Below are 55,177 nucleotides of genomic sequence, written 5' to 3'. Positions count from 1 at the left end.
CCGAGCCGATGATGTTCCGCGGCTACTCCAAGGACGCGCCGACTCGCGAGCAGTTCGACATCGCGCTGGCCTCGCACGGCCTCAGCGTCGTCGAGGTCCACGGTGAATCCGGCTCGGGCAAGCTGAAGCCCGCGTTCGGCAAGTACAACCGTCGCATCACCGCGACCACCGAGTTCGAGGTCAAGGGCCCGGCCGCGGGCAGCGAGCTGCTCAAGACCAAGGCCGACCCGACCGGCACGAAGGTGCTCGGCACCCTGAACAACTGCTCGGGTGGTGTAACCCCTTGGGGCACCGTGCTTTCGGGCGAAGAGAACTTCAACCAGTACTTCGGCAACGCGGCTGGCGTCACCGAACCGGCCGCGGCGGCGCGTCTGAAGCGTTACGGCATCGAGGGTGCGGCTTCCGAGCGCAAGTGGGAGACCTTCGACCCGCGCTTCGACGTTGCCCAGGAACCCAACGAGGTCAACCGCTTCGGCTACGTCGTCGAGGTCAACCCGTGGGACGCCGCCTCGGCGCCGGTCAAGCACACCTCGCTGGGTCGCTTCAAGCACGAGGCCGCCACCATTCACGTGACCGGCGACGGCAGCGTCGTGGCCTACAGCGGCGACGACGAGCGCTTCGACTACATGTACAAGTTCGTCTCCAAGAAGAAGGTGCAGTCGGGCGTCGGCGCCTCGGCGATGCGCCACAACATGACCATCCTCGACGAGGGCACCCTCTACGTCGCCAAGCTCACCGGCGACCACGCGGCCGAGATCGACGGCTCCGGCAAGGTCCCCAACGGAGGCTTCACCGGCAAGGGCCAGTGGATCCCACTGCTCGAGACCGGCGCCGACGGCAAGGGCAAGTCCCTGGTAGACGGCATGACGGCCGAAGAGGTCGCGGTGTTCACCCGCCAGGCCGGCGACAAGGTCGGCGCCACCAAGATGGACCGCCCCGAGGACTTCGAGACCAACCCGAAGACCGGCAAGGTCTACGTCGCGCTCACCAACAACTCCAACCGCGGCGCCGACGGCAAGCCCGGCGTGGACGAGGCCAATCCGCGCAAGCTGAACAAGAACGGCCAGGTTCTCGAGCTCACCGACAACCACACCGGCACCGACTTCACCTGGACGCTGCTGCTCGTCTGTGGAGATCCCACCACCGCCGACACCTACTTCAGCGGCTTCGACAAGGCCAAGGTCAGCCCGATCTCCTGCCCGGACAACCTGGCCTTCGACCCGTACGGCAACCTGTGGATCTCCACCGACGGCAACGCGCTGAAGTCCAACGACGGCCTGTTCTCGGTGGTCCTCGACGGCCCCAACCGCGGCGAGACCAAGCAGTTCCTCACCGTCCCGCGCGGCGGCGAGACCTGCGGCCCGATCGTCACCGAGAAGCAGGTCATCGTCTGCGTGCAGCACCCCGGTGAGGCCGACGACGCCACCACCGACAAGCCCCTGTCGAACTGGCCCGACGGCGGCACCGCCCAACCCCGCCCCTCGGTCGCGGTGGTCTGGAAGAAGAACGGCGGACGCATCGGCATCTAGCCGACACCCGATCCGCTGACGAAACCGCTACTCGGCTGGGCGAGTAGCGGTTTCGTCATTTCTACGCTCGGCCATCGCCGCAGCCAGCTCATCTCCGGTGACAACTTCTCCACGAGCGAGCTCGGCTTCGGACTGCGCCATTCGCATCAACGCCTCCGGGTTCGCCAGGATCGCAGCCGTTTCGGACTCGCTCATCGCACCGGGTCGTGCACGGGGAAGCCGAGCTGTCCGGCGACCGCGATCATGTTCTTGTCGTGGGTCACGATGGTGATGTCGTCCAAGCCGCTGCGTAGGGCTGACGCCAGATGAATGGCATCGAGCGACTTGACGTGCGAGATGATCGCCTCGGCCTCGTTCAAGACCGCATGGTCGAGCGGGATGATGCCGATCCGGTCAAGGATGTGGTCGCGATCGAGAACCGGGTGGCCTTCACGGCGTAGTACGCGGGTGAGTTCGGTCCGCAGCAGTCGCGACGAGACCACTGAAACGTCCAAGTCGCCCGTGGCGGCGTCGAACCATCGGGCCGCCTCTGGCGAGTGTCCGAGCAGAATCCGCACGGCGATCGAGGTGTCGAGGTAGTACGCCTTCACCACTCGCCCTTCTCGGATTCGAGCAGTTCGTCGATGGTGCTCGCGGTACGCAGTTCCCGGCGTGGAAGCTCGCTTGTTCGCGCGGGCCCGGCCAGTTTGCGCGGGATGATGCGCGCCGACGATGACGCGGGCACGATATAACCGACGAGGTTGTTGTGCCGGGTCAGTTCGTAGACCTCGCCCGACTCGACATCGGCAATCATCTCCGACGGATTCTGACGGAGCTCCCCAACGCTGATCGACTTCATAACCCCAGCATAGAGCAGGTTATCTACATATGTCTACGAGCCGACCGTTGTCGGCTAGCTGCTGCCGAACAGGCCGGACATGTTGGCGAAGCGGGCGAAGTCGGTGTGGGTGGCGTTGAAGCGGTTGACGTCGGTGCCGCCGTGGATGCCGGGGACGGTGCCGCGGTCGGTGGTCTGCCAGAAGGTCCAGGTGGGCCAGGCGCCGGGGACTTCGGGGTGGTCGTTGCCGCTGTAGTCGGCGATCCAGAGGGGGTAGCGGTGGAAGGCGTTGGTGTCGGCCATCGCGGTTTTCCAGAAGTTCGGGTAGGTGTAGATGATCGGCGGGCGGCCGGTGAGGGCTTGGACGGTGTTGAGGTAGCGGTGGGTCCAGTCGATGAGGGCGGCGGGGGCGAGGCCGCCGGAGGTCTCCAGGTCGAGGACCGGGGGCAGGTCGAGCGGGCCGTTCTGGCCGAGGACCGTCGCCGCGTACATCGCCGCCTGCGGTTCGGGCGGCAGTTCGGGGCGCGCGAAATGGTAGGTGCCGCGGGCCACCCCGGCGGTGCGCATCAGAATGCTGTCCTGCACGAAGTACGGGTTGACGTAGTGCAGCCCCTCGGTGGCCTTCACCATCGCGAACTGGTGCCCGGCCGCGCGCACTGCGTGCCAGTCGATCATCCGCCCGTCCACATGCTGCCAGGACGACACATCCGGCCCGCTCGGCTCCGCCTGCGCGATACCGGGTAGCGCGCAGGCAAGGGCGACGAGCGCAACACAACCACGAGCAGCCGAACTCCAGCGCTTGGTGTCCATGGCCGTCGACCGTAGTGGCTTGTTGCCGGTGTGACCAGTGGTGTTGGTGGGTGTCTGTGAATAGTTACCGAAAGCCTGTCGGTGCGTGCCCGTATCTTGGTGCGGACATCGGATGACGGGAGTGCAAGTGGCGCGCAAGCGTGAGGTGCGGTTCGAACCCGCGGTGGCGAAGTTGGGCGCGCTGCGTCCGGCAGTCGCGCCAGGCGACGACCCGATCGACGACCTGACCGTCACCGATGTCGAATATCTCGGCGCGGATTTCGCCGAATTCCATGTGCACGGGATGAGCGTGGAGGGCTGCCTGTTCGACAGCGTCCGCTTCCCGAGCACCTTGCGCCAGACCACGATCGCCGAATCCGCCTTGCGCATCTGCGATCTCGCCAATGTGCAAGCCGATGATTCCACGATGCTCGAAACCGTCATCGCGCACGGCCGTCTCACCGGATTGTCTTGGACAGCAGGCGTTCTCCGCGACGTGCTGATCGAATCCACGCGCGCCGACCTTTCCTCGTTCGCCCAATCGCGCCTACGCACAGTAGTTTTCCGCGACTGCGACCTCCGCCAAGCCGACTTCCAGGGCACCGAATTCCGCAACGTCCGCTTCGAACGCTGCAACCTGGTCGGCGCCCGATTCGCGGGCGCCCGAATCCAGCAGAACCTCCGCTTCGAAGACTGCGACCTCACCGGCATCTACGGCGTCACCGCACTGCGCGGCGCCACGATTCAGGGTGGTGACCTGCAAGGACTGGCGTCGACGCTCGCGCGTGAACTCGGCATCACCGTCGAGTGGCAGGTCTACGCCGGCGAGAACTAGCCCAACCAGTCGAGAACCGAAGCGGCGGTCCAGGATTGCTGCATGCTGCCCAGTGGGGCGCCGGTGAACGGTTCGTAGTATTCGGCGAAGCTACCGTCGCTGGCTTGGCGTAGACCTTCGGCGCGCAGCATGTAGGAGCGTTCGGCCCAGCCTCGGCGGGCGAAGGCCCAGGAGAACAGCCAGCTCATGACCGGCCAGACGGGGCCGCGCCAGTATTCGCGGGGGCGGAACTCCTTGGCGACGGGGGAAGTCGAGGGTGGAAGGGCGTAGCGGAGGTCGGGGTGGCCGCAGAAACGGGGGCCTTCGAAGGTGTTGAGCAGGGCTCGTTCGGCGTGGCGGGAGAGGCCGCCCGAGAGCAGGGGCGCGAACATGGCGAGGGTGTCGGTGCTGATCCAACGTTGCAGGCGGACGTCGTAATCCCTTGCCGCGCCGGTGCGTTCGTCGGTGGTGGCGACCACGCCCTTGCGGAAGCGTTCGGCCCAGCCGTGCAGCTCGCGGACGTCGGCGTGCGGTTGTTTGTACTCCTCGCCGATATCGGCGAGCACCTCACACGCCAGCGCGAAGATCGCCGAGACGAACACGTCCTCCACGGCGAAACTCATCACCGAGGTGAGCTGGAAATCGTCGTAATTCGCCCGCCGCATCTGCTCGACCAACCACAGGTAGCGGTCGTATTCGCGGTCGCTCGGCCGCTGGGAGAGATCGGAGATGATCGAGGTGTCGGCCCGGCGGTAAGGCGGAAGGTCCGCGCCTGGAACAACATTGGCGTAGGCGCGATCCCAGCGCGGCGAGTTGTCCATCCCGGATTCCCACCCGTGGTACAGCGTGATCCGCCCGGTTTCCTTGGGGTCGCGGGCGTGCGTGAGCCAGCGGTGCCAGCGCACCAGATCCGGCCAGCGGCGGTTCAGGAATTCCTCGGCGACCGCGCGGGTGGAGCGGCCGTGGCGGCGGGAGTGGTCGAGGATGCGCTGCACGGCGATCGCGTGCACCGGGGGCTGGGTGATGCCGGACGTGTCGGGGCCGTCGGGTGCGTTGGCGGCCAGCTTGCGACATTCCCAGCGCGCTGGCCCTGGAAAATACCCGTCGACACCGTTGGCGAACACGATGTGCGGGATCATCCCGTTCTTCCACTGCGCCGACAGCAACGTGTCGAGCTCGACCACCGCCCGCTCCACGCTCAACGGCGCCAGCCCCACCGCCACGAACGCCGCGTCCCAGCTCCACATGTGTGGGTAGAGGCGGGGTGCGGCGCTGGTCATCGTGCCCAGGTCGTTGCCGCGCAGGAGGTAGGCGGCGCGGGCCGCGAGCTGCGTCGAGGTGAAACCCGGGTCGGTCATCTATCTATTTTGCGGCGTAGCTGGCCCTACGGCATCTCGGCACCGGTGTGACGATCAGTACCCGGCTTGACGCGGCGTGTTCTGGGCGGCCGATCCGACCGAGCTGAGCATGGTGGTGATGCACAGACCCACCAGCAGGTTGATCGCCGCGGTCGCGATCTTGGCGTCCAGGTCGGCGACCAGGGTGAACGGCAGGATCACCGCGACAGCCGTGAGCAGCAGACAGATCCAGGTGAAGAACGTGAGCGGGCTCGGCATGGCCAGCAGCAACACCATCAACAGAGCCGTTGCCATCAGTGCGGCACCCGCGGCGGCGACGGCATAGGACGTGGTGGAGACGGTGCCGTACGCGCCAGCGCCTTCGGGCGAGAGGATCGCGATGCCGAGCACCCCGCGGATCAGCATGATCGCGACAACCACCAGCAACGCGGCAACGACGGCCGTGCCGATCCCACCCGCCCACAGCTTGCCCACATTGACCTTGGGCTCCGGCTCGCCCTGAGGGTAGTGCTCACCCTGGGGATACTGCTGGCCGTGGGGGTACTGCGGCTGGCCCGGGTGCTGGGAATACTGCGGGTTGTCTGGTCCGTAGTTGTACCGGGGATCGGTCATAGTCCGACGGTACTAGTCGGTGCTGACATCCGCGCGTGGAAACGGCCACGGTGTCGAGAACTAACGTGAACCCATGACGGTGACCAGTACCCCCGCCCCGACCGCCCTCATCACCGGCGCCAGCCGTGGACTCGGCGCCGCGATCGCCCGCGAACTCGCGCCGACCCACGACCTGCTGCTCGGCGCCCGCTCCGCCGACGCGCTGCAGCCGATCCTCACCGAGCTGCCCGACGCCACGGGCTGGCCGGTCGCGCTCACCGATTACGCCGCCGTCGCCGCGGCCGCCGAGCAGATCTCGCACCTGGACGTGCTCGTCCACAATGCGGGGATCGCCGATCTGGGCACGGTCGCCGAGTCCTCGGTGCAGCAGTGGCGCGAATCCCTCGAGGTCAATCTGATCGCGGTCGCCGAGCTGACCAGGGTGCTGCTGCCCGCGCTGCGCGCCGCGAACGGGCATGTGGTGCTGATCAATTCGGGTGCGGGTATCCGTGCGAATGCCGGTTGGGGTTCCTACGCGGCGAGCAAGTTCGGACTCCGCGCGTTCGCCGACGCGCTGCGCCTCGAGGAACCCGCACTCCGGGTGACCTCGCTGTTCCCCGGCCGCATCGACACCGATATGCAGCGCGCGATCGTCGCCGACGAGGGGCGCGAATACCGGCCGGAGGAATTCCTCACCGCCGAGACCGTGGCGTCGGCGGTGCGCAACGCCGTCGATACTCCGCGCGACTGCCATCCGACAGAGATCGTCCTGCGCCCGGCATAATCACGCAATTCGAGCGGTTCCAGTCAGAAAACTGATTGAAATCGCGTGAATTGTACGAATACGCCAGTCGGATCATTGCCAGCACGCAGAGGTAATGGTGCGAGCGGTATCCTCTCGGTGCGCTTGGACGGCATCCGCGCCGGTGATGCTGTTCGCGTGAATGTGCGCGGGGGTTCGCGTGCTCGAAGGATTCCCCGGGTACCGTCGCGCGCCGAGAACCGCCCGTAAAGAATTCGATCAAGGGGATGCACAACGTGGATAGACGTCGAATGCTGGCGCTGTTGACCGCCGGTACCGCCGTGGCACTGACCGGCTGCGCGACCGCGGGCGGCGAGTCGGTCGAGGCCGGTTCCGCCGGTGGCGAGATCCCCGTACCGCCTGCCCCGCCCGCCCAGCCCCTGCTGCCGCCTCCGCCGGGCGGCCCGAAGTCGATCATCCCCCCGAAGCCGATCACGGCGCTGCCCGGTGAGGGTCAGTCCATGGCACTGACCGTCGATGACGGCGCCAGCCCCGAGGTCGTCGGCGCCTACGTGAAATGGGCAAAGGACACCGGCGCCCGCTTCACCTTCTTCGTCACCGGCTACTACGAATCCTGGACCATCCACCGCGACGCCATGCGCCCGCTGGTGGAATCGGGCCAGATCCAGCTCGGCAACCACACCTGGGACCACGCCGCCCTGACCAAGATCAGCTCCACCGAGGTGGCCGACCAACTCAGTCGCACGAAGACATTCCTGCACAACAACTTCGGTGTCGACGGCACCCCGTTCTATCGCCCGCCGTTCGGTTATCACAACGCGGGAGTCGACAAGATCGCCGCCGACCTCGGCTATACCGTCCCGACCATGTGGTACGGCTCGCTGTCGGATTCAGGCCTCATCACCGAGGAATACCTGATCGAATGCGCCCACAAATATTTCGCCGCCCAATCCATCATCATCGGCCACGCCAATTTCCCCCCGGTCACCCACTGCTACGGGCAACTCGTCGACATCATCCGCGAGCGCAACCTGTCGCTGGTCACGCTGAACGACGTCCTGGAAGTACGGAGCTGATCTCGCAAGAACATGGGTAACTCACCGGGCACGAGCTAACCCACCCACCTCACAAAAGCCCCGTACCCGGGTCTGGCCAAAAGACCCGGGGAGGCGGCTACGGCACGATGTTGACCATTTTTCCTGGCACCACGATGATCTTGCGCGGTGCTTGACCCTCGAGCAGCGCGATGACCTTCTCGTCGGCCAGAGCCGCAGCCTCGATCGCGGCGACATCGGCGTCGGCCGGAACCTGAATTCGGCTGCGCACCTTGCCCTTCACCTGGATCGGGTACTCCACCGAATCCGCCACCAGCAGTGCGGGATCCGCGGTGGGGAAGGGGCCGTGAGCCAGGGAAGCGGTGTGGCCCAGGCGTTCCCAGAGTTCCTCGGCGATGTGCGGGGCCAGCGGGGCGAGCATCAGTACCAAGGGTTCCACGGCGGCGCGGGGGGCGCCGGTGGGGTAGGTCTTGGTGAGGTGGTTGGTGAGCTCGATCAGCTTGGCGCCCGCGGTGTTGTCGCGCAGCGCGGCCAGGTCCTCGTCGACACCGGCGATGGTGCGGTGCACCAGGCGCAGGGTCTCGTCCGACGGGGCGGCGTCGGTGGCCTTCACTGTGCCGGTTTCCTCGTCGACCACCAGGCGCCAGACGCGCTGCAGGAAGCGGTGCGCGCCGACGACATCCTTTGTCGCCCAAGGGCGCGAGGTGTCCAGCGGGCCCATCGACATCTCGTAGAAGCGGAAGGTGTCGGCGCCGTAGACGTCGCACATCTCGTCGGGCGAGATGGCGTTCTTCAGCGATTTGCCGATCTTGCCGTACTCCTGAGCGACCTCGATCTCGACGCCGTCGGCGCCGGTCCAGAAGAACTTCGCGTCGCGTTCGACGATCTCGGCGGCGGGCACGTACGTGCCACGCGAATCGGTGTACGCGTAGGCCTGCACCATGCCCTGGTTGTACAGGCGGCGGTAGGGCTCGCTACCGGACACATCGCCCAGGTCGAACAGCACTTTCTGCCAGAATCGCGCATACAGCAGGTGCAGCACCGCGTGCTCCACACCGCCGACGTACAGGTCGACGCCGCCCGGGTCGTCGGGTCCGTGCTGGGGGCCCAGCCAGTATTTCTCGTTCTCCACGGCGCAGAACGTCTCGGTGTTGGTCGGGTCGGCGTAGCGCAGCTGGTACCACGACGAGCCCGCCCAGTTGGGCATCACGTTGGTGTCGCGGTGGTACTGCTTGGGGCCATCGCCCAGGTCGAGTTCCACGTGGACCCAGTCGGTGGCCTTGGCCAGCGGCGGGGAGGGCTGGGAGTCGGCGTCGTCGGCGTCGAAGGTGACCGGCGCGAAGTCCTCCATCTCCGGAAGCAGCACGGGCAGCATGGATTCCGGCAGTGCGTGGGCGACACCGTCGGCGTCGTAGACGATCGGGAACGGCTCGCCCCAGTACCGCTGGCGGGCGAACAGCCAGTCACGCAGCTTGTACTGGACGGTGCCGGTGCCGTGACCCTCGGCTTCGAGGTGACCGATCATGGTCGCCTTGGCCTCGTCGACCGGAAGTCCGTTCAGGAAGCCGGAATTCACCAGTTCGCCGTCGCCGGAGTAAGCCGCCTCGGAGACGTCTCCGCCCGCGATCACCTCGACGATCGGCAGGCCGAGCGTGGTCGCGAAATCCCAGTCGCGGCCGTCGTGGCCTGGCACCGCCATGATGGCGCCGGTGCCGTAGCCACTGAGCACGTAGTCGGCGATGAAGATCGGCACCTGCTTGCCGTCGGCCGGATTGGTGGCGTAGGAGCCGAGGAAGACGCCGGTCTTCTCCTTGTTCTCCTGACGTTCCAGATCCGACTTCGCCGCGATCGACTTGCGGTACGCCGCAACAGCTTCGGCGGGGGTGGCGCTGTCGTTGGTCCAGCGGGCGTCGGTGTCGGCGGGCCAGGCGGCAGCGGTCAGCTTGTCGACCAGCTCGTGCTCAGGGGCCAGCACCACATACGTCGCACCGAACAGGGTGTCGGGGCGGGTGGTGAACACCTCGATGGTCTCGCCGTCGGCGTCGAAGCGCACCTGCGCACCGCGCGAGCGCCCGATCCAGTTGCGCTGCATGGACTTCACGTTGTCCGGCCAGTCCAGGGTGTCCAGGTCGTCGACCAGGCGATCGGAGTAGGCGGTGATGCGCATCATCCACTGCCACATGCGCTTACGGAACACGGGGAAGTTGCCGCGCTCGCTGCGCCCGTCGGCGGTGACCTCTTCGTTCGACAGCACCGTGCCGAGACCCGGGCACCAGTTGACGATCGAATCCGACTGGTACACAAGACGGTACGAGTCGATCAGTGCACCGCGCTCGGTGGCCGACATGGTGTTCCAGTCGCCCTCGGGAACCGGTCGCGCGCCGCTGGCGAACTGGGCTTCCAGGTCGGCGATCGGGCGGGCCTTACCTGCCTCCTGGTCGTACCAGGCGTTGTAGATACGCAGGAAGATCCACTGCGTCCACCGGTAGTACTCGGGGTCGGTGGTGGCGAAGGTTCGCCGCGGGTCGTGGCCCAGGCCCAGCCGGTCCAGCTGACGCTGCATCGTGGCGATATTGGCCTCGGTGGTCACGCGGGGGTGCGCGCCGGTCTGCACGGCGTACTGCTCGGCGGGCAGGCCGAAGGCGTCGTAGCCGAGCGCGTGCAGCACGTTGCGGCCGCGCATGCGGTGGTAGCGGCCGAAGACGTCGGTGGCGATGTAGCCGAGCGGGTGGCCGACGTGCAGGCCCGCGCCAGAGGGGAACGGGAACATGTCCTGGATGAACAGCTTGTCCGGCGGCGTCGGGCCGGCGAGCGGGCCAACCGGGTTGGGCGCGTTGAACGTGCCGCGCTCGGTCCAGATCTCCTGCCAGCGGCGCTCGATCCGCCCAGCCAGCTCGGCGTTGTACCGGTGCTGGGGTACGTCACTCTCGGTTGCACGAGTGTCCTGCACGGTACCGCCTTCTTGTTCTCGCCGATCCGGGGTAAACATCGTCTAACAGGGTAGAACGTGGGCGCGAGTGGATTTCCGACGACCCGCGCGGTGTGTGGGCGGTCACCTCGTCGGGGAGCGCTCGATCGCCCATCCGCGCAGGTGCGCTAGCCTGCAGGAATGGTCGTCGTCGCTTCCCTGTTGTTCGCGCTGGCCGCGGTCGCCATCGTGACCGGCGTGCTCGGACTGCTCGGCAAACTGCCCCGCAACCGCTTCCTAGGTGTAACCACCGAAGCGGCTTTGCACAGCGACGGTAGCTTTCGCATCGCCAACCGCATCGCCGCCCCCACTTCGGTCGGCGCGGGCGCCCTGCTGTTCGCGGGCGGTCTGGTCGTGCTGGTGGCCGGTGGTTTCGCGAGCCTCGGCGTCGCCGCGGTAGTCGCCGTGATCGCCGTGTTCACCCTCGGCGCGGGCGCCAACGCCGCGGCCCGCGCGGTCGAACCCCTCCTGCCCCCCGCCCCCGTCGGCGGCTGCGGCTCTTCGTGCGGCGGTTGCTCCCTGCGCGACACCTGCGCACCCGCAAACTGAGTTCCCGGCGTTTCGGCGCCGACCGCTTCCCGGCCTTCGAAAGCCGGTCCCCTGCTGATCGCGGGCTTTCTCCTTGATGGCTGAGCCATAAGGAAATTGCAAGGGTGCGCCCTTACGGTAAGCCTTGCTGCACAACGCAATCAGAACCCTGATCGGGGGCATCATGAAGGTTATCGGGGCGGCAGTTCTGACCGCATTCATCGGCGTGATCATCGCCGCCAACTTCTCGGCGATCCTCGGCATCGCGCTACTAATCATCGCGGCGAGCGTTCTCGTCGGCTTCCAACTCCGCCGGAAAGGCCAGGGGACCGGTGCCTCGCAACGGCATTGGGGTACCCGTGCTGGGGGTACGGCAGCGTCGACGGGATGGATGGCAGGCAACGCCGGAAGCCACGGCGACGGTGGTGGTAGCAGCGGCTGTGGTGGTGGCGGTGGCGGCTGTGGTGGTGGCGGCGGGGGCTGCTGACACAGCCGTTTCGACAGACCGATCCAGGTAGGAGGGGCTCATGGACTTCATCGAGGTGATCGCCACGGTGTTCGCGATTGTCGTAGCGGTTGTCGTTGTCGCGGTGATCGTCGCGGTGCCGACAGCGATCATCGTGGCCATCATCCGGGCGACCGATACCCCGGCCAGGAGTACCAGGCGGGCGCAACGAGCCGCGGATCTACAGCGTGCGCGCACTCAGATGCGGGCAAGGCGCTCGGACTCGAGTAGTAGTTGGAGCTCCTCCGACAGCGGTTGGTCGAGCGGCAGCAGTTGGTCGGCGAGCAGCGACTCCGGATCCAGCAGTTGCGATACGAGTAGCAGCAGTTGCGGCGGGGGAAGCAGCAGCAGTTGTGGCGGCGGCAGCAGCAGCTGCTGACATTTGAACGAGGATCGTCATGATTTACGGCGCGGGAATTCTGGTAGCGCTGGTCGGCGTGATCGCCACCAGCCATTCATTGATGGTCGGCCTCGGCCTGCTCGGCTTCGCGGCGATACTGCTGGTGATCGGTGGCACGCTGACCTATCGAAATGCACGTCGCATCCGGTCGAGGCACCAGCGTCTGCGGGTCGGCATCGGTGGCAGACCCGGTCGACGCGGCATCGACGACGCGGACTCGTTGAGCGACCTCTACGGAGGTGACTACGGCGGCGGCGGCGGTTCCGGTGGTGGTGGTTGCGGTGGTGGCGGTGGCGGGGACTGAACCGCCGGTCACGAGACTCGACGCGGTTGATGAGGGATCATGGAACTACGCATCGTGAGTTCGACAGTCGCAGGAGGTTCTGATGGCCACAACACATGCTGACCTGCGAGGGAGCAAGCTCTACCTCGCGGGGGCCGGTCTCCTGGTGGTCATCGGCCTGATCGCCGCGGCACTCGGGTCGATGTACACTGCGGCGATTCTGTTCACAGCGCTGGTGTTTTTCCTCCTCGGCGTCACCCGGATCATGCTCGCGCCGAAACCGCGTGGGGGCGGCAAATCGGGCAAGGCCGGATGGATCGCGGCGGGCAGTGCCAGTGCCGGTTTCGCCGGAACAGGCGACGGCGGCAGCGGCTGCGGCGACGGCGGCAGCGGGGGAAGCTGCGGCGGCGGCGGGTGCGGCGGCGGCGGCGGTGGCTGCTGAGACGTGCGCAAGACCGGGACCTGGGAGGGGGTCAGGTCCCGGTCTTGGTGACCAGGTGTGCCGGGTCGGGTTGAAATGGTCAGCGGAGGTTGGCGAGGGCGGTGTGGACGGCTCGGCCTGCGGTGGGGTCGCCGACGGCGATGCGGGCGCTGCCGTCGGGGTAGGCCTTGGCTTTGATGCCGGCGCGGCGTAGGGCGGTGGCTACCCCCGGGCCGGGGAGGTAGAGGAAATTGGCGTAGCTGCGCGGGACGTCTATTGCGCAGGCGCGCAGAGACAATCGGAGGGCTTCTCTCTCGCGGTTGATGCGGTTGATGCGGTCGCGGAGTTCGGGGGTGGCGGCGTAGGCGGCGCGGACCGCGGCGACCGAGGTGGTGGGGATGCCGAACGGGAGCTGCTGGTCGCGGATTCGCTGGATCAGTTTTCCTCGGCCGACGCAATAGCCGATGCGCAGGCCGGCCAGGCCGTAGGCCTTCGAGAAGGTGCGCAGGACAAGCAGATTCGGGTGGCGGTGTAGGAGAGTGTGCAGGTCGAGTCGGTTTGCGGGGTCCAGGAATTCGACGTAGGCCTCGTCGAGGATCACCGGGACACGATGGGGGATCGCGTCGAGGAACGAGCGCACCGCGGCCGCGTCGAGGACGGTGCCGGTGGGGTTGTGGGGGCGGCACAGCACGATCAGGGCGGTGCTGCGGTTCACCGCGCGCCGCATCGCGGTCAGGTCCTGATTGCCCGCCGGATCCAGGGGGACCGGGACGAGTGTCATCCCGGCCATCTCCGCCATGATCGGATAGCCGTCGAAAGTCGGTGTGCTGCTGAGCAGTTCACCACCGCCGAGAGCACGCATCACCTGCATCGCGACACCGGTCGCCCCGGCGCCGACCACCACGTCGTCGGGCGAGACCCCGAGGTGGTCGGCGATCACCCGCGGCAACTCTTCCGGAAGGAAGTCCGGATACCGGTTCGCCTGGGTCAGCGCGATATTCACCGCCGCGATCACGGAAGGCAGTGGCGGAAAAGGGTTCTCGCTGAGACCGAGATCGAACAGCGTTGGTGTCGCGGTGGTGTGAAATCGACGGGAGGGGATCGTCGGTTCCACCAGCAGACTCATCGCGCCGCCCCCCATCGGATAGCCGCCGCACCGGCGAAATCACCCGCGTGCGCGAACGCCGACAACAGCACCACCGACCCGTTGCGCAACCGGCCCGCCTGGTTCTCCGCATCGAGCGTCACGGGAATCCCTGCGGCGAAAAGGTTTCCGCACTGATCGAAGGTATCGGGATGACGTTCGGCGGGCAGTTCCAGCGCGTCGTGCCAGTTGCGCAGGAACAGCCGGTTGGGCTGATTGGTGACGAAGGTGTCGATATCGCTGCTCTTCACTCCGATGCGTTCACACACCGCCAGCGCCACCTCGGGCACCAGCCGGTTGCCGCGCGCGAACACCTTGGTGATCTTGGATTCGGAGAAGCTCACGCAACCCTGACCCTCGCCCGGCTCCCAATATTTGCGCGGACCGTTCGTGGAAAAGTCCATATCACCGGCGAATTCGGGATAGGTGCGGGTTTCGATATCGAGAATCGGGCCCGAATCGTCTTTGCGCAGCAGGCCGATTCCACAGCCGTCACCGGGTACCGGCGCCTGCGCCAATTTCCGGATATCGGGCTGGGTGAACACCGGACCCGCGCAATTCTGGGCGGCGACGATCAGCGCGGTCTTCGCGTCGCTGGTGGCCATCATCATCCGGGCCATCGCCATCATCTGAACGAAGGCCGCGCAACCACTGTTGTGCACATCCAGGACCTGCGACGGACGAGCGCCGAGCCGGCGAGCCAGTTCAGGGCCGGCACCGAGCACCGGATTATCGGGCAGCTGGGTGTGGGTGATGATGATGTCGATCTCGGACGCCAGGTCGGCGCCGTGCCGCTCGCGCAGTGCGGCGAACGCCTTCTCGGCCATATCGACGGCGGTTTCGTCGCGGCCGATATGGTGGCGGCCGGTCGGCGAACGGAACATGACGTTCTTCGCCATCCGCTCCGAACGGGAGAACTGGGTGAAGTATTCGGTCGGGACGGGGTCGCCGGGCAGATAGCTCGCGACATCGACCAGACTCACCTGCGGCATATTCACTGCATCCACTCCGGCTTGATCGGCAGCCCGTTGGCCGCGCGGTATTCACAAATGGCTTTGAGGTTGTCCAGCTCGAGCTGGTGTCCGGCGGAGAACATCTCCCAGAAATCGCCGACCCACACGGGACGCTTCGGCGGTGCTGTTTCGGGATAACCGTTCTCGTCGTAGAAGGGGTGCTTGCAATTGACCCAGGTGACCACCGAACCGGGCTTGTTGAACACCACCTGGGCGTCGACCACTCGCATCAGATAGATCATCCAGAGGTGTTCGGACTGATCCCACGCGCAGTGATAGTCGACGGTCATCGCGTCGGAGTGGGCGACGGTGCGGGTGAAACACTTGGTCGCGTCACCGAGACGGTCATAGGACAGCCACAGGCCTGGCTCGTCGGTTTCGACGAAGCCGCGCAGGCTGTAGGTCCATTCCTCGAGCGAGCGGGTGTCGGCGAGGTATTCGTAGACCTCGCGCGGTGGTGCGGCGATGTAGGTCTGCACGGGGCAGTAGTCGCCGAAGATCTGGTCGTGCGGATAGACCGAACGCAGCATGTCCATGATGATCGGCGTGGTGGTCTCCCGGTCGGAGTTCTCGATCCGGATGACACCGGGCACCACCTCCTCGGGGATGTCGGACAGGGCGGGCAGGGCGCTGGTGGTCACGGGATGCTCCTGGATTCGAGGGCTGACAGAAACGGCAGAAAGGGTGGGACTTCGTCTGGGTCGCAGAGGATTTCGAGGAACGCGGGTCCGGGGGCGGTGAAGCCGCGCTCCAGAGCCTCGGCGAGTAGCGCGGGATCGGCGACGGTGTGGGCGGGCAGTCCGGGGAACATGGCCGCGAGGCCGGCACCCAGATGCGATGGCTGAAAACGGTTGAAGCTGTAGCGATCCTGGTAGTAGAGCTGTTCGCGGGTCACGCACATGGCGTGCGCGTTGTTGTTGAACACCACGAAGGTGATGGGCAGGTTGTGTTCGATCGCGGTGTGGATCTCCATGCCGTGCATGAAGAACGAGCCGTCGCCGGCGATGACGACGGTGCGGTGTGCGCCGTCGGGGGCGGCGCGGCGGGCGAACGCGGAGCCGATCCCCGCGCCGAAGGCGTAACCCATGCCGCCCATCCCGAGAGCGACCGTGAAGCGCCCGCCTTCGGGTACCCGTAGGTAATGCACCACCGATGCTCCGGTGTTACCCGCATCGGCGAAAATATCCGCGCCATCGGGCAGTGAGTTTTGGATTGCCTCGACGACCGTGCGGTAGCGCAAGCCGGGACCGGTTGCGTCCGGGACGGTCATCGGGGTGAGTCGGGGTGCCTGACCTGCGGGTTCGGGGGCCGTCGGTGCGGGGGCTCCGATGCCCGCCAGCAGTGTGGTGATGGTGGCGGCGAGGTTCGTGCTGGTGGCGTGGGTGGTCGACAGGTAGGGCGGCAGCGCGCCGACGCTGAGGACCGGCAGTTCGGCGAGTGCCGCGTCGAGCCCTGCGCGGGCGGTGACCGGTAGGCGGGTGCCGACCAGCAGGCAGGCACTCGCCGCGGAAAGCGCCTCGACCAGCTCGGCGTGGCCCATGCTGCCCGCGACACCGCAGTAGCCGGGGCCGGTATTGGAGTACACATCCTTGGCGTCGGGAGCCACACCGATCGAGGCGTCCAGCGCTTCGACCAGCTCGGCGAGTTCCACACGGGCATCGTCGCGAGCGATCTGATCACCGGCGATGATCACCACCTTGCCGAGCCGACGGGCGTCGGCGAGTTCCGTGGCGATGGTGTGATCCGGCGGTGCGGGGGTGGTATCAGTGCCGGTGGTTGCGCCCGCAGCGAGCGCAGACCGGGTTGGCATCAGTTGCTGCTGAACATCTTTCGGAATCAACAGCACCGCGGGTCCGCCACCTTCGGCCGCGGCGATCGCCGCGGCGAGCTGAGCGGGCAACTCGGCCGGATCGGTCACCCGGGCGCAATACCGGCTGATCGTCGCGAACAGTGCTGTTGCATCGATGGATTCGGCCAGTCCGCTCGAATCCTGGAACGCGCCGAGTCCTTCGAGGCTCGTCGGTGGTTGACCGACCAAAGCCAGCACCGGCACCCGTGACGTATACGACTCAGCCAGTCCAGCAACGAGATTCACTGCCCCGCCACCCGAAGTGGCAGCGACGACACCCATCCCGCCCGTGCTGCGCGCGTACCCGTCGGCCATCGTCGCCGCCGAGAATTCGTGCTTGGCGACGATCCCCGCAAGCGAGCCGCCCGCATCGAAGATGGCGTCGTACAGGTCCTCGATGTTGGCGCCGTCCACGCCGAAGATCTGGGTGATTCCCCGGTCGGCTACCGTTCGTACCAGGTAGTCCACCACTCTGTCCGGCATCGGCCCTCCTTCTCCGCGACGAAATGTGACGCCGTCGTGCACCGCGTCTATCGGGGACTACGAGACGCGCCGAGGGGGAGTTCAGAGGGTGGGCCGAATCCACCCCTTGTGTGTACGTACACTTATACGTATAGTGAGTTCATGCCCAACAAGACGATCTACGTAGCCGACGACGATCTCCCCGTGTTCCAGCGGGCTCAGGAGCTCGTCGGCGGCAACCTCTCGAGCACTGTGGTCAGCGCGCTGCGCAGGCTCATCGAGTTGGAAGAAGGCCGTGAGGCCGGCTTCGAGGAGATCACGTTGCAGGTGGGTCGCGACGGTGTCCGGCAGGTGCGCTTCCAGGGCTCACTGCTGGGCGAATGGCGCGATGCCGGTGACAAGCAGGCGCTGCACCAGGCGGTGTATCGCAGTCGCAAGGGCAAGCTCGTGCTCTACACGCACTCGGCGAAGTGGGAGGACTACCCGACCGGTGAGGCGGCCGGTGACATGAAGGAATGGAAGTACTGGCGCCGCATGTTCGGCATCGGCGCACCGTGGGACTGGGGCGACTACGACTACGAGATCCTCGATGACCTGAAGGATCTGAAGGGGCGCGTCCCCGACAAGCTCTACCGCAAGGTCGAGGACATGACCGCGCATCCCAAGGTCGAGGAACTCGACATCTAAGCCCTTCGGCGACAACCACATACCCAACCGAGCACCGCAGCCCCTGGGGGCTGTGTGGATCAAACATGCACTTATTCGCACCAATGAATGTAATCTTCTGGAAAGGGACGACCATGGTCAACTCGGCCATCACCGCACGCGGCCTGCACAAGGCCTACGGCGACAAAACAGTTCTCGACGGCATCGACATCACCGTCGCCGAGGGCACCGTCTTCTCGCTGCTCGGCCCCAACGGCGCGGGCAAGACCACCACCGTGCAGATCCTCACCACGCTGATCGACGCCGACGCCGGCGAGATCACCGTCGGCGGCCACGACGTGGTGACCGACGCGGCCGGAGTGCGCCGCATGATCGGTGTCACCGGACAGTTCGCCGCGGTCGACGAACTGCTGACCGGTCGCGAGAACCTGCAGATGATGGGCGACCTGAACCACCTCCCGAAGCGCGAAACCCGCAGTCTGGCAACTGAACTGCTGGAACGCTTCGACCTGGTCGAGGCCGCGGACAAGCCCGCGAGTACCTATTCCGGTGGCATGACTCGCAGGCTCGACCTGGCGATGACGCTGGTGGGCAACCCGCAGGTGATCTTCCTCGACGAGCCGACCACCGGTCTCGACCCGCGCAGCCGGCGCGCCATCTGGGACATCATCCGCGCCCTGGTCGACGACCTCGGCGTCACGGTGTTCCTCACCACCCAGTATCTGGAGGAGGCCGACCACCTGGCCGACCGCATCGCGGTGCTCGACCACGGTCAGATCGTCGCCGAAGGCACTGCGGCAGAACTGAAACGGCTGATCCCCGGCGGCCACATCCGCATCGATTTCAGTGCACAAGCCGCCCTCGACGCCGCCCGTTACGCGTTCGGCTCCACCGCCCAGGTACTCGAAGGCAGCGACGGGCTCACCCTCGCGGTGCCGGGCGACGGTGGCGTGCGCTCGCTGCGCGCGGTGCTCGATGTGCTCGATGCCGAAAACATCGAAGCGGGCGGCATTTCCGTGCACACCCCGAACCTCGACGACGTCTTCCTCACTCTTACCGGCCGTACCACCACCACCGAGCAGGAGTCACTGCGATGACCACCCAGATCAAGTCCAACTCGTACGCTTTCGCCGACACGATGACGATGTTGCGGCGCAATATAATTCACGCGAAGCGCTATCCGAGCATGGTCTTCAGCATCATCATCATGCCGACCGTGCTGTTGCTGATCTTCAACTTCGTGTTCGGCGGCGCCTTGGAGAAGTCGTCAGGCGGTAATTACATCGACTATCTGGCGCCCGGCATGATGTTGCTGCTGCCCGCGTACATGACGGTGTCGGTAGCGGTGTCGATCGCCAGTGACGCGAGCAAGGGAATCGTGAATCGCTTTCGGGTGATGTCGATTTCGCAGTCGTCGATGCTCACCGGGCAGGTGCTCGGCTCGCTGCTGCAGGCCATCGGCGGCATCGCCGTGATGACCGGCGTGGCACTGCTGATCGGGTTCCGGCCCAACGCCGATGTCGTGGAGTGGGTCGCCGCGCTCGGTCTGCTCGTGCTGGTGACCTTCGCGTTCTCCTGGCTCGCCATCGCGCTCGGCCTGATCTCACCCAATGTCGAAAGTGCCAGCAACGCACCGTTTCCGATCGTGATGATGCCGTTTCTCGGCAGCGGCTTGGTGGCCACCGACACCATGCCGGTCGGGTTGCGCCAGTTCGCCGAGTACCAGCCCTTCACGCCCATCACCGAAACCCTGCGCGGGCTGCTGATGGGCACCGAGATCGGCATCAACGGCTGGGTCTCGCTGGCCTGGTGCGCGGTGATCGCGGCCGGCGGCTTCCTCTGGTCGAAGTCGATCTTCCGCAAACAAGCGAAATAGTCTGTCGCACAAACAGTCCGGCCTCCAAGACGGAGGCCGGACCGTTTGTGTGTTCAGACCTGGGCGACCAACACCGTCCGCCCGGAATCGACGGAAGTGATCTCCACCTTGCTGATCGAATCCGGCGGGGCGTCGATGGTGCGATCCACCGTCAGTTCCGTACCGGGGCCCGCGGGCCACTGGTCGAGCTCGAACCGCTGCTCACCCGCGGTCACCACCAGCCCGTACGTGCGGGTGTAGCTGGAACCGTAGGCGCTCGGCGCGTAGCGGCAGGTCATCACCAGGCGCGTGCGGTCACCGTCGCGGACCAGCTTCACCTGCGCGCTCACCGGTGTCTGCTCCACCGCCTGCATCTGCTGTTCGGCGACGATCTGCTCGGTCGGCGTGTCCGAGCGGGCAACGGTCATCGTCACCGGAATCGCGATCGCCACCGCGGCCGCGGCAGCCGCCATCGCGCTCCCGACACCTGCCCAGCGTCGCCGCTTCCGTTTCCGTTCGGCGGCCGCGGCCAACGAGGGGATCAAGTCGGGGACCTGCGGCGCGAGTGGTTCGGGTGAGCCGATCATCGACAGCGCGGTATCGCGGTCGACCAGCCCGAGCATGCCGGGCATCCCGGACAGTTCGGCCACCGCCTGCTGGCAGTGCGCGCAATCGGTCAGGTGTGTTTCGTATTCGCGCCGCTCGGCGGCGCCAAGCGAACCGAGGACATAGGCAGCGTCCCAGGTGCTGTACTCGTCAGCGAGGTCGGTCATCGGTTCGTCACCCCCATCTCCTGAAGCGCCAGTCGCATGGCACGCATGCCGTAGTGCAGGCGCGATTTCACCGTCCCCGGTGGTATGCCCAGTTCGTCGGCGATCTGGGCCATGCCGAGGCCGCGATAGTAGGCACGCACGATCACCTCGCGATGATCCGGGCTCAACGTGTTCAGGGCGTCGGCCACCAGCCAGCCGTCGAGGGCCCGATCCGATTGGTCGGGGCTCACCTGCTCCGGCGGGGTGTCGGTGCCGAACTCGCGGCGATTGCGCGCGCTGCGGTGTTCGTCGACCGCGAGATTACGGGCCACGGTGAACAGCCAGGCGCGCGGCGAGGTGTCGGTCTGTTCGAGCACGGCGGGGCGTTGCCAGGCGCGCAGCAGGGTCTCCTGCACGATGTCCTCGGCCCGGCCCGGATCGCGCACCAACCCCAGGGTGAAGCGCCATAGTGCGGGTGCGTGCTCGGCGTAGAGCGCGCGCATCAGTTCGTCGCGACCATCGTTCATCGGCGGCCCTGGTCACTGCTCGTCGTAATTCATGTGTCACTCCTCGTGTCTGCAGGAGTAACGAGGTCAGTTGCGTTCGAGTTCAATCGGGTGGGTGGCGAGCAGAGCCAGCGGCAACGGTTGACGGCGCAGCACCGCGGCCCACAGATCGTGGCGGTCGGTGGCGATCGGATCCGAGGGCAGCGCCGACACCACAATCCAGTCGTCGTTGTCGAGTTCGCCGTCGAGCTGGCCCATCGACCAGCCCGCGTACCCGGCGAAAACCCGCAGCTGCTCGACGAGCGGGCCGATCTCGGCGGGGTCGGCGTCCAGGTCGACCAGCACCACCCGGCCGTCGACGCGGCGCAGGCCACGAATATCGGAGATGTCGACACCCGCGCGCAGCACCGCCAGACACAGCGCGGCATCGCGTTTGACCGGGCCGCCGATATAGAGGTCGGTCGGTGACGCGGCCAGATCGGCCCAGGCGGGCAGCACATCCACGACCGGGGTCTCGCTCGGCCGGTTCAGCACCACGCCCAGACTGCCCGCGTCGTTGTGCTCGATCACGTACACGACGGTGCGCCGGAAAGTGGGTTCCACCAGGTCGATCGCGGACACCAGCAGGTTGCCCGCGCGCACGCTCAGCGCGGGTTGACCGCGCCGCCGATCGTCGCCGTGCCCGTCGCGAGTCCGGCGCTCGTCCGGGTCGTCTCCGCCTGCCACCGAGCCATCATCGCATTTTCGGCGGCGGTGCGCGCTTCCCGCGGACCGGATCGGAACCGGAATTTCATCCCGCGCGCACGCCACGGATCGCCCGGTAGGGTCGCGCTATGCACTCGCCCGCCGTCCTGCTCGACGACAACGACGCCGTGTACGACTACTACCTGCGGCATCAGCAGAACAGGTGGAAGGCGTTGGCCTCGTACGCGGTGTTGGCCCGGCGATTCCAGCCGCGGGTGCGGTTCGCCGAGGGCGCGAAACAGCAGTTGAAGACGCTGATCCGCAGCGGGCGGCCGGTGATCTACGCGATCAATCATCTGTCGACCAGCGATCCGTACACGGTCGCGGCGACGGCGTGGCGCTCACCGTTGCGTTCCAAGATCGGGCGGGTGCGGGTGCTGGCCAAGGACGAGCTGTTCCTCGAACCCGAGCAGCGCCGCAAGGTGGACATGATGGGCGGGATTCCGGTGTTTCGCGGCAAGGACCACGGGATTCGCGCGGTCAATGCCGCAGGTCAGCGCATGATGGATGTGTGCGCGCAGCGGTTGGCCGCCGGTGATCACCTCGCGATCTTCCCCGAGGGCACCTGCAATGAGGTAGATCACACCAAGGTGCAGGCCGTGGGTAGCGGAATCGGGCATATCGCTTTTCGAGCGGCCAAGCTGGACGCGGCACCCGCGCTGGTGGCCATGGGGATGCATTACGGGGCCTACGAGGCCGGTGCCGAACCGACCGCGGCCGAGGTCGTGTCGGGCCTGGCCTACTTCCGGGCGCCGATTCTGGAACTGCCGCAGCGGCCCGCCGACATCGCCAGGCTCGTCAAGGAAGAGCTGCAACTGGCCGTCGACGGGGCCGTCGCGCACTACTGAGGCAGACCGAACAACTCTCTGGCCCGCTGCGGGACGTAGGCGATGTAGTCGGGATGGGTGGTGATGAAATGCAGGACCACCGGGCACATCGGCAAAACGCTGAAGCCCTCTTCGCGGCTGGCATCCAATGTCGCTTCGACCAGTACGTTCGCCAGTCCGCGGCCTTCGAAACGGGGGTAGATCTCGGTGTGGACGAGGGCGCGTTCGTCGCCGGTGTCCTGGTATTCGATGTAGCCGGCGGGGTGACCGTCGGTAGTGAGTTCGAACCGCTCGAGGGCGGTGTTCTTGCGGACCTCGGTCGCCATACAATGACGCTACAGCCTTCATAAGGACAACCCACTGATCAAGTGAGAACATGGGTAACTCCTCAACCACCTCCGAGCCGCTGCGCGCCTGACACCAGACCGACAGCGAACGGTCGAGCTCGACACGACACGCTGAAAACGCGGAGAGGCGGAACCGAACAGTGACTCCTGCACCGGTTGTTGTGCTCGCTCCGGACAAGTTCAAGGGTTCGCTTTCGGCGCCTGAGGTTGCCGAGGCGTTGCGGCGAGGGATTTCTCGGCGGGCGCCGAAGGCCGAGGTGCGGTGTGTGCCGGTGGCCGACGGTGGAGACGGAATGGTCGACGCTTTCGTCGCGTCGGGGTGGACGCGGGTGGAAGTGGCGGCGCCCGGACCCACCGGGGAGGAATCGACGGCGGTGTACGCGGTGCGTGGGGACACCGCGGTGGTGGAGCTCGCGGTCGCGGTGGGGTTGGTGAAACTGCCGGGTGGGCGGCTCGATCCGCTGCGGGCCGACACGTTCGGGCTGGGCGTGGTGATCGCGCACGCGCTCGACGCGGGGGCTCGCGAGATCGTGATCGGGCTCGGCGGCAGTGCTTCGACCGATGGCGGGTCGGGGTTGTTGCGGGCGCTCGGGCTGCGGTTGCTCGATCAGCAGGGGCTCGAATTGGCGGGGTATGGGGATGTGGCCGTGATGCTCGAGCAGGTTGCCTCGGTGGATCGGGGCGGGTTGCATCCGGCGGTTGCGACGGCGCGATTCACCTTGGCCTGCGATGTGGACAATCCGTTGCTCGGGCCGGCTGGTGCGGTGGCGGTGTACGCGCCGCAGAAAGGCGCGACCGCGCGGCAGATGACGAAACTCGAAGCGGGACTGACTAATTGGGCAGCGGTGCTGGGCACCGGGTACGCCGAGATCGGTGGGGCCGGTGCTGCGGGCGGCACGGGGTTCGGGGCGCTCGCGGTGTTGGGGGCGCAGGTGCGCAGCGGGATCGATGTGCTGCTCGAGCTGCTGGAATTCGCGGCGTTGCTCGACGAGGCCACGCTGGTCGTCACCGGTGAGGGGTCGCTGGATCATCAGAGCATGCACGGGAAAGCGCCCGTCGGGGTGGCGGCGGCGGCGAAGCGGGCGAAGGTACCGGTGATCGCGGCGGTGGGGCGAACCCTGTTGTCGTCCGGGGAGATTCGAGCCGCCGGGTTTGCCGCGTGCTATCCGCTCAGTGACCTCGAACCCGATCCGGCACGTTCGATCAGTGCCGCGGCGGAGCTACTCGAGCGGATCGGCGAGCGAATCGCCTTGGAGCACTTGTAGTTACAACTTGCGCGAATCGCTGAGAGTTACAGCGCGATTCGAGAGGGCGCAGTCTCCGGTGCGGAGGTTCGCGTAACGGCGGCCAGTTCCGAACGGTTGCTGTTGCCCCAGGTTTCGAGCGGCTCCAAGGCCAGGCGCAAGGTTTCGCCCAGGGGAGTCAGTGAGTACTCCACGCGCGGGGGGATCTCGGGAAAGATCTCGCGATGCACCACGCCGGTGCTCTCCAGATGCCGCAGGTTCTCGGCGAGCACCTTCTCGCTCACACCGTCGAGCAGCCGCCGGATCTGACCGAACCGCTGCGGTCCGCCGCCGAGCACCCACATCAGGTGCAGCTTCCATTTACCGCCGACCACGTCGATGGCCAGGCTCATACCGCACACATCGTGATCTGCGTCACTGTTCATCGTCGCCACACCCTTCTGACCGTATTTCGAACCTTTAGGTAAGCAACCACACCACAACGTTCGGTCTTCCCGACGATACCCGGGCCGACCACCATGGAAAGCGACACCGAATCACCCAGTATCGAAAAGTGAAGGGCCACAACATGTCCGAGAAAATCTCCGCCGTTTCCGTGCTCGGCCTCGGCCCGATGGGTCAGTCCATGGTCAAGGCATTCCTCGAGGCAGGCGTCGAGGTGACGGTGTGGAATCGCAGCACCGCCAAGGTCGACGCCATGGTGGCGCTGGGCGCCAAGCGCGCCGACACCGTCGCCGAGGCGCTCGACGCCAACGAGGTCTCCGTGCTCAGCCTGACCCACTACGACGCCATGTACGACGTGCTCGGCCAGGCGCTCGACCACCTACCGGGCAAGGTCATCGCCAACCTGTCGTCGGATTCCCCGGAGAAGGCGCGGGCAGGCGCGAAGTGGGTCCGCGAGCACGGCGCCGAGTTCTTCTCCGGCGGCGTGATGTCGGCGGGCGACAATATCGCCCATCCCGCGTCTTACATCTTCTACAGCGGGCCGAAAGCGGTGTTCGACGCGCACGCCGGACTCCTGCGCCCGCTGAGCCCGCAGGAATACCTCGGCGCCGACGACGGCCTCGCCCAGGTCTACTACCAAGCGCTGCTGACGATTTTCCACCCCTGGCTGCTCGCCTTCGACCAGGCGACCGCCGTGATCGCGAAGTCCGGGCACGATATCGCCCAGTTCGTACCGTTCGCGGTCCGCGCGAGCGAGGCGTTCCCGTACTTCATGGACGAGTTCTCCAAGGCCAACCAGAACGGCGGCTGGGCCGACCTGGCGAGCCTGAAGATGATGGACGCGGGCGCCCAGCACATCATCGACGCCAGCGAGGAAGTCGGCGTCGACGCGGGCTTGTCCCACCTCGCCCAGTCGTACTGGCGCAAGGCCCTCGCCGCGAGCGAGACTGCGGGCGAACCGGTTTCGACCTACGCGCTGATGCTGGGCAAGGCCTCCTGATGCCGGGCCGATCCGTCACCGTGGTCGGGCTCGGCCCGATGGGGCAGCAGATCGTGCGCGCCTATCTCGCGGCCGGAGTCGCGGTGACGGTCTGGAACCGCACCCCCGAGAAGGCCGACGGGCTCGGCGCCGAGCGGGCCGACTCGATCGCCGAGGCGGTGGCGGCGGCCGAGCTCATCGTGCTCAGCCTGACCCACTACGACGCGATGGACGCGGTCCTCGATTCCGTCGATCTGACCGGCAAGGTCGTGGTCAACCTGTCCTCGGATTCCCCACAGCGCACCAGGGAAGGCGCGGCGTTCGTCCGGGCGCGAGGTGGTGAGTTTCTCTCCGGTGGGGTGATGGCTCAGCCGGAAGAGCTCGCAGGCTCGTCGGCTTACATCTTCTACAGCGGACGCCCGGAAGTCTTCGAGGCGCAGCGAGAGTTGTTGCGGCCCTTGGCGGCAGCGGAATATCTGGGTGCCGACGACGGTGCGGCCCAGGTCTACTACCAGGCGATGCTCGCCCTGTTCCTGCCGCTGCTGCTCGGCTACGAACAGGCGCTGGCGATCATCGAGCGGTCCGGCTCCGAGATCGCTCGGTTCCTGCCCTACGCCCAGCGCTCACTGGGCAGTCTCGGCGACCTGTACGCCGCGTGGGCGGGGATGGCAGAGGAAGGCGGCCTCGCTGATGCGGCCTACCTGCGGATGATGGCGGCCGGTGCGCGGCATGTCGTGGAGACCGGCACCGCGGTCGGCGTGGATACCGTGCTGGCGGAATCGGTTTCGTCCTACTGGGACCGAGCCGTCGGCACGTCGGCCTCGACATTTCAGCTGCTTCGCCGATGACACACCAAAACCGTCCGGCACAGTTGCTGCCGGACGGTTCGGTCGTGCTCAGGCGGTCTCGGCGCCCAGCCTCGGGAACGGCTCGGTGGAGAACACCACTTCCACCGCTACCTCGAAATAAGCCGCGAGGCGCAGGGCCAGGTGCAGGCTGGGGCTGTATTCGCCCCGCTCGAGGTAGCCGACGGTCTGGTAGTGCACACCGAGTGCCTCGGCCAGGTCCCGCCGCGAGATGCCACGCTCGGCGCGCAACATCGCGATGCGGTTGTAGATGACCTCATGCCACATGAAACATGAGGCAGTGGACCGCTGTTCGGAGCTGTCCGTGTCGGAGGCGTATGTCACACTTCTCGATGATGAGCCGCCACACGACCTTCCGGTATTGTCTCGACCCCACAGTCGAGCAGTCCGTCATGCTCGCTCGGCATGCCGGTGCGGCCCGATGCGCGTTCAATCAGAGCCTTCATTTCGCGAAGTCCGCACTCGCAAAACGTAAGATCGGTCCGGAGTCCCCGGTTCCGTGGACAAGGTTCGACCTGATCAACGCGTTCAACACGTGGAAGAAGTCCGAAGCTTGGCCACTGAGGCATCCGAACTGCACTCGACTTGCCGCCACCATGCACGGAAAAGCGGCGATGATGGGGGTTGGGTCGGAATCGATCGCGGGCTGACCGCCTTTGCTGTCGCCGCGACCGCCGACGGAACAGAACGCGCACGTATCGCCGCCGCACCTAAGCCTTTGTCCACCGAACTGGGTCGGCAACGTCGGCTGGCGAAATCGATGTCACGGAAACAGAGGGGATCACACAACTATCAGCAAGCGGCCGCCCGGCTGGGGCGCCACCATTGTCGAGTCGCGAATATCCGACGTCATTTCGCCCATCAGATCGCTAACAGGCTGGTCAAAGCCCACGACCGGCTCGTTGTCGAAGACCTGAATGTGGCAGGAATGCTCGGCAACCGTCGTTTGGCGCGCGCTATCAGCGACGTCGGCTGGGCCGACTTCGCCCGGCTGTTGGTCTACAAGCAGCAATGGCGTGGCGGCACGGTCACCGTCGCGGATCGCTGGTATCCGTCTAGTAAACGGTGCTCTGCCTGCGGTGTACCCAATTCGACGTTGTCGTTGGCGGATCGAGTGTTCATCTGCGAGTGCGGTTTTCGCGCCGACCGAGACCACAACGCGGCCGTCAACCTCGCACTCTGGCCGACGGTGCAACAGAACTTTTCACGATCCCCGGACCCCCGAGCAGGAGGCCGGGTCACCAATGTCCGCCGACGGGAAGGCACTGACCGACACCCTATTGGTATCGGTGAAACCGTCCCGGTCGACGCGGGAACCGAAGTTCACGCCTCGCTGGTGGCGTGAACCGACGACGCCCGAGAAGGGCGGTGCCTGGGCCTGTCGGGCAGGGCACGCTATCAGGAGGCACGTTGCATAAGTCAGATCTTGATCTTGCAACGGCTAGGCAGCGAAACGCGGCGGCCTACGCTGAGTGCAACCCGCGATTGCTGGACCTCGGCACGCGAGGCTGAGCGGCAATACTTTCGCCGAAACTGGACATTTCGGAAACAGAGAGCACTGCTCTTGACTTTGTCCGGTGGCGCGCGCATGCTTGTACTCAACAGAGAGCAGCGCTCACAGTTCGAGGAGTGATCGACATGACCAACACCCGCCACCTGCCCCCGACCGGCATCGATCCGATCGTCAACAAGATCGCCAACCTGCTGCCCAAGTTGGGGATCAGCATCATGGGTTCGCGACTGCTCGCGGTGCGCGGGCGCAAGAGCGGCGAATGGCGCACCACCATGGTCAATGTGATGACGGCTGCCGACGGCGAGCGCTACCTGGTCGCGCCGCGCGGGCACGTGCAGTGGGTGCGCAATCTGCGCGTGGCAGGCGAGGGTGAGCTGCGGCTCGGTCGCAAGGTCGAAACGTTCACGGCCACCGAGGTTCCCGATGCCGACAAGATCCCGCTGCTGCGGCTGTACCTGGAGAAGTGGGGCTGGGAGGTCGGCAAGTTCTTCGAAGGCGTCACCAAGGACGCGACCGATGCAGAGCTTGCCGCGATCGCCCCCGGTTTCCCGGTTTTCCATCTCGCATGATTGCGCGAGAACATGGGTAACTCACCGGGCACGGGCTGACTCACTCACTGTAGGGCCGTCGGCCGCGTCCTCGGATCGCCCCGCGCCTGGGTCTGGCTTAAATTCGCGGAGAGGCGGCACAGTACTCGATCGCGGCGGCGTAACCCTGGATGCCGAGGCCGGCGATGACCGCGGTCGCGATCGGGGAGATGTAGGAGTGGTGCCGGAACTCCTCGCGCGCGTGCACATTGCTGATGTGCACCTCCACGATCGGCACCTCCGGGATCACCAGGGCGTCGCGCAATGCGACCGAGGTGTGGGTGAGGCCGCCGGGGTTGATGACGATGGCAGAGGCCTCGCCGCGGGCCTGCTGGATCCGATCGATCAGGGCGCCTTCGTGATTGGACTGGAAGGCCACCACCGTGCGGCCGAAGCGGGCGGCGGTCTGTTCGCACAGGGCGACGACATCGTCGAGGGTGTCGGCGCCGTAGATCTCGGGCTGCCGGGTGCCGAGCATGTTCAGGTTCGGCCCGTTGACGACCAGGATCGGACCAGTGGCCTGCACGCTTTCCATGCAGGCCACCTTAAGTCACAGACCCGTTGGGCCCTCCGAACGCAGGTCGTCGACTTTGCGCATGGCCTCGCGGAGTTCGGCCAGCCAGGTTTCGGCGTGCTTGCCCGCGAGTTTGACGGTCCAGGCGAGGGCGTCGGCGCGGGAGCGGGCTACGCCTGCGTCGATGAGGGTGTCGAGGACCTGGCGTTCGGGCTGGCGCAGGCGGGTCATCACGGGGACGGCGAGGTGGGTGAAGACGGTTCGTTGGCCGTCCACTCGCACGCCCCAGGCGACGCTGCGGCCGTAACGGCGCTGGGCCTCGTCGGCGATCTGCATGCGCGCGGGCCGGGTGGACTCGCGGAAGCGGGCGAGGGTGCCCTCTTTCGTGGCGGTGCTCGCGTCCTCGGGGAGGGGGAGTTCGCCGACGACGACGATCTCGTCGCGGTCGATCTCGATCTCCACCGGCCCGGTGAACCAGTCGGCGGGCAATCGTCCGGCGAACCAGTCGGGGGCGTCGGCCGGATCGGGGAGGTCGGCTTGCTGCCAGCCGCCGGGGCGGCCGAATCCGCGTTCGCGATGAGCGTTTCGCATGGAAATCACCTGCAATCTGTCTTACGCACGTTGCGTTGATTACAAGATTACGCCGATATGAGTGTGCGAGATTCCGCTCTGCGTGAACGGGTGAATTCCGGTTCGCACGGGGGTGCCCATGGGGTTGGCTGTCGGTAGGCCTGGGTACCCTCACGTTGAATCGCCGGACAAATGCGAGATCCGCACCACCCGGCGTAGCTGTCGGTACGGTTGACACAGCAGTTGTTGCCGCTTACTGGGCGAGGTTGGAAATCCTGTCCTCATCGGGGCGAGATTTCCGGCACAATCGAGGTGTCGAGGTCGGGTAGCGTCCCGGCCTACCGGGGCATTGGAGACGGGTCAACTTCCGGTACGGTGGATTTGTTACCGGAGTGGCAAGAGTGAAGAGTGGGCGATATGGATGTGTGGGGATCCCGCCGCTTTCGCGTCCGGGGCGCAATGGCGATCGCGGGGGTTGCGACCCTCGCCATTGCGCTGTGCTCGTGCGGAGTGGGTGGGAAGACGAGCGAGTCGGAGACGGTGGTCGGGCGGTTCACCGACCTCCTCGACGATCAGGACTACAGCAAGGCCGCTGACCTGACCTCGTACCCCGCCGCCGCTTCGGCAACCATGAAGCAAATGTTCGAGGGCCTGCAGTCGGGCACCGTCGACTACGAGGCATCACAGGTCATCGACCTCGACCCGCAGTCGGCGATCTTCAGCATGGACGTCGCCTGGAATTTCGGCGAGAAGAAGGACTGGACCTACACACTGCAGGGCACCGTCCGCAAACTCGCCATCGGCTGGCGGATCTCGTGGGAGCCCGCGGTGGTGATGCCGCAGCTGGCGAACAATCGCACCGTCAAGCTCGTGCGCACGACCGCGAAGCCGCCGCCGAAGGTCGTCGACCTGCCCGGCGAGGCGCTGATGACCGAGCAGACGCTCAATGTCATCAAGATCGACCCGAGCCGCACCGGCGACCTCGTCGCCACCACCAACGCGCTCGCCGACGCCATCGAACCGGTCGCGCCGCTGATCACCGGGCCGTCGCTGATGCAGCAGCTCGCGGGCTCGCAGGGGCAGCCGATCGTCGCGGTGAACCTGCGCGACGGTGACTTCGCGATCCTGGAACCGCGGATGGCCAAGATCGCGGGCGTGGTGATGGAGAAGCAGCCGAAACTGATCTCCGCCGACCGGCGCACGCGTTCGCCGATGCTCGATGCGCTGCGCAAGGTGTGGCAGGACAGCCTCGAGGCGACCGCGGGCTGGGGTGTGCAGATCTTCGAGGCCGACGGCAGGTTCGTCAACCAGGTGGCCGGTTATCAGGGGCCTGCGGGACCCGATATCGCCGCGACGATGGATCAGCGATTACAGCGTGCCGCCGAGGACGCGGTGGTGAGCGCGGGGACCCCGGCCACCGTTGTGGCCATCCAGCCCTCCACCGGTGCGGTCGTGGCGGTGGCGCAGAACTCCTACGCCACCGAGAAGGGCCCGGTCGCGTTCACCGGGCTGTTCCCGGCGGGCGGCACGATGGAGCTGTTCCGTGCGGTCGCCGCGGCGACCAAGAACAAGCCGCCGCAGGACGTGACGGTGGCCGAAGCCGCCGAGGCGGCCACCGCGCTCGGCGTCGGCGTCGACTTCAAGGTGGCCGGGCTCGACGAGGTGACCGGGCGGATCAGCGCGCCCGGCCGCAGCACCGAACAGGTGCGTCAGGGCGCGGGCGCGGATGCGGTGCAGGTGAGTCCGTTCGGGATGGCGATTGCCGCGGCGGCCATTTCGCGTGGCTCGGTGGCGCCGCCGATGATCGTGGCAGGCCAGCCGGGGACCACCGATACGCCGGTCCCCGCCTTGCCTCAGCCCGCGGTCGACCGGTTGCGTGCGATGATGCACGAGGGCATCGGCAAGCCGGAAACCGCTGCGCTGCGCGGATTCCGCGATATCACCGCCTTCGCCGCGACGGGCGGCACCGACGGTTGGCTGCTGGCGACGATGGGTGATCTGGTCTTCGCGGTGCACATCGCCGACGTCGACAGTGGTGACGCCACTTCACGACTCGCGGCCGTGCTGCTCAAGTCCCTTGCCACTCCGGAGCCCTGAGTTAACACTGGTCAGTGGGTATGACCCGGCCTCGAAGTCGATCTTGACCGGTTACGCTACGTCCGTGAAGAGATACGCGCCGTTCGGTATCGATGCTCTGCTGGTGATCGTGTTTTGCGCTATCGGAAGGCGTAGTCACGATGAGGCTGTGATCGCCGGGCTGTTGAAGACTGTGTGGCCCTTCGGGTTAGGGCTGATTCTCGGATGGGTGCTCGCGGTGGTCCTCGCGCGGAAAACGCGGTTCGACGCAACAGCGTTGTGGCCCACCGGAATCCTGATCTGGGCGAGCACACTGATCGGCGGGATGGTCTTGCGCGCCGTCAGCGGGCAGGGTGTCGCGGTGAGTTTCGTGATCGTCGCGGCTTGCGTGCTCGCGTTGTTCCTGCTGGGCTGGCGGGCGGCGATTCGCGCGCTGCGGTGATCAGATCCGGCGCTGCTGCTTGAACTCTTCCTCGTATTCCTTGTCGTCGTCCTTACGGAACAGGAACGCGAAGACGATCCAGCCGACGACGGCCACCAGGATGAAGCTGACCAGCCGGTAGACGAACGCGGCAGCGACGGCCTGCGCGGCGGGCAGCCCGGCGCCCGCGGTGAGACCGTAGATCAGCGTCGCGTCCACGTAGACGATGCCGCCCGGCGCGAATGGAATCGACCCCACCGCCTTGCCCGCCGCGAACGCGATGAGCAGCCCGGACAGCTTCGGATCGGCCCCGACCGCGAAACACGCGGCGCCCAGACACGCCACATCGGCGAACCGGTGCACCAGCGCCCACACCCCGACCAGCGCCGCGTCCTTCTTCCCCAGGTCGACCGACTCGAGTTGGGCCCTGAGCTCGGCCAGCTTGGCGATGCCGTGATCGGCGGGCTTCTTACGTAGCCGGTTGACCAGCGCGAGCACCCGCCGCAGGATCGCCTCGAGGGTGCCGGGATGGCGCGCGAGGTAGTTGCCGACGAACAGGACAAGGCCGAGCACCACCAGCGAAACGATGAATTTGAACCCGATCCCCTGCCCGACCAGCGCGGCTCCGGCGATCCCGATCAGTGCCAGCCCGGCGGCGGCGACCACGCCGGAGAAGACCAACTGCCAGGAGGCGACGATCGGGCTGGCGCCCCAGCGCCGGGTCTGGCGGTAGGTGAAGGCGGTGGAGAAGACCTGGCCGGCGGGCAGCGTCAGCGACATCGCGGTCGCGCCGTAGACCACCGATACCGATTTCCCCTGGCTGACGTCCACCCCACCCGCGTGCAACAGTTGTTTCTGTACTCGGCCGAAACCGCTCATCGAGATCGCCTGCAGGACGATGCAGAGGATCAGCCAACCCCAGTGGATCTCGGTGAGCGTGCGCCACGATTCGTGCAGGCGGGGCCATAAATAGATCCCTTCGCCGATGAGCAGCGCGAGGACCACCACGCCGAGCACCCACTTGACCCACCGGAACCGGCGGCGGCGCTCGGCCGGTGCGCCTGCTAGGTCGCCGTCGGCCGTCACGGTCTCAGCCTAATGAACACAGTCGGCTTCCGGCCGTCCGCAGACTGCGCACGGCCGGAGCGAAGGCGGAGGTACGCCTAGCGAAGGTGCTCTTCCTCGTCCGTGCGCGGCGCGGCGATCGCGGACTTCGGCCAGGCCAGGCGGGTTTTTCGGCGTCTTCCGCGCAACTGGACCTCGTCTCCGGTTATCCAATGTTGCTGCTCGCTTTCGTCGGCGAAGTAGAGCGCGCTGCCCGAAGCGAGAACGCGGCCGGGATGATCTTTGGCCAATTCGGTGAGCCGCGACGCCTCGTTGACGGGGTCGCCGATCACGGTGTATTCGAAACGGTTTGCGGCACCGATGTTTCCGGCGACCGCCAGGCCCGCCGAGACGCCGATGCCGACGTCGAGGGTGGTCACCTCGCGCAGGGCTTCGCGCAGGTCACGGGCGGCGGCGAGGGCGGCACTCGGTGCGTCGGGGCGGTCGAGCGGGGCACCGAAGATGGCCAGTGCCGCGTCGCCGACGAACTTGTTGACGAAACCGTGGTGGCTGTCGATCACATCGACCACCACCCGGAAGAACTCGTTGAGCAGGCTCACCACCTCGGTCGGTGGGCGTTCGGCGGCCGCGGCGGTCGAACCGACCATGTCCACGAACAGCACCGCCACGAATCGGGTCTCACCACCGAGTTCGGTGCCGTAGTCCAGGGCCCGCTGGGCCACGTCCTCGCCGACGTGCTGGCCGAACAGCTCCTGCAGCTTTCGCCGCTTCGCCGCTTCGTCCATCATCCGGTTGAAGCCCACCTGCAACAGCCCGATCTCGGAGCCGTCGTAGACCTCCACCTGCACATCACGCGCGCCCGCCTGCACCTTGTTGATGGCGGTGGACAGCTGACGCACGGGGTCCGAGATCGAGGAACCGGTGAGCATCGACAGCGCCAGGGCCTGCAGGATCACCACGCCACACAGCAGCAGGATCGAGATCGCCAGGGACTTCGCCGAGAACTTCACGTCCGAGGAGATCTGGGTGACGCACAGCAGCACGATCGCGATGGTCGGCGCGAACGTGCCCATGCCCCAGGTCATCGCCATCCGCGTGCCGACACCGGGGGTGAGCGTGTGGTCGAAGGTGCCTTCGGTGAGCGCTTCCGCGGCGACCGGGCGCAGGATGCGTTCGCCGAGCATGTAGGTGAAGCCGAACACGATGGTGGCGGCCATACATTCGGTGACGATCACCGCGCCGGCCAGCTCCGGCGATTCGGCGATGATCAGCGCGGCCAGGATGCCGCCGCCGATGATCCACAGCACCAGGTGCACGATCGACTGCCGCAGCGGCACGTGCAGCGCCGCCATCTGCTCACGTCGGCTCGGCGGGCCACCGCGCATCTGCCAGCGCATCACCGGCCGCAACATGAGCGCGGCGGCGAAGATGCTCAGCACCGCGGCGACCCCGAAAACGAGCAGCGGTGCGAGCAGACCGGTCTGGCGCACCCCACCCGGATCGCCCTCGGGAACCGGGAGACCGTATTGGATGAAGGCCCACACCAGCACCGCGCCGAAGGCGTTGGCCAACAGCACAGACGTCAGATACAGCGGCCAGCGCGTTCGCATGGTCTGTTTGACCGCTTCCAGAGGCGCCGACACGACAACCAATCTAGCGTTCGGACCGATAGGCTCATCCGAGTGACCGACCAGAAGGTAGATTCTCCGACTGCGTCAACGCTGTGGCGCTCCGACGCCGAGGCAGTTCATCCCCTGGTCCGAAAAGCCGCGGCGTGGAGCTGGCGGCTACTGATCATCTTCGGCGCGCTGCTCGCGGTGGGGATGCTCGTGCAGAAATTCGCGACCGTGGTGATCCCCCTTGCCATCGCGTTGCTCGCCGCCGCGCTGCTCGCACCGCTGGTCGATTGGATGCAGCGGGTGGGGATTCCGCGCTCGCTCGGCGTGTTCGTGGCGCTGCTCGGTTCGATCGGATTGCTCGCGGGGGTGCTGACCTTCGTCGTCGAGCAGTTCGTCGACGGTGTGCCGGGGCTGTCCAACGAGGTCACCAACAGCGTGCACAAGGTGCAGGACTGGTTGATCAACGGTCCGCCGCACCTGAGCGATCAGCAGATCCGCAGCGCGGGCGACACCATCGTGCGCACCATCCAGGACAACCGCGAAAGCCTGACCAGCGGCGCGCTGACCACCGCCACCGCCATCGGCCACATTCTCACCGGCGCGTTCCTGATCCTGTTCATCCTCATCTTCTTCCTCTACGGCGGGGATCAGATCTGGAACTTCATCACCCGGATCATCCCCAGCGCGCACCGCGAAAAGGTCCGCACCGCTGGTGAATTGGGATTCGGGACGCTGGTCGGGTTCGTGCGCGCCACCGTCGCGGTGGCCGCGGTGGACGCGATCGGCATAGGAGCCGGGCTGGCGATTCTGCATGTGCCACTTGCCTTGCCGCTGGCCTCCCTGGTGTTCATCAGTGCGTTCATCCCGATCATCGGCGCGTTCTTCGCCGGGTTCGTCGCGGTGTTCATCGCGCTGGTCACCAAGGGGCTGGTGACCGCGCTGATCGTGCTCGGCATCATCGTCGCGGTGATGCAGCTGGAAGGCCATGTGCTGCAACCACTTCTGCTCGGCCGGGCGGTGAGTATCCATCCGCTGGCCGTGGTGCTGGCCATCACCGCGGGCTTGGTCGTCGGCGGGATCGCGGGGGCACTGCTCGCGGTGCCGTTGATCGCGGTGGGCAACACCGCGATTCGGTATCTGCTCGCCGACAGTCCGGCGGAAGCGTTCGGCGAACTCGTCGGCGCCGACGAACGAAAACGGTTCACGGCCGAACCCGACAAACCCGAGCCGCCCGGCCGATTCGACGTGGCGAAGCGGCTGCGCAAGGAGGAAACCGAGACCGGCGATGCGGACCCACACAGCTGAGTTGAGCTCGACCGACGCCGCGACCGCGCCGTTGTGGCGGGCGGCGCAGGCGTTTCGGCTGGTCACGCTGCTGTATGCGATCGGGCAGCAGATCGCTTCGGTGCCGTATTACGAGCATCCGCGGTTGAGTTGGATGCTGATCGCGGTGATGGCGATCTGGTCGGGCAGCTCCGCGCTGTTGTTGTCGCAGTGGTACTTCCCCGAGGCGACCGGGCGGATTCGTGGCTGGGTGGTGTTCGGCGACCAGGTGGTGACGATCGCGCTGATCGCCTCGACTCGCCTTGTCGCGGACTACGACTGGTATCACGGGCATCAGACGCTGCCGACGACGCTGTGGATCGCGAACTCGGTGATCTCGATGGCGGTATTGCGTGGGCCGGTCGCGGGAGTTGTTGCGGGCCTGGTGATGGCGGCTGTTGTGGTGACGGTGCGGGATCAGTGGGGGCAGGACGTGTGGGGGGATGCGACTGCGCCCGTGTTGGTTTCGGTGGGGTTGGCGCTGGGGTTGGCGGCCAATACCGCTCGGCGGGCACAGGGGCAGCTCGAACGGGCCTTGCGGATCACGGCGGCCGCGCAGGAGCGGGAGCGGCTGGCGCGCGAGGTACACGACGGGGTATTGCAGGTGCTCGCCTTCATCAAACGGCGCGGCAGCGAAATCGGCGGGCCTGCAACTGAACTGGCGCAGCGGGCGGGGGAGCAGGAGGTGGCGTTGCGGGTACTGCTGTCCGAGCAGGCCGAACAGCCCGACTCCGGTTCGGGGGAAGTAGATTTGCGGCCACTGCTGACTTCGAGGGCGACGACGACGGTGTCGGTGGCTACGCCGGGTGATCCGGTACTGGTCGGGCGGATGGTGGCGCAGGAGATCGCCGCGGCGGTGACGACCGCGCTGTCGAACGTTTCACTGCATGCGGGGATCGACGCTAAAGCGTATGTGCTGCTTGAGGATACCGGCGACGGGCTGGTGGTGAGCGTGCGTGACGACGGTGTGGGGATTGCCTCGGGACGACTGGAAGCAGCCGAAGCCGAAGGGCGGATGGGGGTTTCGCGGTCGATCGTCGGGCGAATCGAAGCACTCGGCGGCACCGCCGAGTTGCTGACCGAGGGCGAGGACCTCGGCACCGAATGGGAATTCCGGATTCCGCGCCAGTCGGCGCGCTGAGAAGAGGAGCTGGGCGATGCCGGGCATTACGGTGATGGTGGTCGATGATCATCCGATGTGGCGCGAGGGTGTTTCCCGCGATCTCGCCGAAGCCGGATTCGAGGTGCTTGCCACCGCCGACGGCGTCGGCACGGCCGCTCGCAGGGCCGCGGCCGTGCAGCCTGCGGTGGTGTTGATGGATATGCAGCTCACCGACGGGAACGGGGCGGCGGCCACCGCCGAAGTGCTGCGGGTCTCGCCGCACAGCCGGGTGCTGGTGCTGTCGGCATCGGCCGAGCGCGACGATGTGCTCGACGCGATCAAAGCCGGGGCCAGCGGGTATCTGGTGAAGAGCGCTTCGGCGGCCGAGTTGATCGATGCCGTGCGCGCCACTGCCGCAGGTCAGCCGGTATTCACGCCCGGGCTGGCCGGTTTGGTGCTCGGGGAGTACCGGCGGATGGCGACCGCGCCGGTGGCCGCCGACCAGCCGCATCGCCCCTCGCTGACCGAGCGCGAGACCGAGGTACTGCGGATGGTGGCCAAGGGGTTGTCGGCCAAGCAGATCGCAACCCGGTTGAACCTCTCGCATCGGACTGTGGAGAACCATGTGCAGGCGACACTGCGTAAGTTGCAGCTGGCGAATCGGGTCGAGCTCACGCGCTACGCCATCGAGCAAGGTCTCGAGTAGTGGTTCTCGGCGCGCCTCCGCCGATGGACTGACCGGAGGGTGCGACGAAGGAGTGCCCGGAGGGAGGGAAGAGGTGGAGTCAAGCGCCGAGAACCCGCGGCGCCAGCCGCAAAAAATCCGGGTTTGCCCTGATGTGCTGGGGGGTGTGGCTGGTTACCCTCGAATGCATGGGCGGTCCTGATTCCCTTTTCGTACCCGGTGCCGCGGCGGCTGGTCCCGTCGGTGACCGTGAGCTGCGTGTGTCCGATGCCGAGCGTGAGCATGTCGGGCAACTGCTGCAACGGGCCGTCGGGCTCGGGATGCTGTCGCTCGGGGAGTTCACCGAGCGGATGGATACGGCGTTGGCCGCCAAGACGCGGGGTGAGCTGAACGCGGTGCTGGTCGACCTGCCGGGGATGCGGGTGGCGGGTACGCCACAGCCTGCGGCTATGCCTCGGCCGCGACATGTTCCGGTGCCTGGTGGGTCGAACCCGAGTGCTATTCGGAGTCGGTTGTCGGGGGTTCATCGGCGGGGGCCCTGGCAGGTGCCGCCTGTTCTGCATCTCAACAATCTGATGTCCGGGGTGACGTTGGACTTCACCGAGGCGGTGATGCAGACGCAGATCGTCGAGATCCAGGTCGATGATTACTGCACCAGCTTGACGTTGCTGGTTCCCGCGGCCGCGACTGTTGATCTGAACGGGCTGGATTTGGTGGGGTCCTCGGCTAACAACAAGGTCCGGACGGGCCCGCCGATCGGGCCGTTGCATCTTGTGGTGCACGGTCGGGTTCGGTTCGGGTCGGTCACTGCGAAGTATCCGCTGATGGTTCAGTGGAAGCGGTTCTTGGGGTCGTAGGGCTGGGGGTTCGCCCGTGCAGGGCGGGTTTGCGTAGGGACGGGGCGTTCGCAGGGGGTTTTTACTCATGTACGTCGGTCCGTGGGGGTCGACTATGGAGTTATGAGTACTGCCATCGATCCCGCGCTCGTCGCGCGGCTCTCCGGAGAGTTCACCGCGCTGGGCGCGCACATGGGTCAGCTGGGTGGTGATCTGGATGTGCTGGCCGGGCAGTTGCGGGCGGAAGCGGCATCGCGAGCCGAGGGTGCGGTGTCTGCACCGCCGGGTTCGGGTGCGGAGCAGGCTGCTTCGGAATCGCTCGAACGGTCAGGTGTCTCGAAGGCGGAACCGACCCCGCATCGCGAGGGGATCGGTGAAAATGCGAGTCCCGATACGCAGCGTGGCGCCGGGCAGGTCGTTTCCGGCGAGGGCCGCGCGCCCTACGGTCCCGAGCGCGGTGCTCCTTACGGCGAGGTCAGGGGCGCTGCGCCCTATGGCCCGGTCGGAGGAGGTGCTCCCTATGGTCCGGCAGGGTGGCAGGGAGGTGCTGGGCTCGGCGCGCAGCCTGGTGCGGCGGCCTATGGGCCGATGGGGATGCCGGGGGCTGTAGGCGCGGGGCAGGGGCGACCGGGCGGGCCGGGCTGGGGATACGGGCCTCCTCCTGGTGGTCGGATGCCGATGCCGATGCCGATGCCGATGCCGATGCCGATGCGTGGTCCTGCGCGGGTTGCTCGGACTCCGTGGTGGCAGCGGGAAGGAGTGATTTCTCGGGTGCTGGCGGTGGCCGGGGTAGGGGTGACCCTGGTCGGGGTGCTGATGCTTTTGGTGTTGGCCGCGCAGGCTGGTTTCTTCGGTCCGGCAGCCAGAGTTGTTGCCGGGGGCGCGCTTTCGGCGGTCTTGGTTGGGCTCGGGTGGCGGGTGTTCGGGCGGCCTGGCGGTCGGGTCGGTGGAATTGCCTTGGTGGCCACCGGCATTGCCGGGTTGTATCTGGATGTTGTTGCGGTGACCGGGTATTACAAGTGGATACCGGGTGGGGTGGGGCTCGCGGTGGCGCTCGTGGTGGCGTTGGTCGGGGTGGGGATCGCGATGCGGTGGCAGTCGCAGCCGTTGGCGGTGGGTGTGGTGTTGGGGGCCGCGGTGTTGTCGCCCGCGTTGACCACCGAGTTGATGTTGCTCGGGTTCCTGGTGGTGTTGCAGGCGGCCGGTGTTCCCGTGCAGATGCGCCGGGATTGGCCGGTGCTGCATGTGGCGCGCACCCTGCCCGTGGTGCTCGCCGTGCTGGGTATGGCGGCCTTCAGCGGGCTCGAAGGGGCGATCTCCGGTGCGGAGGCGGCACAGCGGCGAGGACTGCTGGTCGCGGCGATCGCGTGCGCGGTGGTCGGGCTGGTCGGTGCGTTGCTCGCGGTACGGCGCAGGCCCTCTGACATCACCGCCAGCATCACCATCGCCCTCACCGCACTCCCGGTACTCGCCACCGCAGTCCTGTTCGACCAGGCTGTGAGCGCGTCGATCACCGCGGTACTTGCCACCGTCCTACTCGGTCTCGCCGCCACCGCGCTGTTCCGCCGCGCCGGTTCGACGGAGAACCTCGCGCACGGTGGTGCGAGTCCCGCGCAGTCAGTAGCAGGCCCATCGAGTACCGCCGAGGATCCGGGTGCCGGGCTCGTCGGACCGTTGCGGATTGCGCGGCACACGGCGTTGGTGGCTGGGTTGACCGGTGCCGTGGCGTTGTTGCAGACCTGCACCGTGGCGACGGGCGGTCATCCCCGGTTGTTGCCGACCACACTGTTCGCGGTGGGCCTCGCGTTCCTGGCGGTCGCTGCCGCGAGTCGCGCGCGGGTGGTCGGCGGGCTCGGTATCGCGTTCGCGTTGCTGGGCGGGCTGGTGATGCTGGCGATCGCGACACCGGAAACGCTTGCGCTGCAAAGACTTGCCGAGCGGGAACTCGACATCGCGATGGCCGTGGCGGCCGTCGTCGGGCTGGGTGTGGCGGCGATGGTGGCGTGGACAGTACCGAGGTTGCCGCGGTGCGATGACCCGGCGCTCGTCACCGGGGTGTGGATCGCGGTGAGTATCGCCGGGCTGTACTTCGTGCTGGTCGCCGCGGTGTCGCTCGGCGTATCCCTCGGCGGCGCAGACGGTTTCATCGTCGGGCACAGCCTGGCGACCATCGTCTGGATGGTGGCCGCGACCGCCTCGCTGTTCTACGGACTGCGTCGCCTCGCCAGCTCACCCGCGGTCGCGAAGGTCTGTCTGGTCTCCGGTCTGCTGGTCGCGGCAGCCGCGTTGGCGAAGCTGTTCCTGTTCGACCTGGCAACGCTCTCCGGCCTGATCCGCGTCACAGCTTTCCTGGCAGTCGGAATCCTGTTGCTACTCACCGGAACCCGCTACGCCCGCGCGTTCGCTGACGCAGCACCCCATCGCCAGGCCACACAACCTGGGCCGGGTAGTCACCAGGAAGTCTCTACCAAAGGGGCCCGCCCCGATCTGGACTGACCGGAGGGTGCGACGAAGGAGTACCCGGAGGGAGGGAAGATCGGGGCACCGGAGGGCCCCGCTCGAGCGCGCCAGCGCTCCAAAAATACCGAATCAGTCGTCCTCGCGTCGGCGCAGCAGTTCGTTCACGCTGACCGTCCGGCCCTCGCCACCGTGATGACGACCCTCGTCGGCGGGTGTACCGCGGCGAGACGAGCGCAGCTGAGCCATCCAGTTCTCGATCTCGTTGCGGGTGTCGGCCTGCGGTTCGTCGGATTCCGTCGAACCGGATTCCGGTGTGGTGGAACCGGATTCGGCTGGTTCGGTCGGCGTTGCGGCCGGGGTCGGGACGGCGGTGAAGCCGGACGGAGCCTGCCACTGGCCGGAGGTGTCGGGCTGGTCGATCGTCTCTTCGACGTCGTCGGCACTGTCCTCCGAGGAGGGGGTGACCGGCGAGAACCGTGGTCCGCTGCCCTGATCGGGAGTGTTGAAACCGCGCGGCGTGCCGGGGCTCGTCATGCCGTTGTTCCAGGGCGTGCTCGGCTGTGGCTCAACGGGGACCGAGGTACCGAAAACACTCTCCGCGGGGATCGGCGAATCGGGCTCCGTCTCCGCGCGCGCAGCACGATCCGCGTTGACCGGGTACGGCTCGGCCGCACGGTCTGTGTTGGCCGGGTAGGACTCGGCTGTACGGTCCTGGCTGACGGGGTACGACTCGGCCGCATGACCCGCGTTACCCGGGTACGGCTCGGCCCCGCGGTCGGTGTTGACCGGGTACGACTCGGCCGCACGGTCCGGGCTGACCGAGTGAGACTCGGCGCGGTGCGCGCCGGGTGTGACCGAGAAGTCGGGAGCCGGTGAGTCGAATCCCTGCGGACCCGAATCCGATTCGCGCACTGCGGGATCGGCCTGGGTCGGCGACGTGGTCGGCTCGGGCCGGGTGCTCGAATCGGGAGCGGGGGTGTGGGGTGTGACGGGCCTGAGATTCGACGCGGTCACGGGGCTGAATCCGCTGAAGGTTCCGCCCGACGGTGTCTCGTCAGGTGCCGACGGCATTTCGCGCGGTGCCGGTGGGGTCTCGCGTGGTGCCGGTGGCGTATTGACGATCCTCGGCGGCTGCGGCGGGACGAGCCCGCGCGGCGGCGGAGTAGCCGTGCTCGGCCTGGGCGGCGGGACGATGCTCGGCCGTGAATCGACTGTGGGCGTACCGAATCCGGCATCATCGCCGGTCTCGTGCGGCGTCGACACCCGAGGTACCGGCGGTGTCTCGCCGATCACGCCGGGGGTGTATCCCGACGGCGGCTGCACGCGCGCGGAGCCACGCGCAGGACCACTGGTGACGATGCCGGGCGGATCGAGGCTCGGACCGTTGTCGACCGGATCTGGATGGGAAATCGACGGGGTGCCGGTACCGCTGCCGAACGGTGAGCTGCTGCTCGGCGAATCGGCTGTGCCGCTCGTGTGTCCGGGACCGCTGGTGGGGCGAGTCGCGCCGCCGGGGCCGGTTTCGGGATCACCGAGGTCGGCCAGGGGTGCGGGGGGCGTGCCGAAGCTCGGTCCCGAATAGCCACGGTCGTTATCCGAGGTCGAATCACCTTGTCCCTGATCGGGATTCGGGGTGTTCGGCTTCATGATCGGGAGAACCTGGGTCGGTTCGCCGGACACGTACTTCGGCAGGTCGGGACCGGGATCTTCCGGCTTCTCGGCATCCTTGGCGTCGGGCGTACCCAGCTTCACCACCGGCAATTCCCGTGTCGGCTCACCCGAGGACAGCATCGAGGCGCGGGGGCGCGTCGGATCGGGCGACATCGGCAGGCGCGGGCGGGCAGGCTCGGCCGGTTCGGCGTCGGTGATCTTGTCGATGCGCTGGGTGGGGGCATCGGCCTCGATCTCGGCGACCGTGCGCGGCCTGCGGGGAGTGCGAGCCAACTTGGAGTCGGGGACCGCCTTCATCTGCATGGTCGGCGGGTCGGTGATCGGGGTGGTCTTCACCAGGTCGACCACGCCACCGTGCTGGGGGCGTTCGTCGTCGAGGATGGGTTCGCCGAGGCCGATCTTCTCCTGGATCCGCTTCATCCACTTCGGCGCCCACCAGCAGTCGTCGCCGAGCAGTTTCATGATCGCGGGGACCAGCAGCATGCGCAGGACGGTGGCGTCGATGAACAGCGCCGCGATCATGCCGTAGGCGATGTACTGCATCATCACCATGTCGGAGAACGCGAACGCGCCGGTCACCACCAGCAGAATCAGCGCGGCGGCGGTGATGATGCGTCCGGTTTGGGCGGTGCCGATTCGCACAGCTTCGGTGGTCGACGCACCCTGGGCGCGCGCTTCCACCATGCGAGACAGCAGGAAGACCTCATAGTCGGTCGACAAGCCGTAGATGATCGCGATGATCAGCATCAAGACCGGCGCACTGATCGGCTGTGGCGTGAAGTTCAGTAGCCCGGAACCGTGGCCGTCGACGAAGATCCACGTGAGGATGCCGAGGGTCGCACCGAGACCGAGCGCGCTCATCAACGCGGCCTTGATCGGCAGCACCAGTGAACCGAACGTCAGGAACATCAGGATCGTGGTGGTGACCAAGACGAGCAGGATCATCCACGGCATCAGGCCCATCAGCGTATCGATGCTGTCGGCCATCAGGGCGGGCTGACCGGTGACATACATCGTGACGCCGTCGGGTACTTCGATCGCGCGCAGGTAGTCGATCGTCGGCTCGGCGTTGTTGGTCGGATCGACCATGGGCGCCGAGGTGCGGAACACCATGGGGTTGGTCGGCGACTTGACCGGCACTTCGAACGGGCTGACCAGGCCGGGAGCCTGATTGGCTTCCTTCCAGACCTTGCCGATGGCATTGGTGTTGTCCGAGACGAAGACCAGCTGGATCGGGTCGGTCTTCTTCATCGGGAAGACCTCGTAGAAGTGCTCGAGCGCGGAACGAGCGGGGTCGTCCGGCGGGAGGTACTTCTCGTTGATGCCGCCGAACGCCAGATCCTTGACCGGGATGATCAGCAGCAGCAGGCCGATGGTGATCGGGATGGCGATCTTGAGCGGGTGCCGCATGACCCAGCGGGTCAGGTTGCCCCAGAAACCGTTCTCGACCTGCTCCGCGGTCTTGGTCTTGCGGAACCGCTTGAGACCGAGCATGTCCACGCGCGGGCCGAGGATGGCCAGCATCGCGGGCAGAATCGTGACCGCGGTCAGCGCCGCGAGGGAGACCGCCGCGATGGTGCCGTACGCGACCGACCGCAGGAAGCCCTGTGGGAAAATCAGAATGCCGCCGACGCTGGCGATGATCATCGTCGCGGAGAACACCACTGTTCGTCCAGCGGTCATGACCGACCGCCGGACGGCGGCTCTGGTGTCGTAACCCTCGGCCAGCTCCTCGCGGAAACGGCTGACGATGAACAGTCCGTAGTCGATCGCGAGGCCGAGACCGATCATCGAGACGACACCGGTGACGAAGAAGTTGACCTCGGTGAAATTGGTCAGCGCCATCACGATGCCGGTGGCGCCGAGAATCGTCAGACCACCGATGATCAGCGGCAACGCGGCCGCGACGATGCCACCGAAGATGAAGAACAGCAGGACCGCCACCGCGGGGAAGGCGATCACTTCCATCCGCTTGGAGTCGTGGTCGAGGGTGTCGGTCAGGGTGACCGCGATGGCCTGCAGGCCCGAGACCTCGACATCGACGCCGGGGATGTAGAAGGCATCCGCCACGGCGCGGTAGTTGCTCATCATGACGGTGTCGTTGTCACCGGCGATGGCGATCGAGGCGAACGCGTGCTTCTTGTCCTTGGACCCGAACGCGGACGGCACCGCGGGCGCGTCGCCCACCTTCCAATAGGTGCCGTTGATCTTGCCGATCTGATCGGGATGTTCGGCGACGACGGAAGTCAGGCTGTCGACGACCTTCTTCGAGAACTCCGGGTCATCGATAGTCTTGCCCTCTGGGGCGTTGTACATGACGATGACGTCGGCTTGGTGGTCGCGACCGTAAGACCCGTCCGCGATCTGCGCGCCCTGCACCGACTCCGAGCCGGGATCGAACCAGCCGCTCTGCGACAGCCGAGGCCCGAGCCCCATGCCGTAGGCACCCAACGCCAACATCGCCCCACCGACAACAATGATGACGGCGAAGCGGAACCGATAGACCAGATCGCCCCAGCGGGTGAACACTTAAGCGACTCCTTGACCAGGGCGAGAAGTGAGTAGCGCCGACAGCGGCCGGAACGGCTGCAGCCAGGCACCCTCGTCGGGCAGCGACTCGAGACTCACCCGCGGCAGCGGTTCCCGGAACACTCCCGGGATGTCCTCGAGGTCGACGAACCCGAGGGTATCCGAAGTGACCGCCCAACTCGCGTGCTCACGGAATCCGAGCACCTGAGCTGGGATTCCCTTGGCGGCGATGGCTTCCAGTGGTTCACGGAAGGCTTGGCCGTCGGCCGAGGCGACCATGATTCCGGCTAAACCACCGTCGCGCTGGCGGGCCGCGATGTGGGCGAGCATATCGGCGTCGACATCGGAGTCTTCGTCGATCTTGGGCTTGGCGAACACCGCGAAACCGACATTGCGCAGCGCTTCCACCCACGGGCGGACCACGTCGGCGGTGCCGGGCGCGATATTGGTGAACACAGTGGCCTCGGCCTCGATGCGCCCCTTGGAGGCGACCGAGATCTCGGCGGTGCGGGCCAGCAGCCAGCGGCCGAGGGCGTCGAAACGGGGGCGATAGGCGGCGGTGGGACGTCCTCCGAGGATGGCACCGAGCCCCATGTCGAGGTTCGGCGCGTCCCAGACCAACAGGACACGTCGAACATCGGAACCGCTCAACGCCTCGGAACCGGAGCCTGCCTGGGCGGGCACCGGCATCTCGGGGGCGATCTCACTCACGCTCATCTGTCGATCTTCCCCCATATGAACTCGTTGATGGCGCTACCGGCGCGCAGGCCTTTGCCTTCGAACTTGGTGACGGGCCGTTCGAAACCGATCGGCGCGGTGGTGCGATTGGCGGCGCTGTCGCCGCCGGTGGTGTCGTTCAGGCCGGTGAACAGCGGTTCCTTGGAGCCTACTTCGAGAATATGCTCCGCGTAATCCGCGTGGTCGGTGGCCACGTGCAGCACGCCGCCGGGCTTGAGTCTGCTGGCGATCAGCGCGAAAGTCGGCGCCTGCAGCAGCCTGCGCTTGTGGTGGCGGGCCTTCGGCCACGGGTCGGGGAAGAACACCCGAACGCCGATCAGCGATTCCGGGGCAACCATGTTCTCCAGTACGTCCACGGCGTCGCCGCGCAGCAACCGGATGTTGTCGATCTCTTCACGTTCGATCTGCTGCACCAACTGGGCCAGACCCGGCTGATACACCTCGATCCCGATGAGGTTCAGGTGCGGTTCGGCCTTGGCCATGGCGGCCGTCGCGGTGCCGGTGCCGGTGCCGATCTCGATCACCAGCGGCGCCTCGCGCCCGAACCAGGCGTCGGCGTCGACCGGATCGTTGGACACATTGCGCCCGACCACCGGCCACGTCTTGTCCCAGGACGCTTGCTGATTCGACGTCAGCGCGCCACGACGCGTGCGGAAACTCGTCACGCGCGGGTACAGCCGGGAGCCGGTCAGCGATCGCCTGCCGGCGTCGTCGGGCATCTCCGACAGCTTGTGGCTGGTCGGCTCGGCGTGGTTGGCGGCGTCGTTCACGTCGTCCATTGTCCAGCATGCGCCGAGCTACGCCACAGGCGAGTTCGTCGCACGCTGATCTGCCAGGTCGCGCAAAGGGTTCGCCCAGCCCCCACCCGGCGCGGATCTGACAGAATGCCCTCCTGAAAAGGGGGTGTGCAGAATGTCGACAGCCACCGAATTCGCACAGACACGGCCCGCAGATCAGCTCGACGAGTTGATTTCGCGCCTCGGTGCAGGTCGGGGCGGTGATCCGGCGATCGCGCAACAGCTTGCAGAGGCGGCTGCGCGGCGTCGTCGGCCGCTGCACATCCAGATCACCGGGCGTGCGCTCAGCGGACGGACCACCGTGCTGGCCGCACTGGCGTTGTTGTCGGCGCAGGAGACTTCGCCGGTCGACCAGCCCGAGTCGCCGGATCCGGTTCTCGACGGTGATCTGGTCATCTACGTACTCGCCGGTGCGCCGCAGGCAGCCGACTATCGCCTGCTCGCCACCGTGCCCCATGGTCGCGGTCTGGTCGTCCTCAACAAGGCCGACGCGGTGGGCGCGCGCTGGGGTGAGGCCGTAGCCGCGGGACAGCGGATCGCGCAGGAACTCGGGGTGCCGGTCGTGCCGATCGTCGCCTCTGTCGCCGCCCGGACCAGGGCGGGAGCGGTGAGCGCCGACGATCTGAGCGACCTGCGCAGGCTCGCGGTCGGCCCCGACGTGCCCTCGGTGCTGGCCGCCGATCTGTTCATCGGCAGCGGTTCCGACCAGGACGCGCGCACGAGGCTCATCGCCAACTGGGATCTCTACGGCGTGGACTGCGCGCTGTCGGCCCTGCGCGCCGATCCCGATCTGCCCGCGTCGGCGATCATCCAGATCCTGCACTCCGCCAGCGGTATCGATCCGCTGCACAAGCTCGTCCACCGTCGGTATGAGCAGGTGGAAGCGGTGCGCGGCGGCGAACTGCTCGACGAGCTGGTCCGGCTGGCCGCCCGCGCGGTCCCCGGCGACGGTGGTCGCGCCCGCGAACTGATCGAGCACTATCTGGCCGGGGACGAAGCGCTCTGGGCCGGACTCTGCGCGGGATTGGCCTGCCCGCAGGTCTCGCACCTGGCCGCCGGCTACCCGTCACCCTCGCCCGCCGACGCCGACGAAGCACTCGCCCGCGCCACCCGCTGGCGTGCCGTGGTTTCCAGCGACATGCCGCCGGCTGCCCGCCGAGCTGCCCTACGCGTCCACAACGGCTATGTCAGAGCCTGGGAGCGGATGTCCAGTGCCGGACTCTGACGTTCCCGACCGAGGTTCGGCCGTCGGCGCGCGAGCCACCGGCGATCCGGGCACGTCGGCGGCTCATGGCCCTGCCGATGGGAACAGGGCCGACGACCCGAACGCCGGGTCCGAGCGCGTGCCGACCGACGACGGCGATCCGGGTGCGCTCGCACCAGCGGTAGACGCCGTGATCGAGCGGTGGAATCCGCAGGGCGCCGCGCTGTTGCGGGCGATGGCCGGTGCCGGTCAGGGCTCCAGCGTCGACTTCTATGCCCCCGATGACGCCAACACCACCCTGCTTCGCACCGAACTCGCCCACTTCGAACCCCGCATCGACCTGGCCGAACCCGCCCCGGGCAACGAGCCCGCCGCGGCACTGATCCTCTTCGACGCGGGCAGTGTCCTCGGCTCCGACATGTTCGCCCTGATCGACCGCCTCCGCGCCGCCGACCAGCGAATCCTGCTCGCCATGAACGGCTTTCACGCCTACCAGGACTGGCGCGCGACCCGCGATCGCAACCTCGAACTGCTCGCCGCGCGCGGCATCACCGACCTCGACATCGTCGCCGTCTCCGCCCGGATGTCCGCCGCGGCCCGCGCCGCCGACGACTCGGCCCTGCTCGATCGTTCCGGCGTGGCCGGACTGCACGCTGTCCTCGCCGCGGCCACCGCGCACGGCCCGACCGACGGTGCCCAGCGTCGCACCGCCGTGCGCACCCGCGTCCTCGCCGACACCAGGGCGCGCATCGACGAGCAGATCACCGCCCTGCGCTCTGGCGCCGACACCGCCCGGATCAGGGAGGAACGGATCGGCCTTGTCGCCGAGCGCGACGGCGGCCGCCAGACCGGGCTGGCCGCGGTGCGCAGCCAGGTCCAGCTCGCCCGCGTCGATCTCACCACCGAGCTGGGTGCGATGGTGCGCGCGCTGCACACCCGCTCCCGTGCCGAACTCGACCGCTGCGACCGCGCTGAGCTGCGCGATTACCCCCAGCGGCTGCAGCAGGCGGCCGGTGAACTGTCGGTCTCGGTCGACGCCGTCATCGACGAACGCGTCATCGAAGCCGCCCGCCGGATCGGCACCACCGCGCCGACCACCCGCAGGCGCGATCCGGCGCCGCGGGTCGGGCCGGATCCGGACAAACGGCACCGTGGTGTCGAAGATCACCTCATGATCGCGCTCGGCGCGTCGGCCGGTGTCGGTCTCGGCAGGTTGATCGTGGCGCCGCTGTCGCTGGTGCCGACCCTCGATGTGGCGAGCGTCCCGGTGACGCTGCTGCTCGGCGCGGGTGCGGCCGCCTGGGTCGTGCGTGCCCGCGGCCAGCTCGCCGAACGCAACCACATGGCCCAGTGGGTCTCGGAGGCGCTGGTGAACATCAAAGCCCAGCTCGAGCAGCGTGTCGCGGGGGTGCTGGTCGATATCGAGGCCGAGCTGGCCGAGCACGTGGTTCGCGAATCGACCGCCCGCGCGATCGCCGTCGACCGGCGCGTGACCGAGCTCGACGCGCTCGCGCGCAGGCTGGTCGCGGAGCGTCCCGCACAGCTGACCGCGTGCGAGCGTGACATCGCCACCCTCGATCAACTGTGAGCACGGGATTGACCGATATACCTGTGGGTATCCGTAAGGGAGCCCGATGCCGTATCAGTGGTCATGTCGCGTTAACCTGGAGGCAGGAACCTGGGCGTCCGCTCTTGCCAGTCGATGCGCGGCCATCGTCCGTGTACGGCCTTCAGCCGTCTCTCGGGGTTGTGCGACGGTTGGTCTGAAGCGGGCGCCCTACCCGCCCATGGTGGCGATCGATGACCGCCCATCTCAGGAGAGTTTTCATGACCTCAGCGACCATTCCTGGTCTTCGTGGATCCGACGGCAAGGCGCCGACCGAGCACAGTGAACTGCTCGCCTGGGTACAGGAAGTCGCAGAGCTCACTCAGCCCGATCGCGTGGTCTGGGCCGACGGCTCCGACGCGGAATGGGATCGCCTGACCACCCAGCTGGTCGAGGCGGGCACGTTCAAGCAGCTCAACGAGGAGAAGAAGCCGAACTCCTTCCTAGCGCTGTCCGACCCCTCCGATGTGGCGCGCGTCGAGTCGCGTACCTACATCTGTTCCAAGACCGAGGCCGACGCCGGTCCGACCAACAACTGGGTCGACCCCGCCGAGATGCGCGCCACCATGACCGAGCTGTACCGCGGCTCGATGAAGGGCCGCACCATGTACGTGGTGCCGTTCTGCATGGGCCCGCTCGGCGCCGAGGACCCCAAGCTGGGCGTGGAGCTCACCGACTCCGAGTACGTGGTCGTCTCGATGCGCGTGATGACCCGCATGGGTGCCGCCGCGCTGGAGAAGCTGGGCACCGACCGCCCGTTCGTGAAGGCGCTGCACTCCGTGGGCGCGCCGCTGGCCGAGGGCCAGGCCGACGTGCCGTGGCCGTGCAGCGACACCAAGTACATCACCCACTTCCCCGAGGACCGCGAGATCTGGTCCTTCGGTTCCGGCTACGGCGGCAACGCGCTGCTCGGCAAGAAGTGCTACTCGCTGCGCATCGCCTCGGCGATGGCCCACGACGAGGGCTGGCTGGCCGAGCACATGCTGATCCTCAAGCTGATCTCGCCCGAGAACAAGAACTACTACGTGGCCGCCGCGTTCCCGTCGGCCTGTGGCAAGACCAACCTCGCGATGATCCAGCCGACCATCCCCGGCTGGCGCGCGGAGACCCTGGGCGACGACATCGCCTGGATGCGTTTCGGCAAGGACGGCCAGCTCTACGCCGTGAACCCGGAATTCGGCTTCTTCGGCGTCGCGCCGGGCACCAACCACAGCTCCAACCCCAACGCGATGGCCACCATCGACGCGGGCAACACCGTCTACACCAACGTCGCCAACACCGACGACAACGACGTGTGGTGGGAGGGTCTCGAAGGCGACCCCCAGCACCTCATCGACTGGAAGGGCAACGACTGGACCCCTGAGTCCGGCACGCCCGCCGCGCACCCGAACTCGCGCTACTGCACCCCGATGTCGCAGTGCCCGACCCTGGCCCCCGAGTGGGACGACCCGCAGGGCGTGCCGATCTCGGCCATCCTGTTCGGCGGTCGCCGCAAGACCACCGTCCCGCTGGTGACCGAGTCGTTCGGCTGGGAGCACGGCGTGTTCATGGGCGCCACCATGGGCTCGGAGCAGACCGCCGCCGCCGAGGGCACCGTCGGCACCATCCGTCGCGACCCGATGGCGATGCTGCCGTTCCTCGGCTACCACGTGGGCGACTACCTCAACCACTGGATCGACCTCGGCAAGAACGCCGACGCGAACAAGCTGCCGAAGATCTTCTACGTCAACTGGTTCCGTCGTGGCGACGACGGCCGCTTCCTGTGGCCCGGATTCGGTGAGAACTCCCGCGTGCTGGAGTGGATCGTCGGCCGCATCGAGGGCACCTCGAACGCGTCCGCCACCGCCGTCGGCCACGTCCCCACCGCCGCCGACCTCGACCTGGACGGCCTCGACGTGAACGCCGCCGACGTCGACGAGGCCCTGTCGGTGAACGCCGACGAGTGGCGCAAGGAGATCCCGTCGATCGAGGAATGGTTCGAGTTCGTCGGCGACAAGCTGCCCTCGGGCGTGCGCGACGAGTTCGAGGCGCTCAAGGAGCGCCTGGGCTGATCACCCCCGCAAACCACAAACCGCCCGTACCGTTTCGGTACGGGCGGTTTTGTTTGTGCGTCGGACGATTTCCGCGAACTCTTTATGGGTACATCTATCGAAGTCAGAGAGTCGCTGGAACGTACAGCGGAACTGTCGCCTATATTCCTCTCGAGCTGAAACACCTGCGAGACTCCTGCACCGCCGCGAGATCGACGCTGAGAGGTGGTTCGACGCATGACCGATCTGGTGACCGGATTCGAGTCCGACACCTATTCGAGCACGCCCCTGCAGCGTGTGGCGGGCAAGCTGGAGCGGGTCCTGCCGCCGGGCTGGCGGGTCGAGGTCGTCGACCTACCGGCCCGAGGCGAGGTGGCCGCGCAGCCGGTGCTGCGGGTACATATGCCTTGAGTTCTAGGCTTCTGACCAACCCATCGGCATGAGCACTGACTTCTGTTCGCAGAAGGCGTCGAGTCCTTCCGGGCCGTTTTCGCGGCCGATGCCCGAGTTCTTGTAGCCGCCGAACGGTGCGGTCGGGTCGAAGGCGTACCAGTTGATCGCGAAGGTGCCGGTGCGGATTCGGGCCGCGACCTCGACGCCGTGCTCGATATCGGTGGTCCACACCGAACCGGCGAGCCCGTAGTCGGAGTCGTTGGCGATCGCGATGGCCTCGTCCTCGGTCTCGTACGGGATCACCGAGAGCACCGGACCGAAGATCTCCTCCTGGGCGATGGTGCTCGCATTGTCGACGTCGGCGAAGATCGTCGGCTCGACGAACCAGCCCCGCTCCACACCCGCCGGCCTGCCGCCGCCGAGCACCAGCCGCGCGCCCTCGGCCTTGCCCTTGGCGATGTAGCCCTCCACGCGGTCGCGCTGCTTTTCGCTGATCAGCGGCCCGAGCTGGGTCGCGGGATCGGTCGGATCGCCGGTCTGCATGGTCTTCACATGCGCGACCAACGCCTCGACGATCTCGTCATAGCGACTGCGCGGCGCGAGAATTCGCGTCTGCGCGACACAGCCCTGTCCGCTGTTCATCAGCGCGGAGAACGCGAGCACGGGAATGCACGCGGCCAGGTCGACATCGGGCAGCACGATCGCGGCCGACTTGCCGCCGAGCTCCAGCGAGACGGTCTTGAGCTGCCCACCGGCCAGCGCGGCCAGCTTCCTGCCGACGGGAGTGCTGCCGGTGAAGGTCACCTTGTCGACGCCGGGGTGGCCCGCGAGGTACTCACTGGCCTCGGCCTCGGCGGGCAGCACCGAGAGCACACCGCTGGGTAGGCCTGCCTCGGTGAAGATGTCGGCGAGGATGTTCGCGGTCAACGGCGTCAGCGGTGACGGCTTGAGCACCACGGTGCAGCCGGCCAGCAATGCGGGCCCGAGCTTGTTCGCGGCCAGGAACAACGGGACATTCCAGGCAGTGATCGCCGCGACGACACCACGGGGTTCCCGTGCGACACGCGAAGTTCCGAACAGGCCGACTCGAGTCTCGTTCCAGGCGAAGGTTTTAGCGAGCTCGGCGAGTGCGTCCAACGCGGCGACGGCGGGAATCTGGTTGAGTGTCAAGGCCGCTAACGTCGGCGCGCCCATCTCCGCGGTGAGCGCGGCGAGCAATTCCGGCGAACGCTGCTCGATCAGGCGGGCGACCTTGGTGAGTACCTCGGCTCGTTCCAGTGGGGGCGTCGATGGCCACGGCCCGCTGTCGAACGCGTCGCGCGCCGCGGCGACTGCCGCGTCGACATCGGCATTCGTTACCGCGGGCACGCTGCCGACGGTCTCCTCCGTTGCCGGGGAGATCACCGAAATGCGGTCACTACCGGCCGGGGTGGTCCACTTACCGCCGATGAACAGACTGTCGTAGTGCATGAGAACACGTTACAGTTTTGCGGTCGAATTGTCTGCAACCTGTTCTAATTCGCTGTGCCGCAACGACTGTGAAGATTGCGAATTCCGACCTGCCGGTTCGCTATTCGGGGAAACGCACTATTGCGTTCCGGTGGTGAAAAGGGGATGCTTTAGCTACTGATCAGCTCGCTCGATTCATCGGACATTAACAGCGAATTGGGGAGACCGACTCATGGCTGTGCAAGTGATCGGCCGATCGTTGATGACCAGCGACCAGACCGACCATCAAGCGAAAAGTGTGGGCAGTGGCGGATGGGTTGTCTCATTCCTGCCTGGCCGCACACTCACGATCGAGCAGGCGACTGCCGCTATCCAGGCCGCTGAGGCCGTTGCGATGGTCGGCGCGCTTGCCGATCAGGTCGGCCTGACCACGCTGGAGACCGTGGGCCTGGCGATTCAGGAATCGCCGTGGGACCGGGTGTTACCCGAGCCGATTCGGAGGTCGCGGCGCTTGAGCTGGCTGGCCTGATCAGGCTTTGGTCGCCACTACTACCAAGTTGCTGACCAATAGCTCACGGATCACCGGAATTCGGACGAGCCACCAGGCCCAATGCGGGTGGTAGCGCGGAAAAACAGTCCGCACGTCGGCTGAAGTCGTTGCCGCCCAGCGCAACCCGTCTGCCGCCGTCACCGCGAACAATGATCGGCCGAACCTGTTCTTGGGTTCGTGGCCCTTCTTGCGCCGGTACCGGCGGGCCGCGAATTCGCCACCGAGGTAATGCCACAGGCCGGTCTCGTGACCACCGAAAGGCCCGTGCCACACCGTGTACGAGTACACGATGAGGCCGCCGGGCTTGGTCACCCGCACCATCTCGTCCGCCATCAGCCACGGCTGCGGCACATGCTCGGCGACGTTGGAGGAAAAGCAGACGTCGAAGGCGTTGTCGCGGAACGGCAATGCCATCCCCGATCCGCGCACCGAACCCGAAACCCGCAGCCCCGCCGCGTGCATCTCCGACGGGTCCGGCTCCACCGAGACGTAGCGTGCGCCGACCGCGGTGAACTCGTCGGCGAAGTAGCCGGGGCCGCCGCCGACGTCGAGGACCAAGGTGCCGGTGAGTTCGCGGCCGGTGATGTCGGCGTAGAAGTCGCTGATCAGCTCGGCGCTGTCGGTGGCGATGCCGCCGTAGAAGCGGGCCGGGTCGGTCTGCTCGAAGCGGAAGCTGGTGAGCAGGCGCAGTGAGCGGCGCAGGGTGGCGCGTCGGGCGAAGCGGGATGGGGCGCGTCGGGCGGCGGGCTGCTCGGTTGTCGGCTGGGTGGCGATCGGCACGGGCTGCAGTGTATTTGCAGACCTGTCGTGGGCGGCGGGGTGGGAGGTTCGGCAGGGTGAGATTTCAAGGGTGCGGTAGTCCGTGTGGTTTTAGGCTGTGTTTTTGGAGCGCTGGCGCGCTCGAGCGCGGCCCCTGGGGG

General features: G+C 66.9%; 55 protein-coding genes and 1 pseudogene (1 of these 56 cut by a window edge). 30 read left to right on the top strand and 26 right to left on the bottom strand.

Going from position 1 to position 55,177, the window contains the following annotated elements; genetic code table 11:
• Positions 1–1,529: the 3' portion of a PhoX family protein gene (locus tag ACFW6D_RS16245; RefSeq protein ID WP_379328874.1), read on the top strand. The gene continues 523 nt to the left of window position 1, outside the view; 1,529 of the gene's 2,052 nt are visible here — the last part of the coding sequence; its start codon lies off the left edge, out of view; it ends in the stop codon at positions 1,527–1,529.
• 27 nt (positions 1,530–1,556) lie between these two features.
• On the opposite strand, the gene ACFW6D_RS16240 is transcribed toward ACFW6D_RS16245, so the two are convergent.
• The 4 genes and pseudogenes from ACFW6D_RS16240 to ACFW6D_RS16225 all read right to left on the bottom strand — a co-directional run bounded on the left by ACFW6D_RS16240 (position 1,557) and on the right by ACFW6D_RS16225 (position 3,156).
• On the bottom strand, positions 1,557–1,724 hold the full coding sequence (locus ACFW6D_RS16240; protein WP_379328872.1) for a hypothetical protein: 168 nt from the start codon (positions 1,722–1,724) through the stop codon (positions 1,557–1,559).
• Positions 1,721–2,122 carry a type II toxin-antitoxin system VapC family toxin gene (locus tag ACFW6D_RS16235; RefSeq protein ID WP_379328870.1) on the bottom strand — a complete coding sequence of 134 codons (402 nt, stop codon included), beginning with the start codon at positions 2,120–2,122 and terminating at the stop codon, positions 1,721–1,723. The genes ACFW6D_RS16240 and ACFW6D_RS16235 overlap by 4 nt, the downstream gene beginning before the upstream one ends.
• A gap of 92 nt (positions 2,123–2,214) precedes the next feature.
• Positions 2,215–2,367, bottom strand: a pseudogene (locus ACFW6D_RS16230) (type II toxin-antitoxin system Phd/YefM family antitoxin); the annotation flags it as partial.
• Positions 2,368–2,421: 54 nt separating this feature from the next.
• A complete protein-coding gene (locus ACFW6D_RS16225) occupies positions 2,422–3,156 on the bottom strand; it encodes a glycoside hydrolase family 25 protein (protein ID WP_379328868.1) in 735 nt (244 codons plus the stop codon).
• A gap of 112 nt (positions 3,157–3,268) precedes the next feature.
• Here ACFW6D_RS16225 and ACFW6D_RS16220 point away from each other — a divergent pair, with 112 nt between their 5' ends.
• Complete coding sequence (locus ACFW6D_RS16220; RefSeq protein ID WP_379328866.1) at positions 3,269–3,970, top strand: pentapeptide repeat-containing protein; 702 nt, start codon at positions 3,269–3,271, stop codon at positions 3,968–3,970.
• Here ACFW6D_RS16220 and ACFW6D_RS16215 read toward each other — a convergent pair.
• Both ACFW6D_RS16215 and ACFW6D_RS16210 read right to left on the bottom strand, forming a co-directional pair.
• Complete coding sequence (locus tag ACFW6D_RS16215) at positions 3,967–5,307, bottom strand: amylo-alpha-1,6-glucosidase (protein ID WP_379328864.1); 1,341 nt, start codon at positions 5,305–5,307, stop codon at positions 3,967–3,969. The genes ACFW6D_RS16220 and ACFW6D_RS16215 overlap by 4 nt on opposite strands.
• Positions 5,308–5,361: 54 nt before the next feature.
• Positions 5,362–5,919 carry a DUF6069 family protein gene (locus ACFW6D_RS16210; protein ID WP_379238376.1) on the bottom strand — a complete coding sequence of 186 codons (558 nt, stop codon included), beginning with the start codon at positions 5,917–5,919 and terminating at the stop codon, positions 5,362–5,364.
• Positions 5,920–5,992: 73 nt separating this feature from the next.
• Here ACFW6D_RS16210 and ACFW6D_RS16205 point away from each other — a divergent pair, with 73 nt between their 5' ends.
• Positions 5,993–6,682 carry an SDR family oxidoreductase gene (locus tag ACFW6D_RS16205; RefSeq protein WP_379328862.1) on the top strand — a complete coding sequence of 230 codons (690 nt, stop codon included), beginning with the start codon at positions 5,993–5,995 and terminating at the stop codon, positions 6,680–6,682.
• A 245-nt stretch (positions 6,683–6,927) separates the two neighbouring features.
• Positions 6,928–7,737: a polysaccharide deacetylase family protein gene (locus ACFW6D_RS16200; protein WP_379328860.1), complete on the top strand. Its 810-nt coding sequence runs from the start codon at positions 6,928–6,930 to the stop codon at positions 7,735–7,737.
• 97 nt (positions 7,738–7,834) lie between these two features.
• Here the strand turns inward: ACFW6D_RS16200 and leuS are convergent, their stop codons facing one another.
• Positions 7,835–10,666: a leucine--tRNA ligase gene (leuS, locus tag ACFW6D_RS16195; protein WP_379328858.1), complete on the bottom strand. Its 2,832-nt coding sequence runs from the start codon at positions 10,664–10,666 to the stop codon at positions 7,835–7,837.
• A gap of 159 nt (positions 10,667–10,825) precedes the next feature.
• On the opposite strand from leuS, the gene ACFW6D_RS16190 reads away from it, so the two are divergent.
• The 4 genes from ACFW6D_RS16190 to ACFW6D_RS16175 all read left to right on the top strand — a co-directional run bounded on the left by ACFW6D_RS16190 (position 10,826) and on the right by ACFW6D_RS16175 (position 12,842).
• Positions 10,826–11,233, top strand: a complete 408-nt coding sequence (locus tag ACFW6D_RS16190) for an SdpI family protein (protein ID WP_379328856.1) — start codon at positions 10,826–10,828, stop codon at positions 11,231–11,233.
• Between the two features lie 163 nt (positions 11,234–11,396).
• The gene (locus ACFW6D_RS16185; RefSeq protein WP_379328854.1) at positions 11,397–11,699 is read left to right on the top strand and encodes a hypothetical protein; all 303 of its coding nucleotides are present in this window, start codon (positions 11,397–11,399) and stop codon (positions 11,697–11,699) included.
• Positions 11,700–12,115: 416 nt separating this feature from the next.
• Positions 12,116–12,421 carry a hypothetical protein gene (locus ACFW6D_RS16180; RefSeq protein ID WP_379328852.1) on the top strand — a complete coding sequence of 102 codons (306 nt, stop codon included), beginning with the start codon at positions 12,116–12,118 and terminating at the stop codon, positions 12,419–12,421.
• Between the two features lie 82 nt (positions 12,422–12,503).
• Positions 12,504–12,842 carry a hypothetical protein gene (locus tag ACFW6D_RS16175; RefSeq protein ID WP_379328850.1) on the top strand — a complete coding sequence of 113 codons (339 nt, stop codon included), beginning with the start codon at positions 12,504–12,506 and terminating at the stop codon, positions 12,840–12,842.
• A gap of 79 nt (positions 12,843–12,921) precedes the next feature.
• On the opposite strand, the gene ACFW6D_RS16170 is transcribed toward ACFW6D_RS16175, so the two are convergent.
• From ACFW6D_RS16170 to ACFW6D_RS16155, 4 genes are read right to left on the bottom strand one after another with little or no spacing between them, the layout of a single operon-like run.
• Positions 12,922–13,947, bottom strand: a complete 1,026-nt coding sequence (locus tag ACFW6D_RS16170) for a pyridoxal phosphate-dependent aminotransferase (protein WP_379328848.1) — start codon at positions 13,945–13,947, stop codon at positions 12,922–12,924.
• Entirely contained in the window at positions 13,944–14,957 is a 1,014-nt protein-coding gene (locus tag ACFW6D_RS16165; protein ID WP_379329012.1) for a 3-oxoacyl-ACP synthase III family protein, read from the bottom strand. Before ACFW6D_RS16165 ends, ACFW6D_RS16170 begins: the two co-directional genes overlap by 4 nt.
• Before the next feature lie 2 nt (positions 14,958–14,959).
• Positions 14,960–15,619 carry an SRPBCC family protein gene (locus ACFW6D_RS16160; RefSeq protein ID WP_379328846.1) on the bottom strand — a complete coding sequence of 220 codons (660 nt, stop codon included), beginning with the start codon at positions 15,617–15,619 and terminating at the stop codon, positions 14,960–14,962.
• A complete protein-coding gene (locus ACFW6D_RS16155) occupies positions 15,616–17,310 on the bottom strand; it encodes a thiamine pyrophosphate-binding protein (RefSeq protein ID WP_379328844.1) in 1,695 nt (564 codons plus the stop codon). The genes ACFW6D_RS16160 and ACFW6D_RS16155 overlap by 4 nt, the downstream gene beginning before the upstream one ends.
• A 141-nt stretch (positions 17,311–17,451) precedes the next feature.
• Between ACFW6D_RS16155 and ACFW6D_RS16150 the strand changes: the two genes are divergently transcribed.
• From ACFW6D_RS16150 to ACFW6D_RS16140, 3 genes are all read left to right on the top strand, one after another.
• On the top strand, positions 17,452–17,976 hold the full coding sequence (locus ACFW6D_RS16150; RefSeq protein ID WP_379328842.1) for an EXLDI protein: 525 nt from the start codon (positions 17,452–17,454) through the stop codon (positions 17,974–17,976).
• Positions 17,977–18,089: 113 nt separating this feature from the next.
• Positions 18,090–19,052: an ATP-binding cassette domain-containing protein gene (locus ACFW6D_RS16145; RefSeq protein ID WP_379328840.1), complete on the top strand. Its 963-nt coding sequence runs from the start codon at positions 18,090–18,092 to the stop codon at positions 19,050–19,052.
• Positions 19,049–19,831: an ABC transporter permease gene (locus ACFW6D_RS16140; protein WP_379328838.1), complete on the top strand. Its 783-nt coding sequence runs from the start codon at positions 19,049–19,051 to the stop codon at positions 19,829–19,831. The genes ACFW6D_RS16145 and ACFW6D_RS16140 overlap by 4 nt, the downstream gene beginning before the upstream one ends.
• Before the next feature lie 53 nt (positions 19,832–19,884).
• Here ACFW6D_RS16140 and ACFW6D_RS16135 read toward each other — a convergent pair whose 3' ends face one another.
• The 3 genes from ACFW6D_RS16135 to ACFW6D_RS16125 form a co-directional block, all read right to left on the bottom strand.
• The gene (locus tag ACFW6D_RS16135; RefSeq protein ID WP_379328836.1) at positions 19,885–20,583 is read right to left on the bottom strand and encodes a zf-HC2 domain-containing protein; all 699 of its coding nucleotides are present in this window, start codon (positions 20,581–20,583) and stop codon (positions 19,885–19,887) included.
• Complete coding sequence (locus tag ACFW6D_RS16130) at positions 20,580–21,089, bottom strand: sigma-70 family RNA polymerase sigma factor (protein WP_379328834.1); 510 nt, start codon at positions 21,087–21,089, stop codon at positions 20,580–20,582. Before ACFW6D_RS16130 ends, ACFW6D_RS16135 begins: the two co-directional genes overlap by 4 nt.
• A gap of 66 nt (positions 21,090–21,155) precedes the next feature.
• Positions 21,156–21,794, bottom strand: a complete 639-nt coding sequence (locus ACFW6D_RS16125; RefSeq protein ID WP_379328832.1) for a YqgE/AlgH family protein — start codon at positions 21,792–21,794, stop codon at positions 21,156–21,158.
• Between the two features lie 107 nt (positions 21,795–21,901).
• Here ACFW6D_RS16125 and ACFW6D_RS16120 point away from each other — a divergent pair, with 107 nt between their 5' ends.
• Positions 21,902–22,660: a lysophospholipid acyltransferase family protein gene (locus ACFW6D_RS16120; protein ID WP_379328830.1), complete on the top strand. Its 759-nt coding sequence runs from the start codon at positions 21,902–21,904 to the stop codon at positions 22,658–22,660.
• Here ACFW6D_RS16120 and ACFW6D_RS16115 read toward each other — a convergent pair.
• Positions 22,654–22,965, bottom strand: coding sequence for a GNAT family N-acetyltransferase (locus ACFW6D_RS16115; protein WP_379328828.1), 312 nt, complete (start codon positions 22,963–22,965; stop codon positions 22,654–22,656). The genes ACFW6D_RS16120 and ACFW6D_RS16115 overlap by 7 nt on opposite strands.
• A gap of 161 nt (positions 22,966–23,126) precedes the next feature.
• Between ACFW6D_RS16115 and ACFW6D_RS16110 the strand changes: the two genes are divergently transcribed.
• Positions 23,127–24,251: a glycerate kinase gene (locus tag ACFW6D_RS16110; RefSeq protein ID WP_379328826.1), complete on the top strand. Its 1,125-nt coding sequence runs from the start codon at positions 23,127–23,129 to the stop codon at positions 24,249–24,251.
• Positions 24,252–24,277: 26 nt separating this feature from the next.
• Here ACFW6D_RS16110 and ACFW6D_RS16105 read toward each other — a convergent pair whose 3' ends face one another.
• Positions 24,278–24,655: a winged helix-turn-helix transcriptional regulator gene (locus ACFW6D_RS16105; protein WP_379328824.1), complete on the bottom strand. Its 378-nt coding sequence runs from the start codon at positions 24,653–24,655 to the stop codon at positions 24,278–24,280.
• 143 nt (positions 24,656–24,798) lie between these two features.
• Here ACFW6D_RS16105 and ACFW6D_RS16100 point away from each other — a divergent pair, with 143 nt between their 5' ends.
• On the top strand, positions 24,799–25,674 hold the full coding sequence (locus ACFW6D_RS16100; protein WP_379328822.1) for an NAD(P)-dependent oxidoreductase: 876 nt from the start codon (positions 24,799–24,801) through the stop codon (positions 25,672–25,674).
• Entirely contained in the window at positions 25,674–26,501 is an 828-nt protein-coding gene (locus ACFW6D_RS16095; RefSeq protein ID WP_379328820.1) for an NAD(P)-dependent oxidoreductase, read from the top strand. Before ACFW6D_RS16100 ends, ACFW6D_RS16095 begins: the two co-directional genes overlap by 1 nt.
• 48 nt (positions 26,502–26,549) lie before the next feature.
• Here ACFW6D_RS16095 and ACFW6D_RS16090 read toward each other — a convergent pair whose 3' ends face one another.
• Positions 26,550–26,786 (bottom strand): helix-turn-helix transcriptional regulator, encoded by a 237-nt coding sequence (locus ACFW6D_RS16090; protein ID WP_379328818.1) that lies wholly within the window; start codon positions 26,784–26,786, stop codon positions 26,550–26,552.
• Between the two features lie 5 nt (positions 26,787–26,791).
• Here ACFW6D_RS16090 and ACFW6D_RS16085 point away from each other — a divergent pair, with 5 nt between their 5' ends.
• From ACFW6D_RS16085 to ACFW6D_RS16075, 3 genes are all read left to right on the top strand, one after another.
• Positions 26,792–27,169, top strand: a complete 378-nt coding sequence (locus ACFW6D_RS16085) for a helix-turn-helix domain-containing protein (RefSeq protein WP_379328816.1) — start codon at positions 26,792–26,794, stop codon at positions 27,167–27,169.
• Positions 27,073–27,864, top strand: coding sequence for an RNA-guided endonuclease InsQ/TnpB family protein (locus tag ACFW6D_RS16080; RefSeq protein ID WP_379328814.1), 792 nt, complete (start codon positions 27,073–27,075; stop codon positions 27,862–27,864). The genes ACFW6D_RS16085 and ACFW6D_RS16080 overlap by 97 nt, the downstream gene beginning before the upstream one ends.
• A 293-nt stretch (positions 27,865–28,157) precedes the next feature.
• Positions 28,158–28,601 carry a nitroreductase family deazaflavin-dependent oxidoreductase gene (locus ACFW6D_RS16075; RefSeq protein ID WP_379328811.1) on the top strand — a complete coding sequence of 148 codons (444 nt, stop codon included), beginning with the start codon at positions 28,158–28,160 and terminating at the stop codon, positions 28,599–28,601.
• Between the two features lie 97 nt (positions 28,602–28,698).
• On the opposite strand, the gene aroQ is transcribed toward ACFW6D_RS16075, so the two are convergent.
• Both aroQ and ACFW6D_RS16065 read right to left on the bottom strand, forming a co-directional pair.
• Positions 28,699–29,154, bottom strand: coding sequence for a type II 3-dehydroquinate dehydratase (aroQ, locus tag ACFW6D_RS16070; RefSeq protein WP_379328809.1), 456 nt, complete (start codon positions 29,152–29,154; stop codon positions 28,699–28,701).
• Between the two features lie 15 nt (positions 29,155–29,169).
• Positions 29,170–29,724, bottom strand: a complete 555-nt coding sequence (locus ACFW6D_RS16065; protein ID WP_379328807.1) for a hypothetical protein — start codon at positions 29,722–29,724, stop codon at positions 29,170–29,172.
• Positions 29,725–30,120: 396 nt separating this feature from the next.
• Between ACFW6D_RS16065 and ACFW6D_RS16060 the strand changes: the two genes are divergently transcribed.
• Together ACFW6D_RS16060 and ACFW6D_RS16055 are read left to right on the top strand one after the other, a co-directional pair.
• Positions 30,121–31,800: an NTF2-like N-terminal transpeptidase domain-containing protein gene (locus tag ACFW6D_RS16060; protein ID WP_379328805.1), complete on the top strand. Its 1,680-nt coding sequence runs from the start codon at positions 30,121–30,123 to the stop codon at positions 31,798–31,800.
• A gap of 64 nt (positions 31,801–31,864) precedes the next feature.
• Positions 31,865–32,221, top strand: coding sequence for a DUF3054 domain-containing protein (locus ACFW6D_RS16055; protein WP_379328804.1), 357 nt, complete (start codon positions 31,865–31,867; stop codon positions 32,219–32,221).
• Here ACFW6D_RS16055 and ACFW6D_RS16050 read toward each other — a convergent pair whose 3' ends face one another.
• Together ACFW6D_RS16050 and ACFW6D_RS16045 are read right to left on the bottom strand one after the other, a co-directional pair.
• Positions 32,222–33,286, bottom strand: coding sequence for a YbhN family protein (locus ACFW6D_RS16050; protein WP_379328802.1), 1,065 nt, complete (start codon positions 33,284–33,286; stop codon positions 32,222–32,224).
• Between the two features lie 77 nt (positions 33,287–33,363).
• Positions 33,364–34,875 (bottom strand): adenylate/guanylate cyclase domain-containing protein, encoded by a 1,512-nt coding sequence (locus ACFW6D_RS16045; RefSeq protein ID WP_379329010.1) that lies wholly within the window; start codon positions 34,873–34,875, stop codon positions 33,364–33,366.
• Between the two features lie 72 nt (positions 34,876–34,947).
• Between ACFW6D_RS16045 and ACFW6D_RS16040 the strand changes: the two genes are divergently transcribed.
• From ACFW6D_RS16040 to ACFW6D_RS16020, 5 genes are all read left to right on the top strand, one after another.
• The gene (locus ACFW6D_RS16040; protein WP_379328800.1) at positions 34,948–36,189 is read left to right on the top strand and encodes an AI-2E family transporter; all 1,242 of its coding nucleotides are present in this window, start codon (positions 34,948–34,950) and stop codon (positions 36,187–36,189) included.
• Positions 36,170–37,348, top strand: coding sequence for a MacS family sensor histidine kinase (macS, locus tag ACFW6D_RS16035; RefSeq protein WP_379328798.1), 1,179 nt, complete (start codon positions 36,170–36,172; stop codon positions 37,346–37,348). Before ACFW6D_RS16040 ends, macS begins: the two co-directional genes overlap by 20 nt.
• A gap of 16 nt (positions 37,349–37,364) precedes the next feature.
• Positions 37,365–38,015, top strand: a complete 651-nt coding sequence (locus tag ACFW6D_RS16030) for a response regulator (RefSeq protein ID WP_379328796.1) — start codon at positions 37,365–37,367, stop codon at positions 38,013–38,015.
• Between the two features lie 167 nt (positions 38,016–38,182).
• Complete coding sequence (locus ACFW6D_RS16025) at positions 38,183–38,851, top strand: DUF1707 domain-containing protein (protein WP_379328794.1); 669 nt, start codon at positions 38,183–38,185, stop codon at positions 38,849–38,851.
• Positions 38,852–38,953: 102 nt separating this feature from the next.
• Complete coding sequence (locus tag ACFW6D_RS16020) at positions 38,954–41,326, top strand: DUF2339 domain-containing protein (RefSeq protein ID WP_379328792.1); 2,373 nt, start codon at positions 38,954–38,956, stop codon at positions 41,324–41,326.
• 93 nt (positions 41,327–41,419) lie between these two features.
• Here the strand turns inward: ACFW6D_RS16020 and ACFW6D_RS16015 are convergent, their stop codons facing one another.
• Genes ACFW6D_RS16015 through trmB form a run of 3 tightly spaced genes read right to left on the bottom strand, consistent with a single transcriptional unit; the run spans position 41,420 to position 47,007 of the window.
• Complete coding sequence (locus tag ACFW6D_RS16015; RefSeq protein WP_379328790.1) at positions 41,420–45,490, bottom strand: MMPL family transporter; 4,071 nt, start codon at positions 45,488–45,490, stop codon at positions 41,420–41,422.
• Positions 45,491–46,207 (bottom strand): NYN domain-containing protein, encoded by a 717-nt coding sequence (locus tag ACFW6D_RS16010; protein ID WP_211300370.1) that lies wholly within the window; start codon positions 46,205–46,207, stop codon positions 45,491–45,493.
• Positions 46,204–47,007, bottom strand: a complete 804-nt coding sequence (gene trmB / locus ACFW6D_RS16005) for a tRNA (guanosine(46)-N7)-methyltransferase TrmB (protein WP_379328788.1) — start codon at positions 47,005–47,007, stop codon at positions 46,204–46,206. Before trmB ends, ACFW6D_RS16010 begins: the two co-directional genes overlap by 4 nt.
• Before the next feature lie 133 nt (positions 47,008–47,140).
• Here trmB and ACFW6D_RS16000 point away from each other — a divergent pair, with 133 nt between their 5' ends.
• The 4 genes from ACFW6D_RS16000 (at position 47,141) to ACFW6D_RS15985 (ending at position 52,276) form a co-directional block, all read left to right on the top strand.
• Positions 47,141–48,250: a hypothetical protein gene (locus tag ACFW6D_RS16000; RefSeq protein ID WP_379328786.1), complete on the top strand. Its 1,110-nt coding sequence runs from the start codon at positions 47,141–47,143 to the stop codon at positions 48,248–48,250.
• The gene (locus ACFW6D_RS15995; protein WP_379328784.1) at positions 48,237–49,817 is read left to right on the top strand and encodes a hypothetical protein; all 1,581 of its coding nucleotides are present in this window, start codon (positions 48,237–48,239) and stop codon (positions 49,815–49,817) included. The genes ACFW6D_RS16000 and ACFW6D_RS15995 overlap by 14 nt, the downstream gene beginning before the upstream one ends.
• Before the next feature lie 239 nt (positions 49,818–50,056).
• Entirely contained in the window at positions 50,057–51,886 is a 1,830-nt protein-coding gene (locus tag ACFW6D_RS15990; protein ID WP_379328782.1) for a phosphoenolpyruvate carboxykinase (GTP), read from the top strand.
• A 216-nt stretch (positions 51,887–52,102) separates the two neighbouring features.
• Positions 52,103–52,276: a hypothetical protein gene (locus tag ACFW6D_RS15985; RefSeq protein ID WP_379232368.1), complete on the top strand. Its 174-nt coding sequence runs from the start codon at positions 52,103–52,105 to the stop codon at positions 52,274–52,276.
• Between the two features lie 3 nt (positions 52,277–52,279).
• On the opposite strand, the gene ACFW6D_RS15980 is transcribed toward ACFW6D_RS15985, so the two are convergent.
• Positions 52,280–53,728, bottom strand: coding sequence for an aldehyde dehydrogenase (locus tag ACFW6D_RS15980; RefSeq protein WP_379328780.1), 1,449 nt, complete (start codon positions 53,726–53,728; stop codon positions 52,280–52,282).
• A gap of 241 nt (positions 53,729–53,969) precedes the next feature.
• On the opposite strand from ACFW6D_RS15980, the gene ACFW6D_RS15975 reads away from it, so the two are divergent.
• On the top strand, positions 53,970–54,236 hold the full coding sequence (locus tag ACFW6D_RS15975; RefSeq protein WP_379232372.1) for a hypothetical protein: 267 nt from the start codon (positions 53,970–53,972) through the stop codon (positions 54,234–54,236).
• On the opposite strand, the gene ACFW6D_RS15970 is transcribed toward ACFW6D_RS15975, so the two are convergent.
• Complete coding sequence (locus ACFW6D_RS15970) at positions 54,237–55,037, bottom strand: class I SAM-dependent methyltransferase (protein WP_379328778.1); 801 nt, start codon at positions 55,035–55,037, stop codon at positions 54,237–54,239.
• Positions 55,038–55,177: the final 140 nt, after the last annotated feature.

Source organism: Nocardia sp. NPDC058705 (genome assembly GCF_042749305.1).
In the GTDB taxonomy this organism is placed as follows: domain Bacteria; phylum Actinomycetota; class Actinomycetes; order Mycobacteriales; family Mycobacteriaceae; genus Nocardia.
This window is presented reverse-complemented; position numbering and strand designations above follow the sequence as displayed.

Coding starts and splice junctions, on each gene's coding strand:
- ACFW6D_RS16025 (WP_379328794.1), top strand. CDS start 38,183: ATGGGCGGTCCTGATTCCCTTTTCGTACCCGGTGCCGCGGCGGCTGGT.
- ACFW6D_RS16105 (WP_379328824.1), bottom strand. CDS start 24,655: ATGAACAGTGACGCAGATCACGATGTGTGCGGTATGAGCCTGGCCATC.
- trmB (WP_379328788.1), bottom strand. CDS start 47,007: ATGGACGACGTGAACGACGCCGCCAACCACGCCGAGCCGACCAGCCAC.
- ACFW6D_RS16180 (WP_379328852.1), top strand. CDS start 12,116: ATGATTTACGGCGCGGGAATTCTGGTAGCGCTGGTCGGCGTGATCGCC.
- ACFW6D_RS16175 (WP_379328850.1), top strand. CDS start 12,504: ATGGCCACAACACATGCTGACCTGCGAGGGAGCAAGCTCTACCTCGCG.
- ACFW6D_RS16140 (WP_379328838.1), top strand. CDS start 19,049: ATGACCACCCAGATCAAGTCCAACTCGTACGCTTTCGCCGACACGATG.
- ACFW6D_RS16145 (WP_379328840.1), top strand. CDS start 18,090: ATGGTCAACTCGGCCATCACCGCACGCGGCCTGCACAAGGCCTACGGC.
- ACFW6D_RS16090 (WP_379328818.1), bottom strand. CDS start 26,786: ATGTGGCATGAGGTCATCTACAACCGCATCGCGATGTTGCGCGCCGAG.
- ACFW6D_RS16185 (WP_379328854.1), top strand. CDS start 11,397: ATGAAGGTTATCGGGGCGGCAGTTCTGACCGCATTCATCGGCGTGATC.
- ACFW6D_RS16205 (WP_379328862.1), top strand. CDS start 5,993: ATGACGGTGACCAGTACCCCCGCCCCGACCGCCCTCATCACCGGCGCC.
- ACFW6D_RS16095 (WP_379328820.1), top strand. CDS start 25,674: ATGCCGGGCCGATCCGTCACCGTGGTCGGGCTCGGCCCGATGGGGCAG.
- ACFW6D_RS16045 (WP_379329010.1), bottom strand. CDS start 34,875: ATGCGAACGCGCTGGCCGCTGTATCTGACGTCTGTGCTGTTGGCCAAC.
- aroQ (WP_379328809.1), bottom strand. CDS start 29,154: ATGGAAAGCGTGCAGGCCACTGGTCCGATCCTGGTCGTCAACGGGCCG.
- macS (WP_379328798.1), top strand. CDS start 36,170: ATGCGGACCCACACAGCTGAGTTGAGCTCGACCGACGCCGCGACCGCG.
- ACFW6D_RS16135 (WP_379328836.1), bottom strand. CDS start 20,583: ATGACCGACCTCGCTGACGAGTACAGCACCTGGGACGCTGCCTATGTC.
- ACFW6D_RS16210 (WP_379238376.1), bottom strand. CDS start 5,919: ATGACCGATCCCCGGTACAACTACGGACCAGACAACCCGCAGTATTCC.
- ACFW6D_RS16225 (WP_379328868.1), bottom strand. CDS start 3,156: ATGGACACCAAGCGCTGGAGTTCGGCTGCTCGTGGTTGTGTTGCGCTC.
- ACFW6D_RS16155 (WP_379328844.1), bottom strand. CDS start 17,310: ATGCCGGACAGAGTGGTGGACTACCTGGTACGAACGGTAGCCGACCGG.
- ACFW6D_RS16240 (WP_379328872.1), bottom strand. CDS start 1,724: ATGAGCGAGTCCGAAACGGCTGCGATCCTGGCGAACCCGGAGGCGTTG.
- ACFW6D_RS16100 (WP_379328822.1), top strand. CDS start 24,799: ATGTCCGAGAAAATCTCCGCCGTTTCCGTGCTCGGCCTCGGCCCGATG.
- ACFW6D_RS15985 (WP_379232368.1), top strand. CDS start 52,103: ATGACCGATCTGGTGACCGGATTCGAGTCCGACACCTATTCGAGCACG.
- ACFW6D_RS16200 (WP_379328860.1), top strand. CDS start 6,928: ATGCACAACGTGGATAGACGTCGAATGCTGGCGCTGTTGACCGCCGGT.
- ACFW6D_RS16190 (WP_379328856.1), top strand. CDS start 10,826: ATGGTCGTCGTCGCTTCCCTGTTGTTCGCGCTGGCCGCGGTCGCCATC.
- ACFW6D_RS16150 (WP_379328842.1), top strand. CDS start 17,452: ATGCCCAACAAGACGATCTACGTAGCCGACGACGATCTCCCCGTGTTC.
- ACFW6D_RS16170 (WP_379328848.1), bottom strand. CDS start 13,947: ATGAGTCTGCTGGTGGAACCGACGATCCCCTCCCGTCGATTTCACACC.
- ACFW6D_RS16000 (WP_379328786.1), top strand. CDS start 47,141: ATGTCGACAGCCACCGAATTCGCACAGACACGGCCCGCAGATCAGCTC.
- ACFW6D_RS15990 (WP_379328782.1), top strand. CDS start 50,057: ATGACCTCAGCGACCATTCCTGGTCTTCGTGGATCCGACGGCAAGGCG.
- ACFW6D_RS16065 (WP_379328807.1), bottom strand. CDS start 29,724: ATGCGAAACGCTCATCGCGAACGCGGATTCGGCCGCCCCGGCGGCTGG.
- ACFW6D_RS16165 (WP_379329012.1), bottom strand. CDS start 14,957: ATGCCGCAGGTGAGTCTGGTCGATGTCGCGAGCTATCTGCCCGGCGAC.
- ACFW6D_RS16130 (WP_379328834.1), bottom strand. CDS start 21,089: ATGAACGATGGTCGCGACGAACTGATGCGCGCGCTCTACGCCGAGCAC.
- ACFW6D_RS16020 (WP_379328792.1), top strand. CDS start 38,954: ATGAGTACTGCCATCGATCCCGCGCTCGTCGCGCGGCTCTCCGGAGAG.
- ACFW6D_RS15975 (WP_379232372.1), top strand. CDS start 53,970: ATGACCAGCGACCAGACCGACCATCAAGCGAAAAGTGTGGGCAGTGGC.
- ACFW6D_RS16085 (WP_379328816.1), top strand. CDS start 26,792: ATGAGGCAGTGGACCGCTGTTCGGAGCTGTCCGTGTCGGAGGCGTATG.
- ACFW6D_RS16060 (WP_379328805.1), top strand. CDS start 30,121: ATGGATGTGTGGGGATCCCGCCGCTTTCGCGTCCGGGGCGCAATGGCG.
- ACFW6D_RS16010 (WP_211300370.1), bottom strand. CDS start 46,207: ATGAGCGTGAGTGAGATCGCCCCCGAGATGCCGGTGCCCGCCCAGGCA.
- ACFW6D_RS16030 (WP_379328796.1), top strand. CDS start 37,365: ATGCCGGGCATTACGGTGATGGTGGTCGATGATCATCCGATGTGGCGC.
- ACFW6D_RS16115 (WP_379328828.1), bottom strand. CDS start 22,965: ATGGCGACCGAGGTCCGCAAGAACACCGCCCTCGAGCGGTTCGAACTC.
- ACFW6D_RS16215 (WP_379328864.1), bottom strand. CDS start 5,307: ATGACCGACCCGGGTTTCACCTCGACGCAGCTCGCGGCCCGCGCCGCC.
- ACFW6D_RS16220 (WP_379328866.1), top strand. CDS start 3,269: ATGACGGGAGTGCAAGTGGCGCGCAAGCGTGAGGTGCGGTTCGAACCC.
- ACFW6D_RS16075 (WP_379328811.1), top strand. CDS start 28,158: ATGACCAACACCCGCCACCTGCCCCCGACCGGCATCGATCCGATCGTC.
- ACFW6D_RS15980 (WP_379328780.1), bottom strand. CDS start 53,728: ATGCACTACGACAGTCTGTTCATCGGCGGTAAGTGGACCACCCCGGCC.
- ACFW6D_RS16120 (WP_379328830.1), top strand. CDS start 21,902: ATGCACTCGCCCGCCGTCCTGCTCGACGACAACGACGCCGTGTACGAC.